Raw genomic sequence first — 57,671 nt, 5'->3', positions numbered from 1 at the left:
AAGCCGACGAACGAGTTGCCCGATTCTTCGGGGCGGACGCGCAGGCCGGCCACAAAGTGGCCGATCGAGTAACCGAGCGATGACACAAACAAGAAGTGCTGGAGGGCGAACACCGCAAGGGTCGCCATGGAGTTGTAGTCGAACAGCAGCCACGACACCACGCTGGCTGCGAGCCAGTCCACCGACAGGCCAACCAGCCGCCTGCCTAGGCCGGCTTGGGAGCCTGGACCGCTCTCGGGCAGGCCCAAGCGGTCGGCACGCTGTGCAGACGTTTCAGAGTTGCCCTCGGGAGTGCCATCGAGCCAAGAACCAAATTGTTTACGTGAAGCCACACTTGAATCGTACGCGGCAGTCACCATTATCTGAGATTCGCGGAGCAAGTAACCTATCTCACAGGGCCGGAAAATCCCCGTCATGCCACATGAATGTCACACAGAGTGGTGCTGTGTAACATGGGCGAAACAACAGGTACACCCCAAAGAAACTCCCGTCCCATAGTGTTCTACGTAGCCTAAGAAATTGGCTCCCCCGAACAAGGAGACTCGGATGTTTAAGACCGCGCAGGAGGCAATCGCCTACGTGAACGAAGAGGGCGTCAAGTTTGTTGACGTTCGCTTCTGCGATTTGCCAGGTCAGATGCAGCACTTCAACGTGCCGACCGCACAGTTCGATGATTCTGCATTCACAGAAGGCATGATGTTCGACGGCTCGTCGATTCGCGGATTCCAGGCAATCCACGAGTCCGACATGAAGCTCGTCCCAGACGTAACCACCGCTTACATCGACCCATTCCGCAAGCAGAAGACCCTCGTGGTGAACTTCTCTATCGTGGACCCATTCACCTCCGAGCCTTACTCCCGCGACCCACGCAACGTGGCCGCAAAGGCAGAGGCCTACCTGAAGTCCACCGGAATCGCTGACACTGCGTTCTTCGCCCCTGAGGCCGAGTTCTACGCCTTCGACGGCATCCGCTACCAGACCACCCCAGGTTCGACCTTCTACGAAATCGAGTCGAACACCGCAGCGTGGAACATGGGACGTGAAGAAGAGGGCCACAACAAGGGTTACAAGACCCGCGTCAAGGGTGGCTACTTCCCGGTCTCCCCTAACGACCACTTTGCTGACTTCCGTGACGAGATCTGCGAGCGCCTCGAAGAGGTTGGCCTCAAGGTTGAGCGCGCGCACCACGAGGTCGGAACTGCCGGTCAGCAGGAAATCAACTACACGTTCGACACCCTGACCGCGGCCGCCGATGACCTGATGAAGTTCAAGTACATCGTGAAGAACTCCGCATGGGAGCAGGGCAAGTCAGTCACCTTCATGCCAAAGCCAATCTTCGGCGACAACGGATCCGGCATGCACTGCCACCAGTCTCTGTGGAAGGACGGCAAGCCACTGTTCTTCGACGAGAAGGGCTACGGCGGACTCTCCGACATGGCTCGCTGGTACATCGGTGGACTCCTGAAGCACGCTCCAGCGCTTCTTGCCTTCACCAACCCATCGGTGAACTCGTTCCGTCGCTTGGTTCCAGGCTACGAGGCCCCAGTCAACCTCGTGTACTCGGCGCGTAACCGCTCCGCATGTATCCGCATCCCCGTCACCGGATCGAACCCCAAGGCAAAGCGCGTCGAGTTCCGCGTGCCAGACCCAACGGCGAACCCATATCTCGCGTTCGCAGCGCAGCTGCTTGCGGGTATTGACGGCATCAAGAACCGCATCGAGCCACCAGAGCCAGTCGACAAGGACCTCTACGAGCTTCCTCCAGAGGAGCACGCTCTCATTGAGCAGGTCCCAGCGTCGCTCGAAGAGGCACTCGACGCACTCGAGGCAGACCACGACTTCCTTACCGTGGGCGATGTCTTCCCTGAAGACCTCATCGAAACTTGGATCGCGTACAAGCGCGAGAAGGAAATCGACCCAATGCGTCTACGTCCTCACCCATACGAGTTCGAGCTCTACTACGACGTTTAAGCATCCACCTTTGATGCGCACTGCTGAGTGAAGTCCCTCCAGGCTTCCACTAGCTGACACACGGACGGCCCAATGGCGATTGGGCCGTCCGTTGTGCTTTGCGCCCGTGCAGAGGCCGTGACCTGACTCGGCCACGGGCCGTCGCCGAGTCGTAGCCGAATCGACGCGGTATCGTCGTGGCAGAACCTACCCCGTCGGTATAGTTTCGTTGTGTAGGCTTCGTACGATGCCCGCAGTCAGCGCTTCGGTTCACTCAACCGCCGTGCAAGCCCATAAGGACCCATAGTGAAATTCTTCGACCGGTTCAAGAGCGCCCGTCCCACTTCTGGGGAAGCTTCCACCTCGCACCACCACGGGCCGAACAGAGGCGTGGAAGATACCCGGGATGAGGAACTCAACCAGGCAGTCAATGCGCTCTACTCGGACGAGCAAGCCCACGAGGTCCACTTCTACGACCTGCCTGACTGGTATCGGGCTGCCCGTCCCCCACGATGGATGAAGCGGGCGCTCATCATGAGCGTCGCCACCGTGTTCATTGGCATCTTTATCTGGCGTGCAATGGGATCGCTCACTGGGCTGTTCATCAACCTCGTGATCGCTCTCTTCCTAGCCCTTGCCATGGAGCCCATCATCCTGTGGCTGGTTCGCAAGGGGTGGCGCCGCGGCGCTGCAACGATCGCGACGTTGATAGGTCTGCTCCTCCTTGTGGGAGCGATCCTCACGCTATTTGGCGGAATGTTTATTGACCAAGCCGGTCAACTCATCTCATCGCTTCCAGACACATATGACTCGGTGGCTACCTGGATTGAGAAGCGCATCGACATCAACATCCCGGAGATGAGCGAGCTTCAGCGCCAACTCATCAATGACTACGGTGGAGACGCCGCGAACCAGGCGCTCGCTATCGGCGCTAGCCTGCTGGGTGTCCTCTTCAATACGTCAGTGGTCTTGCTAGTTGCGTACTACTTGGCTGCAGCGGGCCCACGCTTCCGTGCCTCTATTTGTGCCTGGCTGAGCCCCGCCCGTCAGACCGAGGTTCTGCGCCTATGGGACATCACGCAGCGCAAGATTTCGGACTACATCAACTCGCGAGTTGTGCTCGCGTTCATTTCCTCGGTGTGTACTGCGATCTTCCTTCAGATCATTGGCATCCCATACGCGCTGCCGCTCGCGGTGTTCACGGGAGTTGTCTCGCAGTTCGTACCAACCATCGGTACCTACATCGGTGGCGCGCTGCCCATCATTTTTGCGCTCACGAACGGCGACATGTTTGGCGCGCTCGGTATCCTGATTTTCATCGTGTTGTACCAGCAGTTTGAGAATCTGCTTCTCGCCCCAAAAATCTCGGCAAGGGCACTCTCGCTCAACCCGGCAGTCTCGTTTATTGTCGTGCTCGCATTCGGAGCCGTATTTGGCGCGTTGGGCGCGTTCTTGGCGCTACCGATTGCCGCAACAATTCAGGCGATCAGCTCGACTTACCTACGCCGCCACGAGCTCATCGATTCCGAAATGCTTCGCGATCCATTGAGCGCACGGAGCTCAGCCAACCCTTCCGAAAACGATGAACAGGACGGCGTCGGCGACGCTGAAAAGAGCGAGGACTGATTTACTCCGGGTCACCGTAGAAAAGCGTCTCCATGACGTTGCGGGCCCGGCGCGCGGTGCGAAGGTAGTCTTCCTCCACCGCCGATGCCTCGCCAACGGGGTACTTGAGGACACGGCCGATTCCGCTGAGCATTGTCCGGTCCGAAGGCAGCACATCTGCGGCCGCGCCACCGATCCGCCCAGTCCACAGCACAAGGGCGTCGCGTAGGCTCGATGCAAATACCCAGGCGGCACGTAGGGTCTCCGCGTCGCGGTCCGTCATGAGCCCCGCTGCGCGGGCTGCCTCGAGGCCTGCGAGGGTCTCCGTTGTTTGCAGCCCTTCGACTCGTGCCCCGTGCTGGAGTTGGAACAGCTGGACGAGCCACTCCACATCGGAGATCGCGCCCCTGCCCAATTTGAGGTGTCGTGTCGGTGTCACGCCTCGAGGCAGCCGCTCCGACTCCACGCGCGCCTTGACCTTTCGGATGGTGCGAAGCGTGTTGGCGTCAATGCTGTCCGCTGGGTAGCGCAAGGGGTTGATCAGCTCAACAAACCGCTGCCCGAGTTCTTCGCTTCCCGCAACGGGTCGCGCTCGCAAAAGTGCTTGGCTCTCCCACGCCTCGGACCATCTGCCGTAGTACTCGGCATAGGACTCGAACGATCGCACGAGAGGACCATTGCGGCCCTCTGGCCGCAGGTCTGCATCAACGGCCAGGGGCGGCTCCTCGTTCGTTTCGGTGAGCAACCTACGAACGGTCCTGGCGACCTCGAGCGCATACGCACCCGCCTCCGCAGGATCCGCGCCCTCGGTGATCTCGTAGACGAACATGACATCGGCGTCCGAGCCGTAGCCCATTTCTCGCCCACCCATGCGCCCCATCGCGATAATGGCGAGTTGTGATGGTTCACTGCCCTCGGCCAGCCCCCGCACCTTGCGTGCCTCGTGGTGTGCGATGCGTAGCGCGCCTCCAAGCGTCGCATCCGCCGCGTCAGAGATGCCGTGGGCAGCATCTTGCGGAGCAATGTCTGTGAGTAGTTCCGCGCAGGCGATGCGGGCAAGTTCCCTGCGACGCAGCGCGCGCACGGAAGTAATGGCGTTTGAAGGGTCATCGGCGCGCGTGAGAATCGCATCGATCTCGGCATTCAGCCGATCTATAGATCGGATCGCCAGATCCGCATCGTCGTCAAACCACGTGATGGAAAGCGGCGACTGGCTGATCGCGTCAGCAACATACGCCGAGGTGGACAGCACAAACGCAAGGCGCTGGGCCGCCGAACCTGAGTCACGCAGCAACTTGAGGTACCAGTGGGTGCTGCCCAGCTTGTCGGAAAGCCGACGAAACGCAAGGAGGCCGGCGTCTGGCGCCGCACCATCCGCAAACCAGCCGAGCATGACCGGCAGCAGCTGCCGCTGAATCGCAGCGCGCCTGCTCACACCCTCTGACAGCGCCTTGATGTGCTTGAGCGCGCCCACGGGATCCCGGTATCCGATCGCCTTGAGACGCTCAGCAGCCGCTTCAGGAGCGAGCGTGGCCTCTTCTGCAGACAGTTGCGCGGTGGCCGGCAGGAGCGGTCGGTAGAACAGTGCCTCGTGCAGGGACCGGACCTCGCGCTTGGTTGTCCGCCAGCGTCCCATGAGCTCCTCGGAGCCGTTGCGTCGCATGCCCATGGCGCGCGCCAACACCTCAATCTCGTGTGGGGCCGTGGGCATGAGGTGAGTGCGGTGGAGTTGGCGCAGTTGGACGCGGTGCTCGATCGCCCGCAGGAAGCGATAGCACACGGCAAGTTCCGCGGCGTGCTCGCGCCCAACATAGCCGGCTGTAGCAAGGTCAGCCAGCGCGGTGAGGGTACTGGAGCTGCGAATTGACTCATCAAGGCGACCGTGCACGAGTTGAAGCAGTTGAACTGTGAACTCTACGTCTCGTAGTCCGCCCTTGCCCAGCTTGATCTGCCGCTCCGCCTCGGCAGGCTTAACGTGGTTCTCCACGCGCCGGCGCATCGCTTGGGCGTCCTCCACAAAGTTTTCGCGCGTGACTGCCGCCCACACCATGGGGTTCATCTTGTCCACGTACGCGCGGCCCAACTCCACGTCACCCGCCACGTGGCGTGCCTTGAGCAGCGCTTGGAACTCCCAGGTCTTGGCCCAACGCTCGTAGTACTGGACGTGGCTGGCAAGGGTTCGCACGAGTGGCCCTTGCTTCCCCTCCGGACGGAGCGCAGCGTCCACGGCCCACAGAGCAGGTTCGTCACCCGGGGAACCGCACACGAGCGCAAGGTCTGAGGCGAGCTGGGTTCCGGCTGCGAGCGCTACGTCCTCATCGTGCCCCTCTGCAGGCTCGACTACGTAGATAACGTCGACATCGGAGATGTAGTTGAGCTCCCGCCCACCGGTCTTACCCATTCCGATCACGGCGATTCGCGCGGACAGGGCGTGGTCGTCCTGCTTGGCGCGAGCAATGGCCAACGCGGCCTCGAGTGCGGCAGACGCAAGGTCCGCGAGCGCCGCAGCGATCGCCGGAAGGATCGACAGCGGTTCGTTCGAGGCAAGGTCCGTTGCCGCGATGCGCAGGATCGTACGGCGGTACTCTCGGCGCATGCGTGAGGTGTACTCGTCGGTTGAGATCCCCGGGTTGTCAGGTGTGGCGCCCTCCCGGGTCATCCCAGCTACCGGCACAGGCTCGGTCGGGTCCGCATCCACGGCCTTGAGCATCCTAGCTCGCACCAACTTGGCGTCCACGCCAATGCCGGGCGTCAGATCGAGAAGGTCATTCAGGAGCTCGGGGTGGCGTATGACCTCATCGGCGAGCGCAACGGACTGGCCAAACACAGAGAAGATTCGGCGGATCTGCTGGTCGCGATCCTCAGTTGCCTCGGATTCGCTCGAGTCGCCAACGGGCGCAATCACTCCGCGAAGGGAAGCGATCAGCCCCTTATAGTCGGGAGCGCTCCCCCGCTCTGCGCCATCGGTCTCATCGCGGCCAGCTACAAGGGACCCACACAGTCGGACGATGCTCAGCAGCCCGAGATCCGGGTCTGCACAAAAGGTCAGCGCCTCAAGTAGTGGGTGCACCGAATCAATGGGGCCTAGCACCTGGATCAGGTCGGGGTCTGAACACAGTTTTTCCGCCCGTGCGGCATTGGACACGCCCATCCGGATGAGGCGTCCCGTAACTGTCGTCGTACGCGATGGGTCAATCATTGCTTTCCTTGCGCAAAGAACGGGAACGACAAAGGCGCCGACGATGCCGGCGCCTTTGCGGTTAGAGGACCTGTAGGAGCCTCTTGATTTCGTATGGGGTTACCTGACTGCGGTACTCGTCCCACTCGGCACGCTTGTTCTTGAGGAAGTACTCGAAGACGTGCTCCCCGAGAGTCTCGGCAACGAGCTCCGAGGACTCCATGATGTTGAGCGCGGAGTCGAGGTTCTGTGGAAGCGGCTTGATGCCCAGCGCGCGGCGCTCTGCATCGGTGAGGCTCCACACGTCGTCCTCGGTTGCCTCTGGGAGGTCGTAGCCTTCCTCAATTCCCTTGAGGCCGGCAGCGAGCGTGAGAGCGTACGCGAGGTACGGGTTGGCTGCGGTGTCGATCGCGCGGTACTCGATGCGCGAGGAGTTTGACTTGCCCGGCTTGTACATCGGCACGCGCACGAGTGCGGAACGGTTGTTGTGGCCCCAGCACACGTAGGAGGGAGCTTCTGCTCCGCCCCACAGGCGCTTGTACGAGTTCACGTACTGGTTGGTCACAGCGGTGATCTCGGCTGCGTGGTGCAGCAGGCCCGCGATGAACTGGCGTCCAGTCTTGGAGAGTTCGTACTGCGCACCCGGTTCGTAGAAAGCGTTGCGGTCACCCTCGAACAGCGAGAAGTGGGTGTGCATGCCGGAGCCGGGCTGGTCCGCGAGCGGCTTTGGCATGAAGGATGCAAACACGCCCTGCTCTAGCGCAACCTCCTTGACGACAGTGCGGAAGGTCATGAGGTTGTCGGCGGTGTTGAGAGCGTCGGCGTAGCGCAGGTCGATCTCGTTTTGACCGGGTCCGGCCTCGTGGTGGGAGAACTCCACGGAGATTCCCATGGACTCAAGCATCGTGATGACCTGGCGGCGGAAGTCGTGTCCAGCTGGGCGCGCGACGTGGTCAAAGTAGCCTCCGTGGTCGATGGGAACCAGACGTCCCTCGTCCACGGGCTGCTCAAACAGGTAGAACTCGACCTCGGGGTGAGTGTAGAAGGTGAAGCCCTTCTCACTTGCCTTGTCCATCGCGCGCTTGAGCACGTTGCGGGAGTCGGCGAGGGAAGGAACGCCATCCGGCGTCAAAATCTCGCAGAACATGCGAGCAGTTCCCTGCGTCTCACCGCGCCACGGAAGCAACGAGAACGTTGTTGGGTCTGGGCGCGCAATCATGTCGGCTTCGTAGACTCGAGTCAGGCCCTCGATGGCGCTTCCGTCGAATCCGATTCCTTCTTCGAACGCTGACTCGAGTTCGGCTGGTGCGATGGCAACCGACTTGAGCATTCCCAAGACATCGGTAAACCACAACCGCACGAACCTGACGTCACGCTCTTCTACCGTGCGTAGCACGAACTCCTGTTGCCTATCCATGGATTACATCTTGCCTGATATTGCGGCTGAGAAACGAGTGGACGCGCAAAAAATCTCAGGAAAACGCATAAGGTTATTTGCATGGCTGAGCTACGAATTGCGATCGCGCAGATCGACACATGTGTTGGTGACATCGAAGGTAACGTCTCGAAGATTCTCGAATGGTCGCGTAAGGCCGCCGAGCAGAACGCCGACGTCGTGGTTTTCCCGGAGATGACAATCACGGGATACCCCATTGAGGACCTCGCGCTGCGGGCCTCATTCCAGCGTGCGGCTGAGGCTGCGTTGCACGAAACCGCCGAGCAGCTCAACAGCGAGGGTCTGGGTGACCTTCGAGTGATCGTGGGTTCGTTGGGTGCGCTCACTCTGAGCGACCACGTGCCCATGGACCGTCCGACCAACCGTGCCGCGGTCCTGAGCCACGGCCTGATCGAGGCGGCTTACGACAAGCACCACCTCCCCAACTACGGCGTGTTTGACGAGTTCCGCATCTTTGCTTCCGGCGACACCACAACGGTGATTGACGTGAAGGGCCGCCGCCTTGGCTTGGCCATCTGCGAGGACATCTGGCAGGACGGTGGCCCAGTGGCCGAGCTGGAGAAACTCGGTATCTCCGCGCTGATCACCCTCAATGGTTCCCCGTTTGAGGAGGGCAAGTCAGACGTTCGCCTCGGACTAGCCCAGCGCCGCGCAAAGGCGGTAGGCGCTCCCCTTATCTACGCGAACTCCACCGGCGGCCAGGACGACCTGGTGTTTGACGGCGGATCTTTTGTGGTTGCCCCAGGTGGCGAGGTCCTGGCTCGCGCACCAATGTTCACCGAGCACCTGCTCCTGTGGGACCTCGCGGAGGACGACAACGAACCGCACTACGGGGAGATCGCGCCGGAGCTCGAGAACGATCACGAGGTCTACCAGGCCGTGGTCACGGGACTTCGCGGGTACATCACCAAGAACGGCTTCAAGTCGGTCGTACTCGGACTGTCGGGTGGAATCGACTCCGCAATTGTGGCCGTGATCTGCGCGGACGCGATCGGCGGCGAGAACGTGTACGGAATCTCCATGCCGTCCGTGTACTCGTCCGACCACTCCAAAGACGACGCAGAGGACCTGGCCAAGCGCATTGGCGCCCACTACACGGTCCAGCCCATCGCACCGATGGTTGACGCCTTCCAAGGCCAACTCCACCTCGAGGGAGTCTCGGAGGAGAACCTGCAGGCACGCGTCCGCGGGATTATCCTCATGGCCGCATCCAACATGCACGGCCACCTCGTGATTGCCACGGGCAACAAGTCCGAGTTGGCGGTGGGCTACTCCACGATCTACGGCGACGCGGTGGGTGGATACGCCCCCATCAAGGACGTGGACAAGTCGCGGGTGTGGGAGCTTTCACGCTGGCGCAACAACCACGCAATCGACAACGGCGAGATCCCGCCCATCCCTGAGAGCTCGATTACCAAGCCACCTTCGGCGGAGCTTCGTCCAGGCCAGGTCGACCAGGACTCGCTGCCTCCATACGATCTCCTAGACGCGGTCCTCGATGCTCACATTGAGAACTCCGAGGGACGTCAGGAACTCGAGGCTCGTGGCTTCAAGCCCGAGGTTGTGGACAAGGTAGTTTCGCTCGTTGACCGAGCAGAGTGGAAACGCCGCCAGTACCCGCTCGGCCCAAAGGTCACGGCCCTCGCGTTCGGCCGCGACCGCCGCGTGCCAATCACCTCGCGCTGGCGTGAACCACAGAACGAGCAGTAACACCGGCGCAACACGTAAGAGTCGCAAGGGCGCGGGTCACCATTCATCCGGTGACCCGCGATCCCGTTTGGCGACTAGGCTAGTAAGTACGGGAGCCCAAGCTCCGAATGTCTTTGATTTTGAGGCGAGAACTCACATGACCGAGAACGTTTCTTCCACAGTGCCAGCCGGGACCCCTGCTGGCGATGCGCCAAAGCGCAAGCGCTTTCGCGTGCAGGACTTTGTCGCGCGCAAGGAAGCCGGCGATAAGCTCACAATGTTGACCGCGTATGACGGTGTCACTGCCCGCATTTTTGATGACGCGGGTGTTGACCTGTTGCTGGTGGGCGACTCCATCGGCGACAACATGCTCGGGCACGAGAACACCATCCCCGTCACGCTCGACGAGATGATCGTGGCTGCCCGATCCGTAGCACGCGCAACCAAGTACGCCATGGTCGTTGCAGACCTTCCGTTTGGTTCGTATGAGGCCTCGCCCGAGCAGGCGTTTACCTCCGCTGCGGCCATGATGAAGGGCTCGGGCGCTCAGGCGGTCAAGATCGAGGGTGGTCAGCGCATTGCCGCCCACGTCAAGCTCCTGACCCAGTCTGGCATCCCCGTTATCGGCCACCTCGGCCTGACGCCACAGTCCGAAAACATGCTTGGCGGCAAGCGCGTCCAGGCTCGTTCTGATGCGGCTGCCGAGCAGCTCTGCCAGGATGCACTAGCACTCCAGGAGGCCGGCGCGAGCGCCGTGGTCCTCGAGATGGTCCCGGCGCCGGTTGCAGCCCGCGTGAGTGAGATCCTCGCCATCCCGACCATTGGTATTGGGGCAGGCAAGGACGTGGACGGCCAGGTCCTGGTCTGGCTGGATATGGCCGGAATGGGCGACTGGTCGCCTCGGTTCGCCAAGCAGTTCGGCGCGGTGGGCGCCGCGCTTCGCGCAGCTGCCACCGACTACATCGGTGAGGTCAAGTCTCAGGCGTTCCCTGGTCCTGAGCACACGTTCGAAAAGTAGTCAGATGTGGGTGTGGGGAGCGGTTCTCTGGAACCGCTCCCCACACCTTTTTATTTTCGACGATTCACTCGTCTTCGTCCCTATACTCCTGATCCGCTTCGTCCCAGGCCGTCGTGCGGTTCTGGGCGATCTCTAGGGCTCGGGAGGCTTCCTCGGCGGTCCTGTACGGCCCCATCTTGTTCCACCAACTCATGAGCCCGCCCTTAACCACGCGCCCGTTCTTGGTGTCGTAGTAGTACTTTGCCATCGCATTCTCCGTTGAATTGGGATTCCGACCTACCTTCCTTCGAGGTTAGCCCAAACGATCACGCAACACGCGCAGTTCGACGGGCTTTGGCCTCGTCGAAGTGCCCGCTTCGGCCGGCTCGCCGGCGCAACCTAGAATGGAAGCATGTCACCACAGCGTTCCACCTTTGATCCCATCGTTGCAGGCTCCATCTCCCCCGAACTTTCCGTGCCCCGTTCGATTGCGCGCCCCGAGTATGTGGGCCACCCGGGACCCGCGCCTTTCGAGGGCTCGGACGTAGTCGATCCGGACACGATCGCGAACATTCGGGTGGCCTCACAGATCGCAGCGGCGGCTCTCGAAGAGGTGGGGCGAAGCATCGTTCCCGGCATCACCACGGACGCGCTCGACCGTATTGGTCACGAGTACATGCTCGACCATGGCGCCTACCCGTCGACCCTCGGCTACCGCGGTTTCCCCAAGTCGCTGTGCTCGTCCATCAATGAGGTCATCTGCCACGGCATTCCCGATGACCAGGTGCTTGTTGAGGGCGACATCGTCAACATTGACATCACCGCCTTCATTCACGGTGTCCACGGTGACAACAACGCAACGTTTGGTGTGGGGCAGATCGACGAAGAATCGTCGTTACTCATTGAACGAACCCGCGAGGCGCTAGCCCGCGGGATCAAAGCCGTGAAGCCCGGCCGCGAGGTCAACGTCATCGGGCGCGTCATTGAGAAGTACGCGAGCCGGTTCGGCTACGGCTCCGTGCGCGACTACACGGGGCATGGCGTGGGCGAGGCGTTCCACACCGGCCTGATCATTCCACATTACGATTCCGCACCGATGTACAACACGGTTATCGAACCGGGCATGGTTTTCACGATTGAGCCTATGCTTACACTCGGCACAATCGAAGCGGATGTGTGGGATGACGGCTGGACCGTGGTAACCAAAGACAAGAAGCGCACCGCACAATTCGAACACACGATTCTCGTAACAGAGACCGGCGCGGAGGTTCTAACCCTGCCATGAGCAAAGAGCAGAAGCTTGCATTCGGCATTGACATCGGAGGAAGCGGCATCAAGGGTGCGCCCGTTGATGTAGAGACCGGCGAGTTCCTCGGTGAACGCGTCCGCATCCCGACCCCGGAGAACTCAACCCCCGAGGCAGTATGCGAGGTGGTGAAGGAACTTCTCGAGGAGTTCGACCTACCCGCAGACGTACCCATTGGGGTAGCGTTCCCTGCGCCGTTGGACCACGGCGTTGTATTGAAGATCGCTAACCTCGACCCGTCGTGGGAGGGCCGCAACATTGAGAAGCTCATCTCCGAGGCCACCGGGCGGACCGTGTACTCGCTCAACGACGCGGATGCTGCGGGATTTGCCGAGGTGAAGTATGGCGCAGCCAAGGACACTGACGGCGTAGTACTCCTTGCCACGCTTGGCACCGGGATCGGCTCGGCACTGATCGTGGAGGGTCACCTAGTACCCAACACTGAGCTGGGTCACCTGCAACTCGACGGCTTTGACGCCGAGTCCCGCGCGGCCGACTCTGCGCGCACCCGCGAAGACCTGAGCTGGGAGGTGTGGGCCGCCCGCCTGCAGCGTTACTTCTCGCACGTGGAACTTCTGCTCAGCCCTGACCTCATTGTGGTCGGCGGTGGAGTGTCCAAGCACCACAAGGAGTTCCTGCCGTTGCTGGACCTGCGCGCCAAGATCATCCCGGCCGAACTCCGCAACGCCGCAGGTATCTCCGGTGCTGCCGCCTACGCGGCGGACCGTGCCCGCCACGGACGCAAGGCCGGCAAGAAGAAGGCCAAGAAGGACTAGTCTTAACGCTCAGCACACTGTGGGAAAGGACCTCGGCTTCGGCCGGGGTCCTTTTTCAGTGCGTTTTTGGGCACGAAAAAGCGGATGAGATAGCCGATACGCCGGGTTTTGTGGCTTGGGCGATTACTCGATCCAAGCTGGCAACCATCCATCTAGGCCCATGGTTACCCAGGGGCTCAAGCAGCCTACCCGAACGCTCAGCGAGCAGCTTCAACGCGTCCTGTCTGGCCTTGCTCCGGGTGGGGTTTACCTAGCTGCCCTAGTCACCTAGGGCACTGGTGGTCTCTTACACCACCTTTTCACCCTTACCCACCTAGGTGGGCGGTCTGTTTTCTGTGGCACTTTCCCGCGGGTTACCCCGGGTGGGTGTTACCCACTACCCTGCTCTATGGAGCCCGGACGTTCCTCGGGCCGCTTACGCGGCACGCGGTTGCCTAGCTATCTCATCCGCAACCTCAAGGTTACGCGCATTTTGCATGCCCACATGCACAACCGGCTCGCGCGCGCTGTGAGTTTCCCCTCTGCCCATGCCGCTCGCCGGGGCGCCCCGCACTTCACGGCTAGGCTTGGGGTGTGCTCATTCTTCTTCCACCGTCCGAGGGCAAGACGGCGCCCACGAGCGGCCCCGCTCTTGAACTGTCGACTCTCACTCACCCTGGCCTCAACGCTACCCGGCAACGAGTTCTCGATGAGCTTGCCACGGTATCCAAGGCGCCCAACGCACTTGAATTACTTGGCGTCGGCGCGTCCCTTGCCGCAGAGGTCGAGAAGAACGTGTCTCTGCGGGTGGAGCCCGCTGCGCCAGCGCGCGAGGTCTACACAGGTGTCCTGTTCGACGCCCTGGCGCTGGGAAGTATGACCCCGACACAGAGCGCACGGGCGGACGAATCGGTACGCATCATCTCTGGCCTGTGGGGCGCGGTCTCCCCCGCCGATGCAATCCCTGCATACCGGCTCTCGATGGGAGTGAGCCTGGGCGAACTGGGAAGCCTCGGCGCGCTCTGGCGCAAGCACCTCGAGCCTGAACTCTCCCCCATCGCCGCCAACACAGTCATCGTGGACTGCCGATCCTCCAGTTACGTGTCCGCATGGAAGCCCAAGCCCGCCGCGTTGGACAGCGACTGGGTCCAAGTCAAAGTCCTACGGGAACTAAACGGGAAACGCTCGGTGGTCTCTCACAACGCAAAACACACTCGCGGTGTGCTCGCCCGTCACCTGTTGACACGGCGTGGCAACCCGCCGCGCACAGCACACGACCTCCTGAAGGCAGCGCGCGGGTGTGAAGACTTCTTTGAAGTGTCCCTCCACCCGGGTGCACCGGGCGTGTTCACTCTAGAGATCGTTGTAAAGCAGTAAAAAAGTGAGGGGTGGTCCGCAGTTCACAGAACTGCGGACCACCCCTCACCGAATGTCCAGCGGATTACTCGGCCGCAAGCGGCGAAACCGGCTCCGGAACACGCACGAGAATGCGTCCGCATTCGTCGCAGCGCACGATCTTATCCTCGGGAGCGGCCTTGATTGCATCGAGTTCCTGCGGGTTGATGGTGAGGCGGCAACCGCCACAGCGTCCACCTACAAGAGCGGCGGCACCCACTCCTCCGAGCTGAGCCCTGAGTTTGTCATACAGCGCGAGCAGCCCTTCGTCGAGACCCTCGGCGGCCTTCTTGCGCTCCTCGATCGTGGCACGGGCCTGCTCGTTGATGGCCTCAATGGCGGCGCGCAGCTTGGCGTTGGCCTCTTCAAGCGCGGCCTCCATGCCGGAGTTGGCCTCCTCGACCTTGTCCAGGGTGTCCTTGTGCGCCTCGAGGCGCTCCATGACCTCGAGCTGCGCCTCCTCAAGCGCACCAAAACGCCTGGTCAGCGATTCATTCTCGGCTACGAGAGCCTGCGCTTCCTTCGCGGACGCGCCACCTGAGTCGAGGCGAGCCTGGTTGCGCTGAAGCCTTGTGGTGACCTGCTCCACGTCCGACTCGGCCTTGGTCAGCTCGCGCGTCAGGTCCGATGCTGCGGTGCGGGACGCGGTGAGAGCGCCTGAAAGGTCCTTGATCTGGCCGCTGATCTCGTCAACTGTGCCACGTTCAGGGAGGGTGCCGTGCTGGTGCTTAAGCTGCCCAAGCTTGGTGTCTAGAGCCTGGACTTCGAGGAGTTGGCGTTGATCTGCAACGGGGGCATTTGCCACGGTGGGGTCCTTCCGCACGCGGTAGTTGTTCGTGTCTGACTTTAGTTGGCGCGCACGTGAAACGTCCACGGATCGGTAGTGATATCGCTGACCCTCGTCTCAATCGGCGTCCCGGCGGCCGCTAGCGCGTCCGCAAGATCGGCTGCCGCATACGGCAGCCAGACCGACTCGCTGGCCCAGTGGGCCGAGTCAATGAGAAAAGGCTTTTCGACGATCGTGCGGGTTGGTCCCGCGTCCGCACCCGGCGCTGTGGTTGCGGAGTTGGCCCGCGCCTCCACAAAGTCGAGCACGTCGTGGTGCTTGAGATCCGAGGTGAGGTAGACGTCGGCGCCGCTCGCGGCGGCTTCCTCGAGGAGCGAGCCGCCGGATCCCCCAAGGACGGCGACTGTGGAGACCGTGGCGTCCTGCGGGCCAACCACCCGGATGCCCTGCGCAGCCTGCGGCAGGGCGTTCGCCACCAGGGTGGCAAACTCCTCGAGGCGCAACGGCGCCGGAAGGCGACCGATCCTGCCTAGGCCGAGTGAATCGTCGTTAATTGTTGGGGTCAGTGGGCGGGTGTCCACGAGTCCGAGGCGATCCGCGAGCGCGTCATTGACGCCACGGCGAGCCGAATCGGCGTTGGTGTGCGCGGAAAACAGAGCGCACCCGGAAGAGATGAGTCGGTAGATGGAAGCGCCACGGTCGGACTGGGTTGTCACCGCGCCCAGCGCGGTGAACAGGAACGGGTGATGCGTGACAATCAGGTCTGCGCCCCACGCGATCGCGTCCTCAACCACGGCGCGGGTTGCGTCAAGCGCGAGGTACACCTTGGAAACGGGGGCCGCGAGATTACCCACGGACAGGCCCGGCTTGTCCCAGCTCTCCGCGAGCTCGGCCGGATAGAGGCGCTCAAGCACCTCGAGGACGTCCGCAAGTGTTGCCTGGTGTGAACTGGGTGTGGTCTGCGAGGACATTGTTCAAGTCTAGCGGCCGAGACTACGGGAGACGTGGCCACACGCAGACGACCGCGCACCGAGAGTCGGTGCGCGGTCGCAGTGCGGACGTGTGAACGTCCTGGTCACGTGAACGGTGTCGCCATGACCACGTGGTTAAGGTTCAGCGGCTACTTGCCGTTGCCCTTACCGTTGCCTTGGCCCTTGCCGGGCTTGCAGGCGTTATCGTTCGGGCCGTTGCCCTTGTCGTGGCCCCAGGCGTTGCCGTTTCCCTTTCCGGGGCGGCACTTCTCTGGCTCAACTGGAGTCTTGACTTCCTCAATCATCGGGATGACCCGCAGGGTGTCAGACTTGGCGTTGCCAAAGAAGTACAGGCCGTTCGAGGTCTCGGTGGGAACACCTTCAGTGGCCTCCCCCGTGGCCTCGTCCAAAAGACCTGGTGCCAGATCAGCGATGGTGAAGCGAGCGATCTCCTCGCCCTTCGGCGTCAGTTGACGGTGCTCCATCGTGTCCGGGTTGATGACGGTGAGGCGCGAGGCAACGTTCATGTAAAGCAGACCTTCGTGCCACTCGTAGCTCATCGGACGCCACATTCCGTAGCGCGTGACCTCCGGGTAGATGTTCTTGGTCTTCTCGCTGACCAGTTCCATCGTGTCTGGGTTCACCACAAACACGTAGCCGTCGGTGGTTCCCCATAGGTTTCCGTCAGGACCGAACGAAAGAGCCGAGATGTGCTTTGGCTTCTGCCCACCCGGCAGGTTGAGCGAGTACTCGCCGACCTTAGTTCCGGTGGCAGCGTCATACTTGAACAGTTTGGCCTCGGTTGCGATCGGATCTGCGCCCAGTCCGCCCACTACCGTGGTCGAACCCCAAACCATGTTGTCGCGTACGGCTAGGCCGATCACGCTCTGATTCTCGACGATTCCCTTTTCTACCGTTTTTTCTCCGGTTTCGAGATCGTAGATTGTGAGAGCACCCTGGTGCTTTTCGTAGCCCGGAATGGAGCCGATGAAGAGCTTTCCATTGCTTTCGACCATGTGGTACGGACGGTCCTGGTCCTCACCGATGGTGAAAAGCTTGGAGATCTGCGGACGCCCGGTCGAGTCCTTGACAACCTTCTCGATGTGACCGCCAGGGTACACGCCGAAGTAGGTGGCATCTCCAACTGTCAGCATCGACTCAGCCTGCTCGGCCGGGAAGCGCTGGAACTCACCGGTCTTGGTGTTGTACTCCGCACCCGTTCCCGCAGGATAGGTGACAAAGTACAGGCCGCCGTCAGCGTTCTCGTTGATCGAGTGCAGCGGAGTTCCGGAGTCGGTTTGGATGACTGAAGGAAGCGAGATGCCCTGGCCAGTTTCCAGGTTGAGTGCGCGCAGCGGGCCCTGGCGGCTCGCCGTCACAAGCCACTCCCCAGCATGACCCAGGGAGGACAGGTCAGCCCAGGTTTGGCCACGCATTCCGAGGCCAAACGGAACACCCATCGCCTTGTAAGACGGCTGTGCACCTGAGAGGTCAACCTCGGCGATGGTGCCGTTGTAGGTCAAGTAGACCTTGTCGCCCTTGGGTGCCAGCTGCGTGAAGCCTGGGTTACCGTTCTGCGTTGGGGTTCCTGGAATAGTGGACTTCATCAGAGGGTTTGTGGCCCATTCGCCCGTTTCAAGGTTGTAGAACGCAGTTGCGGAGAGGTCACCAGTGAAGTTCACCAGCAGCCAGTTCCCGACCTTCTGCATGTCGTAAGCCCAAGGAAGTTCACTCACGCCAAAGAGCTCGAGAAGCGGATCCGAGATTCGCTCACGCTTGGTTGGATCGCTCACGTCAATCTTGACCACGGAACCCTTGGTACCGGTACCCGCATATACGTAGCCGTCGTGGTACTCAATCGAGCGGACGTACTCTTGCCCCTCAACCTGACCGAAACGCTGGAACGAGCCAGTGCTCTGGTCATACTTGACCACTTCACCAGTCTTGTAGGTGCCGATGTAGGCGTTAGAATCGTCGTCAATCACCATGGACCACGACGAACTGGCGCCGGGGACCACACCAGCCATCTCAACGGCGTTCGTCACTGGATCGTAGATCCAGAGTTCGCCGCGCTGCTGGCCCTCCTCGTTCTTGCCGATCGCGGCAACATAGACCTTGCCGTTTGGTGCGATCTCGAGCTTCCACACCTGGATGACCGATGGCATGAGGACCGACTTGATGTACTTGTTTTCCTCGACATCGATGACGTTGAGGAGCGAACCGTCGGACGAGGTAGCGGTGTAACCGACCTTGCGGCCATCCAGTTCACCGAACGCCATGTCCACGATCGAGGCAACGGCAACAGGGATACCCACTGAGGTTTCCTCACCAAACTCGACGCCCGGCATGGTGGGGACAACCGGGCCGACCTCGCCTGGGTCCTGGCCACCGGCATCCGGATCAAACGTGACCGGGCTGGTGCGCAAGTTGGCGCTGTTTGCGCCGCTGAGGAAGTAGAGTCCAGCGCTGTCCGCACCGGAAACCAACTGCCATGCGGTGACCATCTCGTCGGCAGAGATGTGCTGTGTGACCTGCGACGACGAGCGGTCGAACGAGGCAACACCACTCTCGTCACCGATGAACAGGGTCTTGCCGTACCAGTGAGTTTCCTTGAGGTCCGAGGGGTCGGTCGAGCCGAGGGCCTCAGCGAACGAGGTCGTCTGCGCGAGCTTTCCGGTGGAGGCGTCGATGCGCGCCACCGAGTCCCCGGCGGTTGCCCAAAGATCGGTTCCGTTCGGGCTGCTCAGCCCGGAGAGTGACGCGACGGGAGCGCCGGAGTCGGTCACTGGAAGTGAACGGACCACCGAACCATCAGCCACGTTGACGGCGATGAGCTGAGCCCCCGAGGCCCCGTGGGCCGATACGTATGTCAGCGGGCCGGCAGTGTGTCCCGAGGTGACCTGGATACCGGCAGGGACCCCCGAAATCTCGCGGACCGCACCGCTCGTGGGGTTATAGGCGTGAATCGCGGAGTTCGAACCATTTGATGAGAGGATCACGAGCTGGCTGCCAGCCGCCACCAAGTCAACTACCTTGAATCCGGCTGCAGGGGTGTAAATGTCCTCCGGTGCGCCACCGGCCTCAACCGTAATGCGAGCAACCGCGCCCGCCCCGTTCACCACATAGTCAAGTGCGCCAACCGAGGTCGAGGCCGAGAACTGACCCAAGCCATCCCGGGACGTGACCGCCGCGGTGGCGGAGTTAAAGATGACCCCAGCGCCGCTCAGAGTTGACGCGGAGTACAGGTTTCCGTTCGATGTCTTGCCCAGCGAACCCATTGGATGCGAGTTGTGCTGCTGGATCGGGTTGATATTTGTCTGCTTGCCCGTGGCGATGTCGAAGTGGGAGATGTGCCCGGAGTTCTGCACGGTGAGGAAAGCATCAGTGCCTGAGGTGCCAGACCACTTCACGCCACGAATGGTGTTCGCGGAGAACGCGATGCTGGTTGGGGTTGTGACAACCCTGTCAGGCTGCGTACCGTCGAGAACAACGAACTTTCCAGCGGAACTGACCACGATCTTGCCGTCCCGGTCTTCGGACTCGCCAAAGAACACGCCTGGGATCTTGTGTTCGGTGCCATCGGAGTTGATGGCCCACGTGTGCGTGACCAGGTTCAGGAAGCGGATGCTTGGACCATCGAGCACGGCAAGCCAGTTACCGAACTTTGCCATGGTGTTGACCGAAGCGGTCAGTGCCGTGTCCGCAAGTTTGGTGACAGCGCCGGTCTCGACGTCGTACTGCGCAATGTAGCGCTCTGCACCGTTGTCGATGGAGGCGTACACGGACCCGTTTGCATGGACTGCGGCGCGTGCGGTTGGCGCTTCACCGAGTGAAAGGACTTCGGTCTTATCCGTGGCGGGGTTGTAACTAATCAGCTGCGCCTTGGATAGCCCACCGTGGGCGCCCACGTACACCACAGAGTTTTCGTCGCTCGTGATCTGGCGCCCGTATGGCAGGTAGGTTGCAACTTCCTTGACCAACGATGTGGTTGGCGAGTACTGCCACAGGGCATTTCCGCCGGTCTTGAGCGCGGACATGTAGACGTTTCCGTCCTTGGCCACGTGCACGCGCTCCACACCGGTCACGCCGGGCAGAACGCGCGTGCGCAACAGGACGCCCTTGTCATAGTCGATCACTGAGAGCACCACATTGCCGGAATCCCCCGAGGCGCGGTTGGACACGAGGTAGGCGACGTTAGTTTCACCCTCGACACCAAAGGCCGCGTGCTGCATGTTGGCTTTGCCACCCATGAGCGGACCAAGATCAGTGATGCCGTTAGCCGCGCCTTCTTGGCTTGCGGCGGTCGCCGCTGGCACGGCTGCGGAGGCAAGGAGCCCCAGAGCTGTAGCCGTGGCGAGAACGCGTATGGATGCGCGTTGAGAACGAGACATTCAAACACTCCTTCTGGCGCCGCCTTTGGCGCCGTTGTGCTCACTCCCCATGCTTTCGGTGCGCAGCAGCAAACTGTGAGCTGGAGCTGGCGACTGCGATTGCAGGACATCCGAACCAACGGTTCGGCAGGACCAAACACCGCTGTTTTTTCCTGCACACCATGCAACCCGACGCCGAAAGGAAAGTCAACAACCGTGAAGCATTCAGTGGTCTAGGCCATATTTCACCCGAGTGGATTTGGTTTATTGGTCCGAATGGTTCCATCATTTTGTGTCAGAGCGCCAACTCGTGTAACGTTTCCACCGCTGAACAACGCGCTCATTTGCGCAGTTCACGCGTCCAGGGCCTATAGCTCAGTTGGCTAGAGCGCCACGTTTACACCGTGGATGTCGGGGGTTCGAGTCCCTCTGGGCCCACCAGAAACAAAAGGGTCAGACCATCAGGTCTGGCCCTTTTGCGTACCACAAGCACAATGTGCGGGGCATCGAACGGATGATTATGGATCCGTTCAGTGTCGAACGGATCCATAATCATCCGTTCGATGGGAGTACGGGTGTGGGGTGGTGGGGCCAGGGTGAGCGAAGCGGATCAGCCGCGACGGTGACGAAGGCTACACACGCCCAACTAGGTGACCGCACCCAAAACCATGTAATGTTTTCTTCGTTGCAGTGCACAGCACGGCATCGGAAAGGGCCTATAGCTCAGTTGGCTAGAGCGCCACGTTTACACCGTGGATGTCGGGGGTTCGAGTCCCTCTGGGCCCACCAGAAACAAAAGGGTCAGACCATCAGGTCTGACCCTTTTGCCATGCCTCGACGAGACCGTTCGCGGCTGGAACTGCGGTTGCTGGGGTTGCCGGCTCGATCGTCGAGAGTCTTTCCTGCCACCCACCCAACCCTCACCCACATCGAACGGATCAATAATCATCCGTTCGATTGATCTTGGTGTTCAAGCGCGCATTCTTGTTGCACTCTGAGCTGCACGGGGAAATGATGACAGCATGCGCAACGAGCCACATCAGCCTGCAGGTAACCAGCCAGCCTCGAGTGCCGTTCCCGATGCAGTCCATGTCCCCACCCGTAAGGAATGGCTCGCTCTTGCGGTTCTCTCCACAGGGCTGGGACTCATTGTCCTGGACGGAACTATCGTTGGCGTGGCTCTCCCCGAGATCATCCGGGACCTGAACCTCAATCTAACGGACGCCCAGTGGGTCAACAGCCTGTATGCGGTCATCCTCGCTGCACTCCTGCTGTCCACCGGCAAATTGGTGGACCGATGGGGCCGGAAGCGCATGTTTCTTGTTGGACTCACCATCTTTGTTGCAGGTAGCACCTACGCCGCTACTGCGGGCGCAGCGAGCCCACTAATCGCCGCACGCGCGGTCCAGGCCGTGGGTGCAGCGTTCATCATGCCTTCCACTCTGTCCACAGTGAATGCCGTGTTCCGAGGAAAGTATCGGGCCGCTGCGTTCGGTGTGTGGGGCGCAGTCATCTCCGGTGCGGCAGCAATTGGCCCACTGGCGGGTGGCGCGCTCACCCAGTACGCGTCGTGGCACTGGATCTTCTTGGTCAACATTCCACTCGGATTCATCGTGGTTATCCTGGCCGCGCGCTCCGTCCCGGAGACCCGTGGCGGCAAGCCTGCTCGCGGCGCTGACGTGGACGGAGCGATGCTGAGCGCGATCGGGTTTGGTGCCCTCGTGTTTGCGGTCATCGAGGGCCCCGACTTGGGCTGGTGGAAGCCCAAGGCAGACCTCAACGCGCTCGGCCTGACGTGGTCCAAGGACTCGGCAATCTCGATCGTTCCGGTAGCACTACTCGTCGCGGCCGTCGCCCTCGCGCTGTTCATCAGGTGGGAACGCCACCGCGCACGCGTGAATCGGTCCGCGATCCTCGACTTGGGCATCTTCACCTTCCCAACGTTCAACTGGGGCAACGCGACTGCCGCGATGGTGGCCGTAGGCGAGTTCGCGATCATCTTTGTGCTGCCGCTGTTCCTTATCAACGCCCTCGGACTGAGCGTCATGGGAGCGGGCCTCGTTCTGGCGGCCATGGCGGTGGGCGCGTTCCTTTCGGGCGCTGCCGCCCGCCATATCGCCGCCCGATATGGATCACCTGGGACTGTCCTTATCGGCCTTGGTCTGGAGGTTGTGGGTGTCCTCGCCCTCGTCCTCCTCATTCGCAGCACCACTCCCGCCTGGCTCGTGGCTATTCCACTCATCGTGTACGGATTGGGGCTCGGGCTTGCTTCCGCGCAGCTGACCGGCACCGTGCTGCGCGATGTCCCCGTCACTGCCTCCGGTCAGGCCTCGGCCACGCAGTCCACCGTGCGGCAGATCGGCTCGGCCCTGGGAACGGCCTTCGCAGGAGCAGCGCTGTCCGTGGCGCTCGGCATCAACCTACCCAACGCCCTAGAGAAGGCAGGCTTCACCGGCCAGGCCGCCACACAGTTGACCGAGCAGACTCGCCAGTCCGCTGGCTCGACAATCCTTCAGTTGCGGGCGCAGGACGCGCAAAGCCCGCTGGGAGGGCAGACCGCGAGCGCCGTGGACGCCCTCGTGGACGGGTTCGCCACATCGACCCGCTGGTCTTTGCTCGTGGCTACGTTGTTCCTCATCTTCGGATTTATCGGGGCAGCGCGTCTTCGCCGGGCCGCCGAATAGGTCCCACGTCCGCTCACAGGCCCCGCTCCCCACCGCCGGGGCTCCAACCGGTCAAGACTGGCATTCGCACGGTACTCTCAAGGGAACATCCACCGGCTTCGAAGGAGAAGACTTCCGCATGGCGATTTACATGGACAAGGCTCAGCCCTCGGTGTGGAAGGCCGCTGAGCAGCTCTCGGCCGCAATCACCCAGGCGGCGCAGGAGGTTGGTCTGCCCGACACAGAGTCCGAACTCCTCAAGGTGAGGGCCTCTCAGCTCAACGGCTGTGCGTTCTGCCTCGACCTGCACGCGCGTGAGGCGCGGGCAGTAGGAATCCCCCAACAGAAGCTTGACCTCATTCCTGCGTGGCGCGAATCCACGGCGTTCACCGCTCGCGAGGTGGCGATGCTCAGCATTGCTGAGGCCGCAACCGTGCTTCCGCTCACGCCAGCATCAAGGACGGAACTCGCAGCAGCGCAGGCCGTTCTCGGCGATGACGCATTCGCCGTGGCGGAGTGGATTGCCACCGCAATCAACATGTTCAACCGCATCTCGATCCTGTCCCATCACCCGGTCCGCCCTAGGGACGCCGAGGGCAAAGTGATCAGATGACAAACCTCGAGCGCGCGCCGAACGAGACCGTCCTGCGCACGGGGGGATCCGTGCGCCACAGTGGAGGTCCTTGAGCCGCGCGAGGTGCCGCTCGGCGGCCCTCGCGCCCTGACCGTGTATCGGGCACTCCCCCACAAGACCCGGTCCCTTGTGGGTGCGTGGTGCTTCTTGGACCACTACGGCCCGAACGACGTTGCTAAGACGGGTGGGATGGTCGTGCCGCGCCACCCTCACACCGGTCTTGCAACCGTGTCGTGGCTGTTCAGCGGTGAGATCGACCACGTTGACTCGGGCGGTAACACTGCGCGCGTCCGCCCCGGCGAACTGAACCTCATGATCGCGGGCAGCGGGATCACGCACCAGGAGATCTCCGCACACGGTTCGGGTGAGCTGCACGGCGTCCAACTCTGGTACGCGCTGCCCGAGCAGTCCCGTCACTCCCCCAACGGGTTTGTGAACTACGTTCCCGAGCCCGTTTCGTTCGGCCCGCTCACTGCCCGAGTGTTCATCGGTGAGCTGTTCGGTTCCGTCTCTCCTGTGGTCACCCGTACGGGTGACCTCCTGGGTGCGGAACTGCGCATGTCCGGCGGCTCGTCTGTGTCCTTTTCTATTCGCGACGATTTTGAGTACGCTCTGCTGGCCGAGGACGGTCCCATCAAGGTGGGTGGCGTCGAAGTTCCGCAGCGTGCGGTTGCGGTCATTCCAACGGGTTCCACAACCCTGGAGTTTGAGGCCGGGCCGCAGACCACCCGCGTGTTGCTGCTCGGCGGGGTGCCGCTTGGTGAGTCGATCGTGATGTGGTGGAACTTCGTGGGCCGCAGCCATGAGGAGATCGTGGAGTATCGAGCACGCTACCAGGAGGAAATGGGGTTTGAGCCGCTAGCGCCGGGCCACGATTCCCTGCCGCGACTCTTTGGTAAGTTTCCATCCGGCCAGCCCGCGGCCCTTCCCGCTCCCGTTCTACCCAATACTCGGCTGAAGCCTCGGGCCTCGTCGCGGCCGGCCAATAACTCTCGCCCCCTCGCCTAAGGAGCACACCATGCCGTACCAGCAGTTTCACGTTCTCGATGACGCAGCAAACTCGCGCTACATCCTGGTTGACGTAGGCGACGAGGAAGCAATCTCACGAGCCGAACCCGGCGGTGAGTCGCAGGTCATCCAGGCGGGCCTCATCGACTATGTGGACGTCCGGGGCGCCGATGCCACGGAAAGGGTCCTCGTTCACACGGAGGTCGACCCGAGTTATGAGGGCCACGGCTTGGCATCAGTGCTGGCCAAGGGAGCGCTCGATTCCATCACTTCCCACGGCTACCGGGTAGTGCCGGTGTGCCCGTACATCGCCGCGTGGCTGCCCCGCCACCCCGAGTTTGCGGCGATCACGATACGGCCAGATTCACGGCACTTGCGTGCCGTTGCCGAATTGCCATAAGCACGATTCCCCTCAACATCGCCACGAACACGAAGAGCCACACTACTGATGCGGCCACGAGGGCCCCGTAGCCAATAGATTCGACCACTGGCAGCGCGTCGACCCGACCGATGTTGATCGAGGCGACAGCGAACATTCCCATGGGAAACACCATGGACCACAGCGTGGGGACGTAGGTCAACGGAACTTTGTTGAGCACATGCCGCCACACTCCGGCACCTAGCAGCATCGGAATCAGCCAGGCCGCGAAACACCAGAACACGACCACGGTTCCTGACACGAGGTCGCGCACCGCGTCGACCATGGGCGTGGATTCCATTGCCACGATGTTCGAGCCTGCGACCACGGCGATGGCCATGGCGCCCATCGCCACCCAGTATGGCGGCTCGAACTGCGCCGGCGTCACGCCATGGTGAATGATCCGCAGGGCCACGAGCACGCTCACCCCGATGTACAGGGCAACACCAACGGACCAGGACATGACGGCGATGATTCCGATCCAGCGCGCCTCTCCGTCAAAGTGTGGGCGCAACGCGGTCATGCCAATAGCTAGCGACTGGCTCGCCACGGACCAGATGTACCAGGTTCCGTTGGTGCGGGCGAGGATGGGCAGCCCGTCCCTCGTCATGAGCACCTGCCGGGGCAATAGGTAGCCGAATACGAACCACAGGAGCGCCCCCACCATGAAGAGAACCACAGCCACACCCGCATACCCTTGGTACACGAGCCGCACCCCCAACACGTCGGTTCCGGCAACGATGGTGAAGTAAGCGAACGCCTTTTCGGGGTTGCGGATGTCAGACGTCGTTTCGGCGCGGAAGATCGCGGCTCGCGCGATGAACAAGACCCACAGCACTACGTACGCAATCACTGCTATGACCAGAAGCACCTCGGATAGGACCTCAAACCCGGTTAGGTGAAAGCCCACCGACATGATCGACGTCCCCATCACGAGCGCAAAGTACCCAGGGGAGAGTTTCTCTAGCGCGGTCCCATAGGGCAGGCCGCGCCAGCCCACCTGAGTTGAAGCGTTCATCTCAGTCCCCTCTCCCGACCTCCACTTACGGACGTCTCTTAGACCGTATTGCGCTCGGGTGCACTCCTCAACTGGCACAGGAAATCTAACCCCCCACCGAATTGGTGCCATCATTGAAGGCATGAGTTCTGCAAACCTTGGGCGTGAAGAGGCCGCAGCGCGGTCGCACGCCATCTCACTTAAGTCCATCGCCGTTGACCTTGACCTCACCGGCGCCCCAGACCCACAGGTCACCGGATTTTCCACTCTCTCCACGCTGACCTTTGATTCCACCACCACCGAGACCTGGATCGACTTCATAGGGCAGTCCGTTGAGTCCGTGACGCTGAACGGCCACGGCGTTGACGTGGATTGGGATGGCGCCCGCATCGCCCTTTCAGGGCTCGCCGAACACAATGTGGTGGAGGTGCGAGCCACCGCAGCCTACTCGCGCTCGGGTGAGGGCATGCACCGCTACGTGGACCCCGCTGACGGCCAAACCTACCTGTACACCCAGTACGAGCCTGCGGACTCCCGCCGGGTCATGGCCTGCTTTGAGCAGCCTGACCTTAAGGCCGCCTACTCCTTCACTGTGTCCGCTCCCCTGGGCTGGTCCGTCCTGTCCAACGGCGTGGCCACACACATCACCACCACCGAGACCACCCAGCGGGTCCAGTTCGCGCAGACCAAGCCGATCTCGAGCTACATCACATGCGTGACGGCCGGCCCCTACCACCGCGTGGACTCGCACTGGAGCAACAGCGCGCAGCAAGTGGACCTCGGTGTGCTGTGTCGTGCCTCGCTCGCGGAACACCTCGACGCGGACGAAATCTTCGAGGTCACCAAGCAGGGCCTCGACTTCTTCACCACCGCATTTGACTACGAGTACCCGTGGGGCAAGTACGACCAGATTTTCGTGCCCGAGTACAACCTCGGCGCCATGGAGACCCGGGTCTCGTCACGTTCACGGAGTCTTACGTGTTCCGTGGCGCGTCCACCCGTGCCCAGCACGAGGCCCGCGCGAACACGATCCTGCATGAGATGGCGCACATGTGGTTCGGCGACCTTGTCACCATGCGCTGGTGGGACGACCTGTGGCTTAAGGAGTCCTTCGCGGACTACATGGGAGCGCATGCCTCCGCACAGGCAACGTCCTTCACTGACGCCTGGGTCTCGTTTGCTAACCGACGCAAGGCATGGGCCTACCAGCAGGACCAACTCCCCACGACCCACCCGATCGTCGCAAATATTACGGACCTTGAGGCCGCCAAACTGAACTTTGACGGCATCACCTATGCCAAGGGTGCCTCGGTCCTGAAGCAGTTGGTCGCATACGTTGGCGAGGAGGCCTTCTTTGAGGCCGCACGCCGCTACTTCCGCCGCCATGAGTACGGAAACACCACGCTTGAGGACCTGCTGAGCGTGCTTGAGGAGGTGTCCGGCAAGGACATCCACGAGTGGTCGCGCGCGTGGCTCGAGACTTCCGGTGTGACCACGCTGACCGTGACGGATGCGGGTCAGGGCGACCTCACAATCACCCAGGATGCCCCGCGCCCACACTCCATGCAGCTGGCCACGTTTGACTGGTCCGGCGAGCCGCACACCAGCACTCTCATCCCAACCAGCCTGCGTGAGCTCACGCTCACCGACGCCACCACGCTCGTTTCCGCGCCCGCAGGCGCGTTGCGCCTGCTCAACGAGGGAGACTGGACCTACGCAAAGGTCCGTTTGGATGACCAGTCGCTGAACGCCGTGGAAACCGGATTATCGACGATTGACTCGCCTTTGTCCCGAGCGCTCGTGTGGTCCTCGTTGTGGAATGCGACCCGCGACGGCGAGCTTGCCACGAGCCGCTACGTCAAGATCGTCTCCGCTCACGCGCCGCGCGAGTCCAATGTTGCTGTCCAGACTGGAGTTCTGGGAAACACGTTCTACGCGATTGAGAACTACGTGGGCGAGGAGTACCAGGGCGAGCTTCGCGCGGCCTGGGCCTCGACGGTCTGGGCCGCCCTCGAGGGCGCCGAGCCGGGTAGCGGAAGCCAACTTGCGTGGGCACGTGCGGCCGCTGACATCGCCTCCGTAACGGATGAACTCTCCGAGCGCATGGCCGCAATCGTGGCAGGAACCAACCCAGGACCAGCCGGCCTAGAGCTCGACAACGAGCTGCGCTGGCAGTGGATCACTGCGCTCGCCGCACGTGGCCACGTGGACGCCGTACAGCTCAACATGGAACGCGAACGTGACAACACAGGGTCCGGCGCAACCCACTTTGTGCAAGCCATGGCAAGCCGGCCAACAGCCGAGGTCCGGGATGCTGCGTGGTCACGCGCATGGACCGATGAAAACCTGTCGAACGAACACCTGAGCGCGACCATCGCGGGTTTCGGATCCGGCGCGCGCCCGGACCTGACCGCTAAGTACGCTGGCCGCTACTTCGATCTGATCGGGCAGGCGTGGTCTAGCCGGTCGATCGAAATTGCTCGTCGCCTCGTCCTGGGCTTCTATCCTGCGAGCGACACGGCTGATCTGGGCGGAGCATGGCTAGCCGCGAACGATCACGCGCCGGCCGCCCTGCGCAGGCTCGTCACGGAGCAGCGCGATCACGTGCAGCGTGCGGTTGCGGCCCGCGCCTGTGAGCACGCTTCACACTCCAAGTAGGAAACGCCGAAACTAACTGATGGGCGAGAACTAGCAGCCAGTGCCGGTTCTCGCCCATCCTTGTTGCATGCGCGTGGACTACGAGTCTTCCCGCACACCTTCCCTAGCCTTGGTGAGGGCATCCCCCACCGTGGCGAGGAGATCGTGCCACGAATCCACGAACTTCTGTACGCCCTGCTCCTCTAGGAGCTCGGTAACGTCCGCGAAGTCGACGCCCAGCTCGGCCAACGAGTCAAAGTAGATCTGGGCGTCCTCAAACCCCGGCGTTATGTTGTCGGTGCCAATGTGTCCATGATCAGCGACTGCCTCAAGGGTGGCAAAGGGCATGGTGTCGACCGTGTGCGGGGCCGTGAGTTCCTCCACGTAGAGGGTGTCACGCAATGCAGGGTCCTTGACCCCGGTGGAAGCCCACAGCGGGCGCTGCGTCCGAATCCCTGCGGTCCGCATGGACTCCCCGCGTTCTCCCCCAAAAACCGCATTGAACTCCTTGTAGGCGAGCCGGGCGTTAGCAATGCCTGCCTTTCCCTTAAGTGCAAGCGCCTGGGGCGTGCCGATCTCGTCCAGCCTCTTGTCCACCTCGGTATCCACGCGCGAGACAAAGAAGGAGGCAACCGAGCGGATGGTGCGCAGGTCATGCCCCGCGGCCGACGCTCGTTCCAAGCCTTCGAGGTACGCGTCAATCACGTCGAGGTACCTATCCACGCTGAAAATCAGGGTCACATTAACAGAGATGCCCTGGGCAATCACCGCAGTGATTGCGGGTAGACCCTCCAGCGTCGCAGGAATCTTGATCATGACCCCGGGTTCGCCCACTCGCGCGTGAAGGTCTAGGGCCTGCGCGATGCTTGCCTCGGTGTCATGTGCAAGCTCTGGGGAGACCTCGATGGAGACCCTGCCATCCTGACCGTCCGAAGCCTCATACACGGGCGCCAGGATACGCGCCGCGTCTCTTACGTCCGCGGTGGTCAACTCGATGATCGCGGACTCAGCGTCCATCCCCTGCGCGGCAAGGTCGGCAATTGTTTGCTCGTAGCCCCTACCCTCTTCTATCGCCTTGCTGAAGATGGTGGGGTTCGTGGTGATGCCCACGACGTTGCGGTTCCCCATCAGGTCCGCGAGTTCTCCGCTACTGATGCGTTGCCGAGACAGGTCGTCGAGCCAGATGCTCGTGCCAGCATCCGTTAGTTGCTGTGTAGGTCCACTCGCTGCTTCTTGCGCCATTGCGTCAGCCTCCCGAGAATGCGTCAAACACGCGAACATTCCCAGTCTACGAACTGCGCCCGCCCGTGTCCTTGGCAGGGCGAGCGCTATCCATCCCCGTCAGGGTGAGGCACTAGCACTCAACGATGTTGACCGCGAGTCCCCCCGTCGAGGTTTCCTTGTACTTTGCGTTCATGTCGAGACCCGTCTGGCGCATGGTCTCAATGACCACGTCGAGACTCACAGTGTGCTCGCCGTCGCCGCGCAGGGCCATACGAGCCGCATTGATTGCCTTCACTGCACCAATCGCGTTTCGCTCGATGCATGGGACTTGAACGAGCCCACCGATCGGGTCGCAGGTAAGGCCGAGGTTGTGCTCCATGGCGATCTCAGCGGCGTTCTCGACCTGCTCGGGTGTCCCTCCGAGGACCTCGGCGAGGCCCGCGGCAGCCATCGCACACGCGCTTCCAATCTCGCCCTGGCAGCCTACCTCCGCGCCGGCGATAGAAGCGTTCTTCTTGATAAGGATGCCCACCGCTGCGGCAGCGAGAAGGAAGTTCTCGATGTCCTCGTCGTGGTTCTCGTCGGGCGCCACAAACGTTACAAAGTACTTGATGACCGCGGGAATGATCCCAGCGGCGCCGTTCGTTGGTGCGGTCACGACCCGGTGCCCCGCTGCGTTCTCCTCGTTGACCGCGAGCGCATACAGGTTGATCCAGTCCATTGCGCGAAGCGGATCGGCAGCGCTGTTCTCGGTGCGCAGCTTTCGGTGTAGGGCTGGTGCGCGTCGGGGCACGCGCAGCCCTCCCGGAAGGTGCCCGTGACCGGATAGGCCGGAAACGATGCATGCGTCCATGGCCTGCCAGATGGCCGCCAACTGCTCGGACACCGCAGAAGGCTCAGCGATCGAGAGTTCGTTGCGACGCATCATCTCCGAGATTGAGAGCCCGTGCTCCCTCGCCTGAGCAACCATGGACTCTGCAGTATCGAACTGGAACGGTAGTGGCGCGGGCTGCGGTTCAACACGAACCGTGACCGTGGAATCCGCCGGCGTTGGAGCACCCGTGGCAAGGTGCTCGGGCTCCGAGACTTCCTCGACCACAAAGCCGCCTCCGACCGAGTAGAACGTGGCCTCTTGGGCGACCGAACCGGCCCTGTGGAGACGCAACGTCAAAGCGTTCGGGTGACCCGGCAAAACAGTCCGAGGCTCAAAGGTGACGTCGCGGGACTGGACGAAGCTCAATCGTCGGCAATCTGAGGTGCACGATGGGCCAACGTGACCCGCTGCGTCCAAACACAGCACGCCGTCGAGTTCGACGGCGTGCTCGATCGAGGACACCACGGACTGCGGGACACTGGCCGGATCAAACCCGGCCAGCCCCAACATGACGGCTCTATCAGTTGCGTGGCCACGACCAGTGGCACCCAACGAGCCAAAGAGAGATACGGAGATTCGCACGTCGCCGGGCGAACCTCCGGGTTCAAGGTGGAGCCGGCGCGCAAACGTTGACGCTGCGCGCATCGGCCCCACGGTGTGGGAGCTGGACGGCCCAATGCCAATCCGGAACATGTCGAATGCACCGAGCGGTTCGCTGCCGGGGAGAGACTCCCGCGTGGCGCGAACAACCTGGAAAGTGCCGTTGAACCCGCGCATGTGAGTACTAGGCCATCCTCTTCAAATCAGACTCGTGAATCTCGTGCACGAGCGCCTCGCCGCGCACAAAGCGTGCAACCTCTTGCGCGACAATTTCTCCGCCGCGCAATCGTCCCTCCACAGTACCTGCGGCCCTGTGGGGCATCAGCAGGACGTTGGGCATAGCACGGAACGGATGGTCATCAGCAAAGGGCTCCACGTCGAAGACGTCAACAGCGGCGTCGATGCGCCCCGTGGCGGTCTCCGCAATAAGGGCCTGCTCATCCACAAGCCACGAACGAGCAGTGTTAACGAGTCCGGCGCCGTCCGGCATGAGCGAAAGCATGCGCGCATCAATCATGTGGTGAGTTTCCGGAAGGCTCGGAGCGTGGACGGCTACGATCTGGCTCGTCGACATGAGTTCCTCGAGACCCAGTTTGCGCACGCCGAGCGAGTCGGCCTCCGCTTGGGTCAGGAACGGGTCGTACACGCTCACGTCGGCGCCGATGGCCAGCGCAAGCTGGATGTAGTGACGCCCGGTGCGCGAGGCGCCAACCACTCCAATCCGTGCGCCCAGAACCTCGTGCTGGTCGCGCGCGTTTGCCTGAGACTGCTCGTACCCAACGCCGCCGTGCAGATCGTGACTGAACCGGTGCGTCTGGTGCAGCAACGACAGCGTGAACGTCAACGCCACCTCGGCCACGGGGCGCCCCATGGCATCCCCAGCCTGAGTGACCTTGAGCCCTCGGGCAAAGAAATCCTCGCCCACAAACGGACGAACTGTGGCGCCGCTATGAGCAAGCAACCCAAGTTCCGGCAGACAATCTAGGGTTTCGGCATCCAGGAAAGGAAAACCCCAGCTGGACACCAGTACACGAGAGGTCAGACGGGACCCGGCAGAATCGCGGAGAATCGCGCGCAGTTCATCCGCGCCCTCAGCCCATTCAAGCCGGCCGCCCAAGGCGGCCGCGCTTGCCTCCAGTGAGGCGACGGTGTGCGGAGCAAAGAACTCCGCTCGAAGCGGTGTTGGAACAACACACAAAACGGTTGTTCCAACACCGCCCAAGTGATTGCTTGAAGCCATGGCTTAACGCAACCACTCATCGAGGTGCTCGGCAACAAACTCATCATCCGTGAGCCACGGGTGGGAACGAATCACCCGATCGAGTTCGTCCACCTGGCCAGGTGAAACAACCTCCTGCGGATTAAGGCACCACCTACCTTGCATGAGTCCCTGCCGGCGCAGGATTTCGTGGACGCCGGGGATGCAACCGGCGAAGTTGTTGACCGCATCAAACAGAGCCCCATTGGCATCTGTTACAGCGTTCGCCTTGGACATGAGGTCGGAGAGCAACCCGCGATCACCCTCACGAGCACGCTGCGTCTGCTGGTGCATCTCAACAGCGCGCTTCGTCCACACAGACCAGTGTCCAAGCAACCCTCCACGAATGTTCACCTTGACTGGACCCCCGTCCACATCAAAGGTGAAGTCTGAGAGGAGATCGTGAACGATCGTGTCATCGTTCCCGGTGTACAGAGTCACCTCGTCGCGGCGCGACGACTCTGCAATGGCACGCGCAACATCGAGGGTGCGGTACCTGTTGAACGGCGCAGCCTTGACGGCGACAACCGACTCAATCTCTACAAACTGACGCCAGAAGTCAAAGCTCAGGCGCGGGCCACGGATCGCTTCCTGAAGGTAGAAGCCGATCACCGGCATGACCTCTCCCACCGCGCGAGCGCGATCGAGCGCGTAGCGTTCGATCTCCTCGGGACGCCCCCACAGGTCATCCTCCGGTCCTGGGCGGGGTGGGCTCAACAGCACGGCGTGGTATCCCAGTTCCGCGGCAATCTCAGCCTCCGCGACCGCGTTCTCGGTGGTGCCGGCAACCCCAGCAACCTTGAGGAACGGACGGTTCTGCGTGTTCCACTCATCCACGGTCTCGGCTGCCAGCTCCAGGATTGGGCTATACATGCCATGATCACGGATCTCGAACTGGGTGGAGTGTACGCCAACGGCGATTCCACCTGAGCCTGCGTCAAAGTAGTATCTCGACAGCGCGCGCTGGTGGACCTCGTCAAGAGTGCGGTCCGCATTGAGCGCGAGTGGGTGCGCTGGGATAACGGTGCCCTCGTGGAGGAGCTTGGCCAGCTCGGACTGTGGGTTGAGTACGGGCTGGGCGTTGAGAACAGACTGCGCCATGTCAGAACTTCCCGTCACGAACAGCGAACTTGGTTGGCTTACCGGACGTTGGCAGGCCGCGAGCCAGCCAGTCCGCCTGCCAGTCAATAAGCTGACCAGCGGAGACATCTGGGTAACCGAACATGTCGAAGCACTTCGACGCATCCGAGAGGAGGCACGGACCGCCGGCCTCACCCGTGAAGGTGACCTCCTTACCAAGACCCTCGGCAAGTCGGGTCGCGATCTTCTCCACGCTCAAGATCTCCGGACCCGTGAGGTTGAGGGTGAACACATCCTTGGACGCGTGCGCCATCGAGCGCAGCGTGACCTCGTTGGCGTAACCCTGCCATACCACGTTGACGTGGCCCGTGGTCAGGTCAACCGGCTCGCCCTTCATGATGGGGTCAGCGATGTCGTAGAGAACGCCATAGCGCAAGTCCGCCGCGTAGTTCAGGCGGATGATCGAGACGGGAGTGTCACGGGTCAAAGCCGAGTGCGAGAACACGCGCTCGCGGCCCAGGCACGACATTGCGTACTCGCCCACGGGCCCAACAGCGGACTCCTCGGTCGTGCCCGTGGAAGTGACAGGAACGAGTGGGTACACGTTTCCGGTAGAGAACGTGGTGATACGCGAGTCGCGGTAGCGGCGTGCCACGCGGTCAGGCATGACAGCGTTCACTGCCCAGGCCCAGGAAGGCTGTGAGGCGGAACCGAACTTGGCACCGACCATGAACAGGACATCGTCCGCGTCAGGCAGTCCGGCGAAGTCCATGTCACCGAGGAGGTCAGCGGCTACGATCTCGACGCCCTGATCCTCAAGGATCTGGGCCTGGCGAGAGTCAGACCATCGCGATACCGCGATGACCTTGTCGCTAGCGCGTCCGGCCTCGTTCATTGCACGGCGAGCTAGGACCGCCATGGTCGGGCCCATCTTGCCACCGGCACCCAGGATCATCAGGTCGCCGGAACTCTTGGCCATGTCATCGATGAGAGCCTGGGAGGGCGCGGTGAGGCGTGCCTCGAGCTCTGCTTCAGAGGTAAACATATTGCTATTTCCTTAACGCACAGACGCACGTTCGTAGTTGGTTGGCGGGGTCGTGTGGTGGGCTCATCCCGAGCCCACCGCGCGACACAGATCAGCCCTTGATACCGGTTCCGGCAACGCCTTCTTGGAAGTAACGCTGCGCCATGAGGTAGGCCATCATGATTGGCAGAAGGGCGATAACGGATCCTGCGAGGACCGTAGAGAGTGGGACGTTCTGCTGGTGCATCGACGAGATACCGACGGTCAACGTCCACATCTCGGAGGTCCGTCCCACGATCATTGGCCACAGGAAGTCGTTCCAGTGCCAGAGGAACACAAACACACCGAGGGTTGCCAGCACTGGCTTACACAGAGGCAGAACGATCCGGAAGAAGATGCGCATCTCGCTTGCGCCATCGATCTTGGCAGCCTCGAACAACTCGTCCGGGAGACCCTGAATGAACTGGCGCATGAGGAACACCGCCTGCGCGTTGGCGATGGAAGGAAGAATCAGGCCCCAGTAGGTTCCGATTCCACCCATCTTCGCCATGAAGATGAAGGTAGGGATGAGGGTGACGTGGAACGGCACCATGACCATGGCCAAGAAGGACCAGAACATTGCTTCGCGGCCCGGGAACTTCTTCTTGGCAAAGGCGTAACCGGCCATCGAGGCCAAGATAAGCACGAGAACCACGGACACGACTGAGTAGATCAGGGTGTTCTTGGTCCAGGTCATGAGCTGACCGGAGCTCAGGACCTCCTTGAACGCATCTCCCGACAGGTTCGTGGGCATGAGCGAGCCAGGGAAGTCGATTGCCATTCCCGGCTTGAGCGCGATAACGACCATCGCAAAAAACGGGAAGAACGTGACGATCGCTGCGAGCAAAAGGAAGATCCACTTCAGGATCTTTCCACCAAGGCGCGGCTCGAACGCTGCATCTGCGCGGGCCTTGCGGCGACGTTGGTTGGGCGTGAGCTCTGGAACGCTCGTAGGAGCCTGCTGTGTGAGTGTCATTTCTTGTCTCCCAAGACCTTGCGCTGCACAAAGGCGATGATGAGTGTGAGGACGAACAGCGCCACACCGAGTGCGGAGGCGTATCCGAAGTCGTAGTACTTGAAGCCCTGGTCGTAAATCATGTAGACGAGGGTGTAGGAGCCGCGTGCCGGGCCACCCTGAGTCATGGTGTAGATGAGGTCAAACACCTGGAATGAACCGGTGGTCTCAATGATTGCCAGGAAGAACAAAGAAGGCTTGAGCTGTGGGAACACAACAGCCCAGAACCTACGCCACGAGTTGGCGCCGTCCATCATGGCCGCTTCCTCAAGCTCGCGCGGAACCTCTTGGAGCGCAGCGAGCAGGATGAGCATTCCATAGCCAAACCGGCTCCACACACCCACAAGCACGAGCGCCGGGATGACAAGGACTCTCGAGTTAAGCCAGGACTCCCCCGAGCCACCCATCCATTCGGAGATGACGGAGACTGGTCCACCTGACGAGAAAACCCACACGAACACTGTTCCAGCGAGCACCAGGGAGGTGACGACTGGGAGGAAGAACACGGAGCGGAAAAAGGCCACTCCCCTGAAGCGACGTCGCACTGAGAGCGCCATCGCGAGCGAGGTAACCAGCACGAGTGGAACGGCGAGAACCGCGTAGGTCAGGGTGACCCGCATCGCGTCCCAGAACCGTTCGTCGGATACCAAGCGCTTAAAGTTGTCGATCCCCTTGAACTCCAGCGTGCCCGTAATTTCGTAATCGAAGAAGCTCAACAGGACACCCGCGATGGATGGTCCAAACCTAAATGCAATGAACAGCAAGAACATTGGCAGCGCGAACATCAGGCCAACGCGCGCATCGATTCTGCTGAGCTTCTTGCGGCTCGACGGCTTCTTGGGTTTGGCTGTGGGGGCCGTTTCACTGCGCACTGAGACCGCAGTTTCACTCATTTTTCTCTCCTTGTTGGGGCGTGGCCCCGCCGACACTGGCGGGGCCACGCACATGCACGCTAGATGCTGCTAGCAGGGCGTGCTCAGTTGAGCAGGAACTCTGCTTCCTTAGCTGCGTCGTTCAGAGCCTGCTCTGGAGTCTTGTTGCCAAGAAGAGCAGCCTGGATTTCTGGAGCGAGCGTACCCATGACCTCACGGGCCTTCGGGTGGAGGTCACCAACGGTGACGTACTGGATGGTCTTCTCGATTTCACCGTAGATTGGGTCACCCTCGTAGAGAGCGCCAGTGGAAGCGAGGGGGGAGAGAACTTGGAGGTGGTCAGGTATTCCTTGAGTGGCTCACCGGTGGTGACGTAGTCGAGGAATGCGCCGGTTGCGTCCTTAGCATCGCCGCCCTTGAACATCGAGAAGGAGCCAACGGTTCCGTAGGCAACCTGCTCAGCGTCCTTGAGAGGAGGAAGAACCTTGATGTTCTCGAGACCCCAGAATGGTTCTACGTCCACTGGAGCGTTGGAGTTGGTGCACGCAACCTTGCCCTTTGCAATTGCGGTCTGCTCTGCGGCTGGGGTGGTTGTGACCAGGTCCTTCTCGGAGTAGCCCTTGTCCACGAGGGTCTTGACGTACTCAAGAGCCTTGACGCCCTCTGGTGAGTTGAACGCGATGGAGCCGTCCTCAGCAAAGACATTTCCGCCCATCTGCCACAGGTAAGGGTAGAAGGTCATGTTGAGGGTCTCTTCAATGGCACCACGGTAGTTGGACAGGTAGATGTCCTTAGCCTTGAAGGTGTCGCCGAGCGCCATGAACTCATCAAGAGTGGTTGGGTACTCAGTGACGCCGGCTTCTTCGAAAGCAGCCGCGTTGCAGATGAGGGTGTTCGACGAGGTCAGGATTGGCACACCAACCATACGACCATCAATCGAAACGTTCTCGACTACGTTAGGCAGGATGTCCTTCACGTGGTCAGCAGAGATGTACTCATCCACGGATTCGAGTGCATCCGCATAGTTGGCGAGCTGGTCTGGAATCAGGTAGATCGCGTCTGGCGTTGTGCCGGATGCAACTGCCGTGGTGATGGCTTCGTCACGGTTTGCCCATGGGAAGATTTCGACCTTGACGTTGACGTCTGGGTTTTCCTTTTTGAAGCCTTCAATGTGCTTGTCCCAGAATGCACGGTGCTGTACTTCGTCAGCGATGACAGGGTAGACCCACAGGTCTACGTCACCCTTGAGGGCTCCACCCGCTTCGGTGGCGCCCGGCTTCTCTGCGTCGGGGGTTTCTGGGTCGCTTGCACAAGCTCCGAGCAGGGTCAGGGCTGCAACGGAAGCGATGATCGCCGGGAGACGACGAGTACGCATGGTTACTCCTTTGTAATCGTGGTGGTAGAGGCGTGACGGGTTGGTTCCACGGGAACCTGGTGAATGGTTCCGTCGCGCCGCGATTTTTCGGCTGCAAACACTGCGAGATGGCTCGCAAGTGACTCTCTTGCACCCGAGGTAATAAGTTCCGGACTCTCGCTTTCGATCGCTTGGATGAAGGCGTCCATGAGTCCGGCATCTCCACCTCCGTGGCCGTCGGCGGCGTTAGAGCCTCCGAAGTCACCGATGTGGGAATCCCTGAATTCACCGGTACGGAAGTCGAGAACACGCATGTTCTCTCCGTCGCACTCAAGGTAGCCGTGGCTACCAAAGATGCGGGTCTGCCGGTGGGTTTGCTCCGAGAAAGCAGTCATGGTGAACGTTGCCTGCATGCCCCCTTGGAGCTGCATCATCACCGACTGGTGGTCAACAACGTCGTTGTCGCATTCGTAGACGCAGCGCCCGTAGGGCCCGCTCTCGAGTGCATCCTGGATGGCCTCGCGCGTCGGGATCTCGGTAATGACCGATGTTGGCCACTTGTATCCGTCGCGGTCAAAGGCTCCCAGGTATATCTTGGGTGCCGAGTAAGGGCATTCGTTGACGAGTGCGCAGTCGGTGCAGCGGAGCGCCTCACCGGCTGCGGCAGGCTTGTTTGCCTGCGTGAAATGCGTCAGGTCGCCAAAGCTCACGATCTTTTCGATTGGGACTCCAGCGATGTAGCGGATCCAATCGATGTCGTGGCACGACTTGGCGAGCAGCATTGGGGAGGCGGTTTCCTCTTGGCGCCACTTGCCGCGGACGTAAGAGTGGGCTTGGTGCCACCAGCCCACGGGCTCGAGGTGTTGGATGTCCATGATCTGGCCCAGTACGCCAGAGTCGACCGCGTTCTTCACCATCTTGGTGTACGGCGTGTAACGCAGGACGTGACAGATACCGAACATGACGCCCGTGCGGTCGATCGCGTCGATGATGTCGTTGCACTCTTGCTCGGTGGGAGCAATTGGCTTTTCAAGGAGGACGGCGTATCCAGCCTCGGCGAGTGCAATGGCTGGGGCGCTGTGGTGCGAATCCTGGGTTGCCACGATCGCGAGGTCAGCAACTTTGGGCTGAGCTACGAGGTCTTGCCAGGTGTCGAATCGCTGTACGTCCTGCTCGGCGCCTGCGACGAGTTCGCGGCGGTACTCGAGTGGGTCCGCAACTGCCACAAGCTGTGCGCGGGTGGGGTTGCTCTTGATCCAAGACGCGTACACCTGGCCACGGTCGCCAGCACCGATGACTGCGACGCGTACGCGCCGCGGTTCAGTTGCGGATACTGGATTGTGCTCAATCATTTCTCAACTCGCCTTCGAACTGGTCTCCATAGACTGTTCTTCAGCGACGAATGATTGTCAGAAATGCACTACGTGCAGTGAATCAGGGCTCTTGGCGATGAGCGTATTCCAGCAGATCAACTCGAACTCGGATCTGCGGTTGTAAGCAGGCTAGGCGTAAACTGTGACCCGCGTCAAGTCATACTTTGCAGATGAAGCTTTTCACCCGCTTCGGCGTGAACTCAGCGCTTCCTAAACATATTGATCGAGTTCAGTTTCCACCGAATGTCATTGTGCGGCCATACCCCAGGTCCCGCGAGAGCCCCGATGCAGCCTCGTGCACCTGGCGAGCCATGTCCACGTAGTACCAGGTCGACGGCTGCTGGCGCTTGAGACCAGTGATAGTGATCGCCCCGAGGCACTCCCCCGTGTAGTCGAATACCGGCGCTGCAACGCCGAACACGCCGTGAGCATCTTCTTCGTCGTTGATTGCATACCCCTGGCGCCGCACGATTTCTAAGTGTTCCAGGAACTCATCAACGCTCGTGATTGACCGTTCCGTGTGCGGTTCCATACCCACCTGCGACAGGATCTCTACGACCTTCTCGTTGGGCAGCTGCGCAAGGATGGCCTTGCCGAGGCTCGTGGTGTGCAGGGTTTCTGCACTTCCGAGTGCGAGGTCGAGGCGCACGCGCTCATTGCCCGTGGCCTGCTCGATCACAACTGCGCGCCCGCCCGAGAGGCTTGCGAAACGCGCGGTCGCGCCAACATTTCGTGCGAGCTGCTCGAGGTGCGGGCGAGCCGTGTCGCGCAGGCTCGTGGTGGCAGTGGCCACCGTGCCGAGTCTCGAGAGCGCCGCGCCGAGACGGTACTTTCGCATCATGCCGACGCCTTCGTCGCGCACGAACCCACGCGCCTGGAGCGTGTACAGGGTTGCGAACGCGGCACTCTTTGAGAGCCCAAGCTCCGAGCCGATCTCCGTTACGGACATTCCCTTGCCGTCAACGTCGCGGGCAAGAATCTCGAGAACGTCGAGCGCGCGCCCAACGGACTTAACCCAGTACCTGGATTCTTCGGGGTGTTCAGCGAACTCCCCCGGTTCTAGTGCAGACACATCCACTCCGAACTATTGGTTTCTCAGTCTTTGTATCACCAGTCGCGCCCTGTGGGCCCGCCTTTGGCAATTCTCGACGATTTTGGTCCCTTTTCAGCCTCGACACGCCGTAATTCGTTCGGGAACGCCGAACAGTGTGCGGCTTTACCAAAAAGTTATCGTTTTGGGCTTGTCTCTCATCGCGCCATCCTGTTTGAATGGAGTCACTGATTCGGCAGTGCCGAATGGTTGTTCGAAATAACGAACCTTCACGGGTGAAGGATTCGGAATCAGGGTTTTTGGCGAAACCACGTTTCAAAGCAAGACAGCACCACCGCGGTGAACCATGCGCTCAGCGCAACGAAGGGACACCGCACAACCGATCCATGACCACAACCAAGGACCTGGCAGCAATGCGCATTGGGATAGTTGGGCTGGGTTCCAGTCACATCGACCACTTCATGAGGTTCTTTGGACCCGCCGGCGCGCTGTCCGCGCGCGGCTCCATAACCGCCCTTGGCCTCATGGACACCCCCTACGCGGATTCCTTTCCTGACGGACCGCAAGAGCGGATTGAGGACCTCCTCGCCGGGCAAGACAGACCGGTACCCTTCTTCTACGGCACCCCCGATGTGGTTGCGCACGCGATGGCCCCACACGTCGATGTCGTGATTGTTGGCGACAGAGACTCACGTTCCCACGCGGATCATGCCCTGCCATTCGTGAGCCATGGCCTTCCCGTTTTTGTGGACAAGCCTCTGGCAGCTAATGAATCCCAAGCCGTGGCGCTACTAGACGCACGCCTCATCGGTTCTCATCAACCCCCAGCAATCCAAAGTTTCTCCGCGCTGCGATACCATCCCCGCACCCAATGTGCGCGTGAGCGGATCCAAGCCAGTGCGCGCTCGGGCCCGCCCGCTACCGCGACCGTGAGCGGACCATACACGCACTCCAGTCCGTATGGTTCCGACTTCTACGCAGTACACGCCGTAGAAGTAGGCCTCGCCCTCCTGCTGGGCCCTCTGGAAACCGTCACCGTCATGAGTAGGGACACCTCAGGGATGACCGCCCGGCTCACTACTACTCATCAAGGCGAGCTCCAGCAAGTTTTCATTCAGATCCTTGAAACCGATCCAAATGCCTACCTGGCGCACACAATTCAGTTGCAAGATGAACAGCCACAACGCCTCAATCTGGGCCCGGACTACCTTCGTCCCGCAATGACTCAGTGGCTCGACTCGATGGATGATCACTGCGCTGCACTTACTGACCAGGAGCTTCTAGCACCCGTAAGAGTGCTCGATGCATTGCTCGGTCGAGCACGAGATAGTGCGCCGTCTGGAGACTGCGACTCTTATCAAGCGTGCTGACACAGGAGCCGCGCAGTCAAGGCACGTCAATCGTCGTGAATAAAAAAGGTGCCCCATCCGCACGCGGATGGGCCACCATTTCACATGTAGTACGGCTCAGAGAGCAGGTGCCTCGAGCGCGTCCACTGCAGCACGGTAGCCAGCGAAATCGCGGGCCTGGCCGGGTTCGTTCACGACCGCCCATCGCACGACGCCCTCGGCGTCGATCAGGAACGAACCGCGGGTGGCAAGACCGCGTTCAGAGTTGAACACGCCGTAGTCGCTCGCCGTCTTGCCGTGTGGCCAAAAGTCAGAGAGGAGGTCGAACTCGAATCCTTCCTGCTCAGTCCAAGCCTTGAGGCTGAACATCGGGTCACAGGAGATCGCAACAAGCTTGACGCGAGCGTCCTGGAAGAGGGCAAAGTTGTCGCGCAACTCGCACAATTCGCCCGTGCAGATGCCAGAAAACGCAAAAGGATAAAACACCACGAGAACAGGCTCTCCGCGCAGCTCACTCAGGGTGACTGGCGTGCCATGGGTGTTCGGAAGAGAAAAATCTGGGGCAAGCTGCCCTACCTCAATGGCCACGATCAACGCCCCCTAGCGCGAGTGGCCAGCTTGGTAGCGGACCAGTCCTCAGCGATCGAAAGGGTGGACATCGCATGCATTCCGGCAGTCTGAGCTGCCTCTTGAATGTCATTGTGGTCCACGTGGCCGTCACGGCCTGGCTTCGGCGTGAATACCCAGATAGCACCGCCGCTCTCAAGGGTTACCTGGACGTCAACGAGCATGTCAGTAAGGTCGCCGTCGTCCTCGCGCCACCACAGGATCACTGCATCAGTGACGTCGTCGTAGTCCTCGTCGGCCAATTCGCCATCCACAAGGTCTTCGATTGACTCGCGTAGATCTTGGTCTACGTCCTCGCCCCAACCAAACTCCTGGACGACCTGTCCAAGCGCAAATCCAAGTTGTTCGATCGCTGGTGAGCCAGCACTCGCTGCCACTGTTCTTGATTTCCCTTCACGTGGTATTCGGGCTCCAACTCGAAGCCTTCACTGTCTTACTATGCGCAAACCTAACTCAAGAATCGGGCATCGACCCGCATTCCCGCAAGAAACACTCTAAAAAAGGTGTTAAAGAGAGCATGCTCACCTCCCCTAAACCTTAGGTCCGGCCCGGACTTTCGGTATGGTGAAAGTACAACTGCTCACAACTATTCCTACGGGCGAACGTAGCGCTGCTACGCGAACACGCGGGTGTCACCAATGTCACGCCTCAAAGTCGACCGTCTGACTAGAAATGAGCAGCTTCAATGCCAAAATTAAGCAAAACCGGTAGTCGGCGAGTTCGGAAGAACCCGGACCTGTCTACATGACCCCGGTGGAAGAGTAAGCATGGGTTGACCCCTGTGTTTCACGACAAGTGAGGATGGCTGTGGCTGCGTACGAAGAATCCGGGCCGCTTATTAACGGTCTTCTAAGCCAAGTTCCAGATATCGACCCTGCGGAAACCGCTGAATGGGTCGAGTCCCTCGATGGGCTCATCGAAGAGGCTGGCGGTCCACGTGCCCGCTACATCCTGTTGAACCTTCTGAAGCGCGCACGCGAACGCAGCGTGACGATTCCGAACCCAGTTACCACCCCGTACGTCAACACCATTGGTGTGCACGACGAGCCTTACTTCCCAGGTGATGAAGTAATGGAGCGTCGCTACCGCTCATGGATTCGCTGGAACGCTGCGGTCCTCGTGACCCGCGCACAGCGCCCAGAGATCGGCGTTGGTGGACACATTTCGTCTTACGCGTCCGTGTCGACCCTCTACGAAGTGGGTCTGAACCACTTCTTCCGCGGCAAGGACCACCCAGGCGGCGGCGACTCCGTGTACTTCCAGGGACACGCTTCCCCGGGTGTGTATGCGCGCGCACTGCTCGAGGGACGCCTCACTGAGGACCAGCTCGACGGCTTCCGCCAGGAGCACTCACACGGTGGGTTCGGTAAGGGCCTTCCTTCGTACCCTCACCCACGTCAGATGCCAGGCTTCTGGGAGTTCCCAACGGTCTCGATGGGTCTCGGCCCAGCCTCGGCTATCTACCAGGCATGGACCAACAAGTACCTGCACAACCGCGGCATCAAGGACACCTCACAGCAGGATGTCTGGGCATTCCTCGGCGACGGTGAGATGGACGAGCCAGAGTCGCGCGGTATGCTCCAGCTCGCTGCACAGCAGCAGCTCGACAACCTGACGTTTGTTGTGAACGCGAACCTGCAGCGCCTCGACGGCCCTGTCCGCGGAAACGGCAAGATCATTCAGGAGCTCGAGGCATTCTTCAAGGGTGCCGGCTGGAACGTCATCAAGGTCGTATGGGGCCGTGAGTGGGACGCTCTGCTGAACGCAGACAAGGACCGCGCACTGGTCAACCTCATGAACGTCACTCCTGACGGTGACTACCAAACCTACAAGGCTAACGACGGCGCGTTCGTCCGCGAGAACTTCTTCAACCGTGACCCACGCACCAAGAAGCTCGTAGAGAACATGACTGACGACGAGATCTGGGCACTCAAGCGTGGTGGTCACGACTACCGCAAGATCTACGCCGCATACTCTGCTGCACGCGCTCACACCGGACAGCCAACGGTCATCATCGCCAAGACCATCAAGGGCTACGGCCTGGGTTCAGGCTTTGCTGGACGTAACTCGACGCACCAGAAGAAGAAGGTTGCGCTCGACGAGCTCAAGGTCTTGCGTGACTCGCTGAACATCCCAATCACGGATGAGCAGCTTGAAGCCAACCCGTACCTGCCTCCGTACTACAACCCGGGACCAGAGGCTCCAGAGGTTCAGTACATGCTGGACCGCCGCGCCAAGCTCGGTGGCTTCGTCCCAGAGCGCCGCGACAACTTTACCGGCCTTCAACTCCCTGCCGACAAGGCGTACGACGTCATCAAGCGCGGTTCGGGTCAGCAGGAAGTCGCCAGCACCATGGCCTTTGTGCGTCTCCTCAAGGAACTCATCAAGGACAAGGAGTTCGGTAAGCGCATCGTCCCGATCATCCCGGACGAGGCACGTACCTTCGGTCTTGATGCGATCTTCCCATCGGCGAAGATCTTCAACACCCTGGGTCAGAACTACATGGCTGTTGACCGCGACCTCATGCTCTCCTACAAGGAGTCCGAGTCCGGCCAGATCATGCACACGGGCATCAACGAGGCTGGTTCCGCTGCGGCGTTCCAGGCCGTTGGTACCTCGTACGCCACGCACGGCCAGGCACTGGTTCCGTTCTACATCTTCTACTCGATGTTCGGATTCCAGCGCACCGGTGACCAGTTCTGGGCTGCCGGCGACCAACTGACCCGCGGTTTCATCATCGGCGCTACCGCTGGCCGCACCACCCTGACCGGTGAGGGCCTGCAGCACGCTGACGGCCACTCGCCACTCATCGCCGGAACCAACACTGCGATCGTCCAGTACGACCCAGCGTATGGTTACGAGATTGCGCACATCGTCCAGGACGGTATCAAGCGCATGTACGGCGATGGCTCGGATGGCCGCGACCAGAACGTCATGTACTACCTGACCGTATACAACGAGCCAATGGTTCAGCCTGTTGAGCCTGCTGACGTTGACGTTGAGGGAATCCTTCGCGGAATCCACCGCGTCTCCGCCGCAGAGGGTGAAGGCCCACGCGCCAACATCCTCGCGTCCGGTGTGGGTGTTCCTTGGGCTCTTGAGGCTCAAGAACTGCTCCGCAACGACTGGGGCGTACAGGCTGATGTGTACTCGGTGACGTCGTGGAACGAGCTGCGTCGTGACGGCCTTGCGGCTGACCAGCACAACTTCCTGCACCCTGAGCAGCCAGCGCGCGAAGCTTACCTCACCGCCAAGCTCAAGGATGCACAGGGTCCATTCATTGCGACCTCGGACTTCGACCACTTGGTCCAGGACCAGGTGCGCCAGTGGATCCCAGGCGACTATGCGGTGCTCGGTGCTGACGGCTTCGGCTTCTCGGACACCCGTGCTGCGGCTCGCCGTTACTTCAAGATCGACGGCCCTTCGGTGGTCGTTCGTACGCTGCAGGAGCTTGCTCGCCGCGGAGAGGTCTCCCCAGATCTTCAGGCACAGGCTATTGCTAAGTACGACCTGCACAACGTAAACGCTGGTACGTCCGGCGCGGTTGGCGGCGACTCCTGATCCGTGTGATCTAGCACTACAGGCGAGGGCCCGGACCGTTTGGTCCGGGCCCTCGCCTGTTGTTTGTGGTTTTGATTTTCGACGATTGTGGTCACGTCTCGCGGGCCCTGGACCCGCGCTGTGCGTCGTTGCGTTGGGGTCTAGCTAGCGCGAGTCTGCGTGGAGTTCTTCGATTTCCTTTTCGAGGTCTGGGTCTAGCGCCCTCACCTCATCGGCTCCGCTGTGCTCGATCAGCTTGTTGTACTCGCGCTGTGCATCGAGGCTGCGTTGGGACACGAGTGCTGCGCGCACGACGCTTATGCCGGTCTCTGCTGGGTGGTCGTTCGGACGCCACAGGCCAAGTCCGAGGTTATAGGCCTCGCTGGCGAGACCCTTGTCTAGTAGGAGTTCAATTGATCGTTCGAGGGCTCTACCGCTTGGGTCCCTAGAAACTGCAGCGGTAAGACGGCGGAGTGCTTCTCCCGGGCTTTCGTCGAGCGACAGCCTAGCGAGTTCGATGACTGGGAACCACGCCTTAGGGTGCCCGGAGAGTTCCTCCGCAAGCGCCCATACCGAGAGGTTGGCCCTAGCCTCGTAATCTTGGGGGTCAAGAACAGGTTCTTCCCCAGTTGACTCTGCCTTGAGCGGGTCTGCGGAGTTTTCAGAGTCAGAGGCACAGTTCCTCTTGACTAGTTCAACGAGGGCCCGAAACGCGTTTTCGTCGTTTGGGTTCTCCATGAGCACCGCACGCAGTGCGTCTTCTTGCATGACGTTGATGGTTGGCGTGTGGGCGCTCTCTCTCCTCAGTCCGACCTTTGAGGCGGACGTTGGTTGAGCAAGCAATCTCTTAATGCGGGGCATCATAGCCATAGTTCGACTGTACCTAAGTTTTGTTGTTCCTTGGGGAGAACTTTGGAAAACGTCTCACCATTCGGCCTCATTTCGGATTGTCGTTTGTGGGTTTTCCACAAACGATCGATATGATGACCGCATGGAAACTCCGGATCCCCACAATCTAGCGGCGTCAGGCTCGCTCGGCGAGAACCAGCAACGCGTCAAGGATGGTGCCGGCCTTCTCACTTCCGCTGCACTGAAAAAACTTGATGAAGATCTACCTTGGTACCGGGCACTACCCAAGGAGGACCGCGCGTGGGTTTCCGTGGTTGCACAGTCCGGAATCTCAAGCTTTGTCAGTTGGTTCATCAATCCTGAACTCGGGGTCCAAAGCGCGGGCGACATGTTCGCTGCCGCTCCCCCGGACCTAATTCGGTCGATCTCACTCCAGCACACACTCCAGATCGTGCGGTGTGCTGTTGAAGTCGTTGAAGCCTACTCGGACCGACTAGCCGCCCCCGGTCAAGAACAGAGCCTCAAGGAAGCAGTCTTGCGATACTCTCGCGAGGTCGCATTTGAAGCTGCAGAGGTCTATGCCCGCGCCGCAGAAGTCCGTGGCGCCTGGGACGCGCGCCTCGAGGCGCTTGTTGTTGATGCGATCGTTCGCGGAGACAGGGATAAGTCCCTTCGGTCACGAGTGTCAGCCCTTGGCTGGTCTGGTGTGGGCAAGGTGCTCGTCATGGTCGGCTCGACCGCCCCGCAGTTCGATGACCTGCGTTCGGCAGATCTGCGCAGAGCCGTCAGGCGCCTTGTGCAAGACGTTCTTGTGGGAATCCAGGGTGACCGAATCGTGTTGGTTCTTGGAGGCGACGGCGACCTGTTTACTGCGGCGCAGTCGCTAACCCCTCGCTTTGGTGAGGGTCCGGTCATCATCGGCCCCACCGTGGCCAGTTTGGACGATGCGCCGCGTTCGGCGTCGGCAGCGCTTGCAGCGCTGGAGTCCATTTCTGCATGGCCTGGTGCGCCGCGGCCGGTGGCAGCAGACGAGTTGTTGCCGGAGCGCATGCTCATCGGCGACCCGCTGGCTCGCGGCACCCTCATCGCGCAGGCGTACGATCCGCTGTCCGCCTCGGGCGGCGCGCTCCTCGAGACCCTGTCCGCATATTTGGGCACTGGTCGCTCCCTTGAGGGCGCAGCGCGCGATTTGTATGTTCACCCAAATACGGTCCGGTATCGCCTGCGCAAGGTTGCTGAGATTACGGGCTGGGATCCGCTCGATGCCCGCGAGTCCTTTGTCCTTCAGGTGGCTCTGGCCGCCGGCCGCTTGCCAGCGGAGTTTTAACGGATTATCGACAATATTGGCGGCCCACCCGCAGTCTTACGCTCCAGGGTGGGCCGCCAATTGTCTGTGCCGGAGGTTTTCCCTTCCGGCCAAGCTTGACTCCCAGCAGCCCGGGGTCGACGCAAATTCTGACACTGCATGCCCCAACTAAGCTTGATGTGCGCTGCGGCTCATCCCGGGCCACTTGTAGCCTTCCTACAAATCGAGGGTGAACACTTGTGCGCGTCTACACCTCGCAATGAGAGCCCCAATCAGGCAGAGTTGAACCGTGCTAGCAGTCGTGTGCCCGGGACAGGGCTCTCAAACCCCAGGAATGCTCTCGCCGTGGCTCGACCTGCCCGGCGTGGCGGAGCAAGTCGCTACCTTGAGCGAACAGTCGTCCGTTGACCTGTTGACCCACGGAACTCTTTCCGATGAGGAGACGATCAAGGACACGGCTGTTGCTCAGCCTCTGATCGTGGGCATGTCCCTCATCGCGCTGCGTTCCCTCTTCTCTTCAGAGGAAGAGGTTGCCGCCAAGGTCTCCGTGGTCGCCGGACACTCCGTTGGAGAGTTCGCTGCGGCGGCTGTTGCCGGCGTACTGACGGACGCTTCCGCTGTTGAGCTGGTCGCCCACCGCGCTCGCGCCATGGCGGCGGCTGCAGCGGCCACTCCAACGGGTATGGCCGCAGTAATCGGTGGTGTTCCGGAGGAAGTTCTGGAAGCCATTGAGTCCGCGGGACTGTACGCGGCAAACCTCAACACCGCGGGTCAGGTCGTGGCTGCGGGCTCGCTCGAGGGGATCGAGGTCCTCCGACAGAACGCACCGGCCCGGGCGCGCGTTATGCCGCTCAAGGTTGCTGGGGCATTCCACACTCCGTTCATGCAGAGCGCACACGACACATTTGCACCGGTGGCCGAGAACTGGGCATCCGCTGATCCGCGCATTCCGCTCCTTACCAACTGGGACGGTTCTGCTTTCACCGGCGGTGCCAACGGTCACGGCGAGGGCTCAGCAGTGCTGTCGAACCTGACCCGCCAGATCGTCAACCCGGTCCACTGGGACCTGTGCCAGGGAACCCTCGCCAGCATGAGTATCACGGGCATCCTCGAACTCGCGCCAGGTGGCGTGCTGACGGGAATCGCCAAGCGCACCCTCCCAGGCGTTGAGTTGTGCGCCGTCAAGGACGCAACTTCCCTCGACGCTGCTCGCGAGTTCATCGCGAAGCACTCCAACTAAGCCAAACTTCTAGGAAAGAAGCAATGACTTCACTGAAGCCAAGCGAAGGACCCGCATACAGCCGCATCTACTCGTTCGGCGCGCGCCGTGGCGAGAACGTTGTGACAAATGACGACATCGCCGGCCCAATCAACTCGTCGGATGAGTGGATTCGCCAGCGCACAGGCATCATCACTCGTCGCAGGGGAACCGCTGAGGAGAGTGTCATTGACCTCGCCGTTGATGCAGCGGCCCAGGCGATCGAACGCGCGGGCATTGACCCGCAGGAGATCGGCGCTGTCCTCATGAGCACTGTCACCTACTTCCGCCAGACCCCATCCGCCGCCGCTATCGTGGCAGACCGTGTGGGCGCCAACCCCGCTGCCGCGTGGGATATCTCGGCCGCATGCGCCGGATACACCTACGGCATCGCCCAGGCAGACGCCTTGGTGCGCGCCGGAACCGCCAAGTACGTTCTGGTGGTTGGTGCGGAAAAGATGAGCGACTTCATCGACCCCACCGACCGCTCCATCTCGTTTCTTCTTGGCGACGGCGCGGGCGCCGCAATCGTAGGCCCTTCCGAGACCCCAGGCATCTCCAAGACGATCTGGGGATCTGATGGTTCGCGTGCTGAGGCCATCGGCCAGACCCATTCGTGGGACGCTCTGCGCGAGAACCCAGAGCTTGGTTGGCCCACGCTCCGCCAGGATGGACCATCCGTGTTCAAGTGGGCCGGGTTCAAGATGGCCAACTACGCGATCGAGGCGATCGAGGCCGCTGGCCTCACCCCCGATGACATCGACGTGTTCGCGCCTCACCAAGCAAACATGAGGATCATCGATCAGATGATCAAGCAGATCAACCTTCCCGAAAGTGTCGTTGTTGGACGAGACATCGCGGACACGGGTAACACCTCCGCCGCCTCGATTCCTCTCGCAATTGACCGTCTTCTCGAGGAAGGCCAGGCCAAGTCAGGTGACCTTTGTCTCCAGATTGGTTTCGGTGCCGGCCTAGTTTATGCCGCCCAAGTGGTCGTGCTCCCCTGAGCCGGTCACACCACCTTTGTTTAGTTAGTTCCACATCCAAGGAGAAATCATGGCTTACACCGAACAGGAAGTCCTCGCTGGCCTCGCAGAGATCGTTGCAGAAGAGACCGGTCTTCCAACTGACACCATCACCGCGGAGAAGTCGTTCGTTGACGACCTCGACATCGACTCGCTCTCGATCATGACGATCGTTACCCACGCCGAGGACAAGTTCGACGTGACCATCCCAGACGACGCTGCCAAGGACTTCAACCTGGTTGGCGACGCTGTGAACTTCATCGTCGGCGCACAGGCCTGACACCCTCTGAGCGTCGGGGCGGGCCAACCGCCCCGACGCTTTGTAAATCCTTCCACGAACACCAAGGAGAAGAACATGTCTACCGTCCCTGAGGTCGTTGTCACCGGGCTCGGCGCCACCACTCCACTCGGTGGAGATGTAGCTTCGACCTGGAGCGCAGCTCTTGCCGGTACGTCCGGCGCGCGCACGATGGATAACGACTGGGCCGAAAAGTACGGCATGCCGGTCAATTTTGCAGCGACCATCGCGGTCAAGCCTGAAGAGGTCCTGACCCGCCCCGAAACTAAGCGCATGGACCCTTCGACTCAGTACGCGATCATCGCGGCACGTGAGGCGTGGAAGGACGCTGGCTCCCCCGAGGTTGATGGCACACGCCTGGGCACCGTTGTGTCCTCCGGGATCGGCGGCATCTGGACCACGCTGGACGCGTGGGACACTCTGCGCGAGAAGGGCGCCCGCCGCGTCCTGCCAATGACCGTCCCGATGCTCATGCCTAACTCCCCCACCGGGTATGTTTCGCTCGAGTTCGGCGCAAGGGCTGGAGCACACGCCCTCGTCTCCGCGTGCGCTTCCGGCGCCGAGGCGATCGGTTACGGCGTTGAGATGATCCGCAGCGGCCGCGCCGACGTCGTGATCGCCGGCGGCACCGAGGCCACGATCCACCCAATGCCAATCTCTGCGTTCGCGGCCTCACGAACCCTCTCGCTACGCAACGACGACCCAGCCAGCGCGTCACGCCCATATGACGTAGACCGTGATGGCTTTGTCATCGGTGAGGGCTCCGGAATTGTGGTCCTCGAGTCCGCGGAGCACGCGGCTGCTCGCGGCGCGCGTGTCTACGCCAAGATAGCTGGCGTTGGCCTGAGTGCCGACGGCTACCACATCACGTCCCCTGAACCCACTGGCGATGGCCAGATCCGCGCCATGCGCGATGCTCTGAAGGACGCGGGCGTGGACGCCGAGAACGTCGTGCACGTCAACGCGCACGCCACGTCCACCGAGGTGGGTGACCTCGTTGAGGCTCGCTCCATCTCGACCGTCATGGGTTCCTCCGCAGACCGCGTAGCGCTTTCGGCAACCAAGTCGATGACCGGTCACCTCCTCGGTGGTGCTGGCGCGCTCGAGACGATCTTCACGGTCCTCGCGGTCCACAACCGCCAGGCTCCCCCAACCATCAACGTTGCCAACCCGGACCCCGAGCTCACGCTCGACCTGGTTCGCGACACCCCACGTGACCTCCCTGCCGGTGACATCGCCGCGCTGAACAACTCGTTCGGCTTCGGTGGCCACAACGTGGCGCTGGTGGTCAAGAACGCCTAAGGCGTCCTTATGTACGACGAGAGGGCTGGGACAGTTCGTAATGAACTGTCCCAGCCCTCTCGTCGTGAATCAAAGAAGTCTTCTAGGGCGGAAGGTTCGGCGCTAGCCGACCTGGTGGAGCCAGCGAACGGGGGCGCCCTCGCCCGCGTAACGGAACGGCTCGAGTTCTTCGTCCCAGGCGGTACCGAGCGCGAGGTCAAGTTCGCGGCGCATGCGGTAGGCATCGTGCGAGTGTTCGAGGGCGGAACGCACTCGGCCCTCAGGCACCATGACGTTTCCGTGCACGTCTATATTGGCGTGGAAGATACCGAGGGACGGCGTGTGGCTCCAGCGTGAGCCGTCAACGCCAAAGGATGGGTCTTCTGTGACTTCAAAGCGCAACTGATCCCATCCGCGCAGGGACGAGACAATCTTGGAACCAGAACCCTGCTTGCCCTGCCAGGAAAACTCCGTGCGGACGAGACCGGGCGCAGCCGGCTGCTCTATCCAATCAAAGCGGCTGGGTACGCCAAGGACGTTCGTGATGGCCCATTCCACGTGCGGGCACATCGCTCTTGGCGCGGAGTGCACAAAAAACACACCGCGAGTTAGGACATCTTTCATGTGATCCTCCCAGTCTGAGGTGCGTCTTCCCCTACGACCTGTGGACTTGCGGAACGATCACGGATACGAGTTTGTGACTAAGAACTATGTTGCCCCATAATTACGGGCGTTGCCAACCCGTCTCAACGGGCCTACATCGCAAAATGCGGGTTAAAGTGCTGCGCGCAGCTCGCGCATGGCGCGCCTACGAACTTCCTTTTCCAGGCGGTCGAGGTAGACCTTGCCGTCGAGGTGATCCACCTCGTGCTGGATACACCGCGCCATGATGTCGGTGCCCTCTACAACGACCTTCTTGCCGTCCAGGTTGATTCCCTCGGCGCGGGCGTACTGCGCCCTCCTCGTGGGGTACCAGAGGCCAGGAACGGACAGGCAGCCCTCGTCTCCGTGCTGGAACTCGTCCTCGGAGAGCTCGACGATCCGTGGATTGAGAATGTAGCCGACCTGGCCATCCAGGTTCCACGAGAACGCGCGCAGGCTCACGCCAATCTGGTTGGCCGCGAGGCCCGCACGCCCTTCGAGATCCACCGTCTCGAGGAGGTCCTCTACGAGCCCCTTGACTCGAGAGTCGATGACCTTGATTTCGTCACACACAGTACGAAGGACGGGATCCGGAACGATTCGGATGTCGCGCATTGCCATGTCGGTATTCTTTCACGTGTTGTAGCGCGTACGAGTGTCAGCCGGGACACCGCACAAACGCATCGGGAAAAAACAAAACCCAAGCGTGTGCTTGGGTTGTTTTGGCTCCCGCGACTGGATTCGAACCAGTGACCGTCCGATTAACAGTCGGATGCTCTGCCGCTGAGCTACGCGGGATCAATTGTGATACCAAATATTCATTTGTACCGCTCCCGCGACTGGATTCGAACCAGTGACCGTCCGATTAACAGTCGGATGCTCTGCCGCTGAGCTACGCGGGATTGTGTTGCTCAACTAGGTTACCTAAGAGTTTGACCAAACTGAAATCGCGAGGATTTGCGTAGATCACACTCAGGTAGACCGCATCCGATTCGAGGATTCCTAACAGTTACCACGAGTACGTTTGCGGTGCTCCTTGCGAGCCGCAGGTAAAACTGTATCAGGTTTTTTAGGCCGCTCCGGACACTTCAGCGAGCTTCTCCATCACTGGTCGGACGCGCTTGGCAACATCCGGGTGGGAGACATCAATTCCGGCGTCACCGATGGCCTGGACCACGAGCCCGCGGTCAGGAGTGCGGCGCACCGCGACCCGCACGTTATCGCCGGTTCCGAGTGGAACTGTCTCGCTGATGACCACGGAGTTCTCGACCCGCTCGCGCAGGACCGTGAGGAAGCGCACCGGGGTCTTGCCCAGGGCACGGACCCTCAGACGCTCAAGAGATGTGGCAAAGGACACGTACAAAATGTCAGACTCGGGATGCCATCCGGCACGGTCGACCTGCCACCACGGCGTCGCGGTGAGGGGTTCGGACACATCTTGAGGCACGAGGATGAGCTCGGTGCGCCCGGCCACGAGCCAAACCTTGTGTTCTGGGCCTTCAGTTTCCTCTAGAGAGTCTTGGGCTTCTGGGCTGTCCGGGCCACCTGTTGTCTGCTCCTGGCCCAGGGAAACGCCGGCTGTTTCCTCGAGGTCCGCCCGGACCTCGGCCACGAGAGCGCCCTCCATCCAGGCCAGGCCAGTGTCCTTGGATTGCCTAGAAAGCGCTTGGCGGAGTTCAGCGGGGATGCGAGGGGTGCGTCGGAACATACCTACTACCGTAACCCGAGACCGATTTCTGCAACAGGGCGCCATGCGGCTAATCTAGGTGTGCGCCCCAATAGCTCAGTCGGTCAGAGCAGGGAACTCATAATTCCTTGGTCGCGGGTTCAAGTCCTGCTTGGGGCACCAATAAACAAGCCGAAACCACGGCTAAAGGCGGTCCACAGTGTAGCCACTGGTACAGCCTTTGGCGCAACTCGGCTCCCACTCGAACGGATGGATAATCATCCGTTCGATGAGCAGGTGGGGCGCAGGAAGACTCAGTCGTCCTCGACCTCGCGCAGCATCCGACGCTGCGCCTCCAGTTCGAGCAGCGCGCGATAGATCGCCTCATACTCCACTGGGTCCTGGCCGATGTCGGCGCGTCGCAGCCTGCTCTTAACATCCCCGATCTGGCGCGTGATGCCCATGTCAATGAATGCGCGCACGATGCCCTGCGCGAAGCGCTCAATCACGTCGGGGCGGTCCTCCGGCAGCGGAGCAACGGCGAGCTCGTTGACCAGCGGACGGATGGGCTCCGCGGCGTTCTGAGAGACCAGTTCCACCCAATCCCCCACCTCGTGCTTGGCAGCCTCAAAGAGCCCGCCGGCCGCACGAATCGCGTCAAACACTCCCCGCCAGGCGGGAACCATGAATGCCTCGGAAGGAAGCGCGTCGATCACGTCTGCGATGATCGCGTGTGGGTACTGCAGCAGCACCTCAAGCGCCTGGCGCTCGAGCCGTGCAACAGGGTCGCGCGGGTCGGGACGTGCGATGGTATTCGCCATATCGTCGGTAATCTGTGGCTGGGACTCGCGTGAGCGAGGCGCAGGAGCCGCAGGCTGCTTGGAAAACCGTTCCGCCTGCGCGACAGCGCGGCGGACGGTCTCCTGATCTAGGCCGAGCCAGCCGGTCAGGAGCCGGGTGTACTCGGGGCGCAGGGCGTTGTCGCGGATGCCGGCCACCACGGGCGCGCAGGCACGCAGGGCGCCGACGCCGCCCTCCGCGGTGTCCAGGTCGAAGCCCTTGAGGGTGGTCTGGATGACGAACTCAAAGAGCGGCTGGCGACCCTCCACGAGTGCGCGCACGGCGTCGGGGCCCTTGGCTTGGCGCAGGTCGCACGGGTCCATTCCGCTCGGCTCGACGGCCACGAAGGTCTGGGCGTAGAACTTCTGGTCCTCGCCGAACGCGCGCATGGCGGCCTTCTGGCCTGCCGCGTCTCCGTCGAAGGTAAAGATGATCTCGCCGCCCGCGGAGCCGCCATCGGCAAGTCGCACGCCGCCCGACGAACTCGTGTCGCCGAGCAGCCGGCGAACAAAACGCACGTGGTCCGAGCCGAACGCGGTGCCACACGTGGCAACTGCCGTGCCCACGCCGGACAAGTGCGCGGCCATCACGTCGGTGTAGCCCTCGACCACCACGACCTGCTTGTTCTTGGCGATCTCGCGCTTAGCCAGGTCAATCCCGTACAGGACGTTGGACTTCTTGTAGAGCGGAGTCTCTGGGGTGTTCAGATACTTGGGGCCATTGTCATCCTCGTATAGGTGGCGGGCGCCAAAGCCAATGGTCTCCCCCGTGACGTCACGGATGGGCCACATAAGGCGGCCACGGAACCTGTCGTACACTCCGCGCTGGCCCTGTGACATGAGGCCGGAAATCACGAGCTCCTGCTCGGTGAAGCCCTTCTGGCGCAGCACCTTGTACAGGTTGTCCCAGCCCTTGGGCGCGTACCCCATGCCGAAGTGTGCGGCGTCCTGAGCGGTGAAGGAACGCTTGGTGATGAAGTCACGTGCAGTCTGCGCCTCGGGCGAAAGCAGCTGCTCCTGGTAGTACTGGGTGGCAACACGGTGGGCCTCTAGGAGGCGCTGGCGGCGCCCGGGCTGGTCCTCGGGCTTACGTTCCGAGCCTTCCTCGTAGCGCAACTGCAGGCCAATCTTGGAGGCGAGGTACTCTACGGCCTCCGTGAACCCCAGGCCGTCCATCTTCTGCACGAACGAGATGACGTCACCGCCTTCGCCGCACCCGAAACAGTGCCAGCGACCCACCTGGGGGCGCACGTGGAACGACGGGGACTTTTCGTCGTGGAATGGGCACAGGCCCTTCATCGAACCGACGCCTGCGGGCTTGAGCGTGACCTGTTCGCCCACGATATCTTCTATGCGCGATCGTTCGCGTACCGCATCTACGTCTTCTCGTTTAATCAGGCCAGCCACAGACCCAAGTCTAAGGTCAAAGGCTCAGAAATGAGCCCTTCCACAGTGCCCAGTGCGGTCGGTGTTGGACACACTGCGTGGTTGCCGCACGGACGGCTCCAAGGACAACGGCTCCCGCAGTCCCCTGGCCACTCACAGGAAGAGCGTGTCGCCCTTTTCGCAGTAGCGCTCATGCCACCGCAGAACCGAGACGTCAGTGAGCGAGGCGACCTGGTCGATGACCACGCGCAGGCGCGCGGCCTCGTCCCTAGCCACTCCCCAGTCACCGCGGAACGCAGGCTGGAGAGCCTCAGCACCGTGCACGGAGAGCGCCTTGACCAGCTCAGTCACGATGCGGCGCTGGTCAATGTAGGTGCGCTGACTTTCGCGCGGCGCCATTACGTACGCAACAGCTAGACCCTTAAGCACGAGAATCTCCGCGTTGGTCTCGGCGGGCACGATTAGGCTCGCGTCGTAGCGAGTCAGAGGACCCTCGCCGTACTGCTCGCGGGTGGCCCGTTCCGCCGACTTGGCAAAACGCCCGATCAACTGACTGGTCGAGTCCTTGAGCACGGCAAGCGCTCGGCGCGAGCCGTCAAAGTCAGTGGCCAAGAGGTTAGCCGCCGAGAGCCTATCGAGAGCAGCGCGAAGTTCGTCAGCGGAGACGAGGTGGCCATACCACTTTTGTGCGTATCCGATCACGCGCTCCCTCTCCTCGTCAGCGCGCAGCATCGCGAGGTCGAGGGTGCCGCCAGCAATGGCGTCCTCGACGTCGTGAACGGAGTAGGAAATGTCGTCAGCAAGGTCCATGACCTGGGCTTCCATGCACTTCTTGCCTTCGGGCGCGCCTTCGCGCAGCCACGTGTACACGGGCAGGTCATCGTCGTATACGCCGAACTTCTTGGTGGGCTGGCCGTCGTCACCGATCGGCCCCTTGCCAAACTCCCACGGGTACTTGACTGAGGCGTCGAGGCTTGCGCGCGTCAGGTTCAGGCCCGCCGGCACGCCCACTGGCGAAAACACCT

44 protein-coding genes, 5 tRNA genes, 1 other RNA gene and 1 pseudogene (1 of these 51 cut by a window edge) are annotated in these 57,671 nt (G+C 61.4%); 22 read left to right on the top strand and 29 right to left on the bottom strand.

The window, feature by feature from the left end:
* Positions 1-332: the 5' portion of an RDD family protein gene (locus tag HGSM_RS05860; RefSeq protein WP_040594786.1), read on the bottom strand. Its footprint begins 118 nt before the window's first position; the window shows 332 of its 450 coding nt (coding positions 1-332); it begins with the start codon at positions 330-332; its stop codon lies beyond the left edge, outside the window.
* A gap of 214 nt (positions 333-546) precedes the next feature.
* On the opposite strand from HGSM_RS05860, the gene glnA reads away from it, so the two are divergent.
* Together glnA and HGSM_RS05850 are read left to right on the top strand one after the other, a co-directional pair.
* The gene (gene glnA, locus HGSM_RS05855; protein WP_019147815.1) at positions 547-1,971 is read left to right on the top strand and encodes a type I glutamate--ammonia ligase; all 1,425 of its coding nucleotides are present in this window, start codon (positions 547-549) and stop codon (positions 1,969-1,971) included.
* A 285-nt stretch (positions 1,972-2,256) separates the two neighbouring features.
* Complete coding sequence (locus HGSM_RS05850) at positions 2,257-3,576, top strand: AI-2E family transporter (protein WP_230197503.1); 1,320 nt, start codon at positions 2,257-2,259, stop codon at positions 3,574-3,576.
* Between the two features lies 1 nt (position 3,577).
* Here HGSM_RS05850 and HGSM_RS05845 read toward each other — a convergent pair whose 3' ends face one another.
* On the bottom strand, positions 3,578-6,754 hold the full coding sequence (locus tag HGSM_RS05845) for a bifunctional [glutamine synthetase] adenylyltransferase/[glutamine synthetase]-adenylyl-L-tyrosine phosphorylase (RefSeq protein WP_019147813.1): 3,177 nt from the start codon (positions 6,752-6,754) through the stop codon (positions 3,578-3,580).
* A gap of 61 nt (positions 6,755-6,815) precedes the next feature.
* Complete coding sequence (locus HGSM_RS05840) at positions 6,816-8,150, bottom strand: glutamine synthetase family protein (RefSeq protein WP_019147812.1); 1,335 nt, start codon at positions 8,148-8,150, stop codon at positions 6,816-6,818.
* A gap of 81 nt (positions 8,151-8,231) precedes the next feature.
* Between HGSM_RS05840 and HGSM_RS05835 the strand changes: the two genes are divergently transcribed.
* On the top strand, positions 8,232-9,899 hold the full coding sequence (locus tag HGSM_RS05835) for an NAD+ synthase (protein WP_019147811.1): 1,668 nt from the start codon (positions 8,232-8,234) through the stop codon (positions 9,897-9,899).
* A 136-nt stretch (positions 9,900-10,035) separates the two neighbouring features.
* Positions 10,036-10,896, top strand: a complete 861-nt coding sequence (gene panB, locus HGSM_RS05830; protein ID WP_019147810.1) for a 3-methyl-2-oxobutanoate hydroxymethyltransferase — start codon at positions 10,036-10,038, stop codon at positions 10,894-10,896.
* A gap of 64 nt (positions 10,897-10,960) precedes the next feature.
* Here panB and HGSM_RS05825 read toward each other — a convergent pair whose 3' ends face one another.
* Positions 10,961-11,143 (bottom strand): hypothetical protein, encoded by a 183-nt coding sequence (locus tag HGSM_RS05825; RefSeq protein ID WP_019147809.1) that lies wholly within the window; start codon positions 11,141-11,143, stop codon positions 10,961-10,963.
* A gap of 144 nt (positions 11,144-11,287) precedes the next feature.
* Here HGSM_RS05825 and map point away from each other — a divergent pair, with 144 nt between their 5' ends.
* Complete coding sequence (gene map, locus HGSM_RS05820; protein ID WP_019147808.1) at positions 11,288-12,160, top strand: type I methionyl aminopeptidase; 873 nt, start codon at positions 11,288-11,290, stop codon at positions 12,158-12,160.
* Positions 12,157-12,957, top strand: a complete 801-nt coding sequence (ppgK, locus tag HGSM_RS05815; protein WP_019147807.1) for a polyphosphate--glucose phosphotransferase — start codon at positions 12,157-12,159, stop codon at positions 12,955-12,957. The genes map and ppgK overlap by 4 nt, the downstream gene beginning before the upstream one ends.
* A gap of 81 nt (positions 12,958-13,038) precedes the next feature.
* Here the strand turns inward: ppgK and rnpB are convergent.
* An RNA gene (gene rnpB, locus HGSM_RS13720) (RNase P RNA component class A) lies at positions 13,039-13,403 on the bottom strand.
* Between the two features lie 127 nt (positions 13,404-13,530).
* On the opposite strand from rnpB, the gene HGSM_RS05810 reads away from it, so the two are divergent.
* A complete protein-coding gene (locus HGSM_RS05810) occupies positions 13,531-14,313 on the top strand; it encodes a YaaA family protein (protein WP_019147806.1) in 783 nt (260 codons plus the stop codon).
* Positions 14,314-14,377: 64 nt separating this feature from the next.
* On the opposite strand, the gene HGSM_RS05805 is transcribed toward HGSM_RS05810, so the two are convergent.
* The 3 genes from HGSM_RS05805 to HGSM_RS13665 form a co-directional block, all read right to left on the bottom strand.
* Entirely contained in the window at positions 14,378-15,136 is a 759-nt protein-coding gene (locus HGSM_RS05805) for a zinc ribbon domain-containing protein (RefSeq protein ID WP_040594783.1), read from the bottom strand.
* 41 nt (positions 15,137-15,177) lie between these two features.
* On the bottom strand, positions 15,178-16,089 hold the full coding sequence (locus HGSM_RS05800; RefSeq protein WP_019147804.1) for a Nif3-like dinuclear metal center hexameric protein: 912 nt from the start codon (positions 16,087-16,089) through the stop codon (positions 15,178-15,180).
* Between the two features lie 149 nt (positions 16,090-16,238).
* Positions 16,239-20,480, bottom strand: coding sequence for a YncE family protein (locus HGSM_RS13665; protein WP_051009685.1), 4,242 nt, complete (start codon positions 20,478-20,480; stop codon positions 16,239-16,241).
* A 343-nt stretch (positions 20,481-20,823) separates the two neighbouring features.
* Here HGSM_RS13665 and HGSM_RS05790 point away from each other — a divergent pair.
* The 6 genes from HGSM_RS05790 to HGSM_RS05765 all read left to right on the top strand — a co-directional run bounded on the left by HGSM_RS05790 (position 20,824) and on the right by HGSM_RS05765 (position 25,164).
* A tRNA-Val gene (locus tag HGSM_RS05790) sits at positions 20,824-20,900 on the top strand.
* A 271-nt stretch (positions 20,901-21,171) separates the two neighbouring features.
* Positions 21,172-21,248, top strand: a tRNA-Val gene (locus HGSM_RS05785).
* Positions 21,249-21,481: 233 nt separating this feature from the next.
* Positions 21,482-23,143, top strand: coding sequence for an MFS transporter (locus HGSM_RS05780; RefSeq protein WP_019147803.1), 1,662 nt, complete (start codon positions 21,482-21,484; stop codon positions 23,141-23,143).
* 118 nt (positions 23,144-23,261) lie between these two features.
* Entirely contained in the window at positions 23,262-23,735 is a 474-nt protein-coding gene (locus tag HGSM_RS05775; protein ID WP_019147802.1) for a carboxymuconolactone decarboxylase family protein, read from the top strand.
* Positions 23,736-23,795: 60 nt separating this feature from the next.
* On the top strand, positions 23,796-24,764 hold the full coding sequence (locus HGSM_RS05770; protein ID WP_019147801.1) for a pirin family protein: 969 nt from the start codon (positions 23,796-23,798) through the stop codon (positions 24,762-24,764).
* A 10-nt stretch (positions 24,765-24,774) separates the two neighbouring features.
* Complete coding sequence (locus tag HGSM_RS05765; protein ID WP_019147800.1) at positions 24,775-25,164, top strand: GNAT family N-acetyltransferase; 390 nt, start codon at positions 24,775-24,777, stop codon at positions 25,162-25,164.
* On the opposite strand, the gene HGSM_RS05760 is transcribed toward HGSM_RS05765, so the two are convergent.
* Entirely contained in the window at positions 25,112-26,200 is a 1,089-nt protein-coding gene (locus tag HGSM_RS05760) for a tellurite resistance/C4-dicarboxylate transporter family protein (RefSeq protein WP_019147799.1), read from the bottom strand. The genes HGSM_RS05765 and HGSM_RS05760 overlap by 53 nt on opposite strands.
* 121 nt (positions 26,201-26,321) lie before the next feature.
* Between HGSM_RS05760 and pepN the strand changes: the two are divergent.
* Positions 26,322-28,837, top strand: a pseudogene (pepN, locus tag HGSM_RS05755) (aminopeptidase N).
* 78 nt (positions 28,838-28,915) lie between these two features.
* Here the strand turns inward: pepN and tal are convergent.
* The 10 genes from tal to HGSM_RS05705 form a co-directional block, all read right to left on the bottom strand.
* Positions 28,916-30,058 carry a transaldolase gene (gene tal / locus HGSM_RS05750; RefSeq protein ID WP_019147796.1) on the bottom strand — a complete coding sequence of 381 codons (1,143 nt, stop codon included), beginning with the start codon at positions 30,056-30,058 and terminating at the stop codon, positions 28,916-28,918.
* A 112-nt stretch (positions 30,059-30,170) separates the two neighbouring features.
* Entirely contained in the window at positions 30,171-31,607 is a 1,437-nt protein-coding gene (locus HGSM_RS05745; RefSeq protein WP_040594780.1) for an L-serine ammonia-lyase, read from the bottom strand.
* Between the two features lie 91 nt (positions 31,608-31,698).
* Complete coding sequence (locus tag HGSM_RS05740; RefSeq protein WP_019147794.1) at positions 31,699-32,754, bottom strand: hydroxyacid dehydrogenase; 1,056 nt, start codon at positions 32,752-32,754, stop codon at positions 31,699-31,701.
* Between the two features lie 3 nt (positions 32,755-32,757).
* Positions 32,758-33,873 carry a dihydrodipicolinate synthase family protein gene (locus HGSM_RS05735; RefSeq protein WP_019147793.1) on the bottom strand — a complete coding sequence of 372 codons (1,116 nt, stop codon included), beginning with the start codon at positions 33,871-33,873 and terminating at the stop codon, positions 32,758-32,760.
* 1 nt (position 33,874) lies between these two features.
* Complete coding sequence (locus HGSM_RS05730; protein ID WP_019147792.1) at positions 33,875-34,897, bottom strand: NAD-dependent epimerase/dehydratase family protein; 1,023 nt, start codon at positions 34,895-34,897, stop codon at positions 33,875-33,877.
* Between the two features lie 91 nt (positions 34,898-34,988).
* Entirely contained in the window at positions 34,989-35,891 is a 903-nt protein-coding gene (locus tag HGSM_RS05725) for a carbohydrate ABC transporter permease (RefSeq protein ID WP_019147791.1), read from the bottom strand.
* Positions 35,888-36,823 carry a carbohydrate ABC transporter permease gene (locus tag HGSM_RS05720; protein ID WP_019147790.1) on the bottom strand — a complete coding sequence of 312 codons (936 nt, stop codon included), beginning with the start codon at positions 36,821-36,823 and terminating at the stop codon, positions 35,888-35,890. The genes HGSM_RS05725 and HGSM_RS05720 overlap by 4 nt, the downstream gene beginning before the upstream one ends.
* Before the next feature lie 121 nt (positions 36,824-36,944).
* Positions 36,945-38,177 (bottom strand): extracellular solute-binding protein, encoded by a 1,233-nt coding sequence (locus HGSM_RS05715; protein WP_051009683.1) that lies wholly within the window; start codon positions 38,175-38,177, stop codon positions 36,945-36,947.
* 2 nt (positions 38,178-38,179) lie between these two features.
* Entirely contained in the window at positions 38,180-39,508 is a 1,329-nt protein-coding gene (locus tag HGSM_RS05710) for a Gfo/Idh/MocA family protein (RefSeq protein ID WP_019147789.1), read from the bottom strand.
* A 250-nt stretch (positions 39,509-39,758) separates the two neighbouring features.
* Positions 39,759-40,601 (bottom strand): IclR family transcriptional regulator, encoded by an 843-nt coding sequence (locus tag HGSM_RS05705; RefSeq protein WP_019147788.1) that lies wholly within the window; start codon positions 40,599-40,601, stop codon positions 39,759-39,761.
* A gap of 365 nt (positions 40,602-40,966) precedes the next feature.
* Here HGSM_RS05705 and HGSM_RS05700 point away from each other — a divergent pair, with 365 nt between their 5' ends.
* Positions 40,967-41,950, top strand: a complete 984-nt coding sequence (locus tag HGSM_RS05700) for a Gfo/Idh/MocA family oxidoreductase (RefSeq protein ID WP_019147787.1) — start codon at positions 40,967-40,969, stop codon at positions 41,948-41,950.
* Between the two features lie 96 nt (positions 41,951-42,046).
* Here HGSM_RS05700 and HGSM_RS05695 read toward each other — a convergent pair whose 3' ends face one another.
* Together HGSM_RS05695 and HGSM_RS05690 are read right to left on the bottom strand one after the other, a co-directional pair.
* Positions 42,047-42,517 (bottom strand): peroxiredoxin, encoded by a 471-nt coding sequence (locus HGSM_RS05695; RefSeq protein WP_040594683.1) that lies wholly within the window; start codon positions 42,515-42,517, stop codon positions 42,047-42,049.
* A 2-nt stretch (positions 42,518-42,519) separates the two neighbouring features.
* On the bottom strand, positions 42,520-42,933 hold the full coding sequence (locus HGSM_RS05690) for a DUF3052 domain-containing protein (RefSeq protein WP_019147785.1): 414 nt from the start codon (positions 42,931-42,933) through the stop codon (positions 42,520-42,522).
* Between the two features lie 430 nt (positions 42,934-43,363).
* Here HGSM_RS05690 and aceE point away from each other — a divergent pair, with 430 nt between their 5' ends.
* Entirely contained in the window at positions 43,364-46,117 is a 2,754-nt protein-coding gene (aceE, locus tag HGSM_RS05685; RefSeq protein ID WP_040594775.1) for a pyruvate dehydrogenase (acetyl-transferring), homodimeric type, read from the top strand.
* A gap of 144 nt (positions 46,118-46,261) precedes the next feature.
* On the opposite strand, the gene HGSM_RS05680 is transcribed toward aceE, so the two are convergent.
* Positions 46,262-46,966, bottom strand: a complete 705-nt coding sequence (locus HGSM_RS05680; RefSeq protein WP_040594682.1) for a hypothetical protein — start codon at positions 46,964-46,966, stop codon at positions 46,262-46,264.
* A gap of 121 nt (positions 46,967-47,087) precedes the next feature.
* Here HGSM_RS05680 and HGSM_RS05675 point away from each other — a divergent pair, with 121 nt between their 5' ends.
* From HGSM_RS05675 to fabF, 5 genes are all read left to right on the top strand, one after another.
* Positions 47,088-48,272: a PucR family transcriptional regulator gene (locus HGSM_RS05675; RefSeq protein ID WP_019147782.1), complete on the top strand. Its 1,185-nt coding sequence runs from the start codon at positions 47,088-47,090 to the stop codon at positions 48,270-48,272.
* Positions 48,273-48,540: 268 nt separating this feature from the next.
* Entirely contained in the window at positions 48,541-49,491 is a 951-nt protein-coding gene (locus tag HGSM_RS05670; protein ID WP_019147781.1) for an ACP S-malonyltransferase, read from the top strand.
* 23 nt (positions 49,492-49,514) lie between these two features.
* Complete coding sequence (locus HGSM_RS05665; RefSeq protein ID WP_019147780.1) at positions 49,515-50,516, top strand: beta-ketoacyl-ACP synthase III; 1,002 nt, start codon at positions 49,515-49,517, stop codon at positions 50,514-50,516.
* Positions 50,517-50,565: 49 nt separating this feature from the next.
* A complete protein-coding gene (locus HGSM_RS05660; RefSeq protein WP_019147779.1) occupies positions 50,566-50,814 on the top strand; it encodes an acyl carrier protein in 249 nt (82 codons plus the stop codon).
* A 75-nt stretch (positions 50,815-50,889) separates the two neighbouring features.
* Positions 50,890-52,134, top strand: a complete 1,245-nt coding sequence (gene fabF / locus HGSM_RS05655) for a beta-ketoacyl-ACP synthase II (RefSeq protein ID WP_019147778.1) — start codon at positions 50,890-50,892, stop codon at positions 52,132-52,134.
* Between the two features lie 102 nt (positions 52,135-52,236).
* Here fabF and HGSM_RS05650 read toward each other — a convergent pair whose 3' ends face one another.
* The 5 genes from HGSM_RS05650 to HGSM_RS13660 all read right to left on the bottom strand — a co-directional run bounded on the left by HGSM_RS05650 (position 52,237) and on the right by HGSM_RS13660 (position 54,463).
* Positions 52,237-52,737, bottom strand: coding sequence for a DUF3145 domain-containing protein (locus HGSM_RS05650; RefSeq protein ID WP_040594681.1), 501 nt, complete (start codon positions 52,735-52,737; stop codon positions 52,237-52,239).
* Positions 52,738-52,887: 150 nt separating this feature from the next.
* Entirely contained in the window at positions 52,888-53,376 is a 489-nt protein-coding gene (gene def / locus HGSM_RS05645; protein WP_019147776.1) for a peptide deformylase, read from the bottom strand.
* Between the two features lie 102 nt (positions 53,377-53,478).
* Positions 53,479-53,553, bottom strand: a tRNA-Asn gene (locus HGSM_RS05640).
* Between the two features lie 32 nt (positions 53,554-53,585).
* Positions 53,586-53,657, bottom strand: a tRNA-Asn gene (locus HGSM_RS05635).
* A gap of 167 nt (positions 53,658-53,824) precedes the next feature.
* On the bottom strand, positions 53,825-54,463 hold the full coding sequence (locus HGSM_RS13660) for a hypothetical protein (protein ID WP_019147775.1): 639 nt from the start codon (positions 54,461-54,463) through the stop codon (positions 53,825-53,827).
* A gap of 64 nt (positions 54,464-54,527) precedes the next feature.
* On the opposite strand from HGSM_RS13660, the gene HGSM_RS05625 reads away from it, so the two are divergent.
* Positions 54,528-54,604, top strand: a tRNA-Ile gene (locus HGSM_RS05625).
* Between the two features lie 131 nt (positions 54,605-54,735).
* Here the strand turns inward: HGSM_RS05625 and dnaG are convergent.
* Positions 54,736-56,667 (bottom strand): DNA primase, encoded by a 1,932-nt coding sequence (gene dnaG, locus HGSM_RS05620; RefSeq protein ID WP_040594680.1) that lies wholly within the window; start codon positions 56,665-56,667, stop codon positions 54,736-54,738.
* Between the two features lie 132 nt (positions 56,668-56,799).
* Positions 56,800-57,671: deoxyguanosinetriphosphate triphosphohydrolase (locus HGSM_RS05615; protein ID WP_040594679.1), on the bottom strand; the 872-nt coding region annotated here is incomplete at its 5' end.

It is taken from the genome of Timonella senegalensis JC301 (assembly GCF_000312125.1).
Lineage (GTDB): Bacteria > Actinomycetota > Actinomycetes > Actinomycetales > Cellulomonadaceae > Timonella > Timonella senegalensis.
This window is presented reverse-complemented; position numbering and strand designations above follow the sequence as displayed.

Coding starts and splice junctions, on each gene's coding strand:
- glnA (WP_019147815.1), top strand. CDS start 547: ATGTTTAAGACCGCGCAGGAGGCAATCGCCTACGTGAACGAAGAGGGC.
- HGSM_RS05845 (WP_019147813.1), bottom strand. CDS start 6,754: ATGATTGACCCATCGCGTACGACGACAGTTACGGGACGCCTCATCCGG.
- HGSM_RS05840 (WP_019147812.1), bottom strand. CDS start 8,150: ATGGATAGGCAACAGGAGTTCGTGCTACGCACGGTAGAAGAGCGTGAC.
- HGSM_RS05835 (WP_019147811.1), top strand. CDS start 8,232: ATGGCTGAGCTACGAATTGCGATCGCGCAGATCGACACATGTGTTGGT.
- panB (WP_019147810.1), top strand. CDS start 10,036: ATGACCGAGAACGTTTCTTCCACAGTGCCAGCCGGGACCCCTGCTGGC.
- HGSM_RS05825 (WP_019147809.1), bottom strand. CDS start 11,143: ATGGCAAAGTACTACTACGACACCAAGAACGGGCGCGTGGTTAAGGGC.
- map (WP_019147808.1), top strand. CDS start 11,288: ATGTCACCACAGCGTTCCACCTTTGATCCCATCGTTGCAGGCTCCATC.
- ppgK (WP_019147807.1), top strand. CDS start 12,157: ATGAGCAAAGAGCAGAAGCTTGCATTCGGCATTGACATCGGAGGAAGC.
- HGSM_RS05800 (WP_019147804.1), bottom strand. CDS start 16,089: ATGTCCTCGCAGACCACACCCAGTTCACACCAGGCAACACTTGCGGAC.
- HGSM_RS13665 (WP_051009685.1), bottom strand. CDS start 20,480: ATGTCTCGTTCTCAACGCGCATCCATACGCGTTCTCGCCACGGCTACA.
- HGSM_RS05780 (WP_019147803.1), top strand. CDS start 21,482: ATGCGCAACGAGCCACATCAGCCTGCAGGTAACCAGCCAGCCTCGAGT.
- HGSM_RS05775 (WP_019147802.1), top strand. CDS start 23,262: ATGGCGATTTACATGGACAAGGCTCAGCCCTCGGTGTGGAAGGCCGCT.
- HGSM_RS05765 (WP_019147800.1), top strand. CDS start 24,775: ATGCCGTACCAGCAGTTTCACGTTCTCGATGACGCAGCAAACTCGCGC.
- HGSM_RS05760 (WP_019147799.1), bottom strand. CDS start 26,200: ATGAACGCTTCAACTCAGGTGGGCTGGCGCGGCCTGCCCTATGGGACC.
- tal (WP_019147796.1), bottom strand. CDS start 30,058: ATGGCGCAAGAAGCAGCGAGTGGACCTACACAGCAACTAACGGATGCT.
- HGSM_RS05745 (WP_040594780.1), bottom strand. CDS start 31,607: ATGTTCCGGATTGGCATTGGGCCGTCCAGCTCCCACACCGTGGGGCCG.
- HGSM_RS05740 (WP_019147794.1), bottom strand. CDS start 32,754: ATGGCTTCAAGCAATCACTTGGGCGGTGTTGGAACAACCGTTTTGTGT.
- HGSM_RS05735 (WP_019147793.1), bottom strand. CDS start 33,873: ATGGCGCAGTCTGTTCTCAACGCCCAGCCCGTACTCAACCCACAGTCC.
- HGSM_RS05730 (WP_019147792.1), bottom strand. CDS start 34,897: ATGTTTACCTCTGAAGCAGAGCTCGAGGCACGCCTCACCGCGCCCTCC.
- HGSM_RS05725 (WP_019147791.1), bottom strand. CDS start 35,891: ATGACACTCACACAGCAGGCTCCTACGAGCGTTCCAGAGCTCACGCCC.
- HGSM_RS05720 (WP_019147790.1), bottom strand. CDS start 36,823: ATGAGTGAAACTGCGGTCTCAGTGCGCAGTGAAACGGCCCCCACAGCC.
- HGSM_RS05715 (WP_051009683.1), bottom strand. CDS start 38,177: ATGCGTACTCGTCGTCTCCCGGCGATCATCGCTTCCGTTGCAGCCCTG.
- HGSM_RS05710 (WP_019147789.1), bottom strand. CDS start 39,508: ATGATTGAGCACAATCCAGTATCCGCAACTGAACCGCGGCGCGTACGC.
- HGSM_RS05700 (WP_019147787.1), top strand. CDS start 40,967: ATGACCACAACCAAGGACCTGGCAGCAATGCGCATTGGGATAGTTGGG.
- HGSM_RS05680 (WP_040594682.1), bottom strand. CDS start 46,966: ATGGCTATGATGCCCCGCATTAAGAGATTGCTTGCTCAACCAACGTCC.
- HGSM_RS05675 (WP_019147782.1), top strand. CDS start 47,088: ATGGAAACTCCGGATCCCCACAATCTAGCGGCGTCAGGCTCGCTCGGC.
- HGSM_RS05665 (WP_019147780.1), top strand. CDS start 49,515: ATGACTTCACTGAAGCCAAGCGAAGGACCCGCATACAGCCGCATCTAC.
- HGSM_RS05660 (WP_019147779.1), top strand. CDS start 50,566: ATGGCTTACACCGAACAGGAAGTCCTCGCTGGCCTCGCAGAGATCGTT.
- fabF (WP_019147778.1), top strand. CDS start 50,890: ATGTCTACCGTCCCTGAGGTCGTTGTCACCGGGCTCGGCGCCACCACT.
- HGSM_RS05650 (WP_040594681.1), bottom strand. CDS start 52,737: ATGAAAGATGTCCTAACTCGCGGTGTGTTTTTTGTGCACTCCGCGCCA.
- def (WP_019147776.1), bottom strand. CDS start 53,376: ATGGCAATGCGCGACATCCGAATCGTTCCGGATCCCGTCCTTCGTACT.
- HGSM_RS13660 (WP_019147775.1), bottom strand. CDS start 54,463: ATGTTCCGACGCACCCCTCGCATCCCCGCTGAACTCCGCCAAGCGCTT.